The following is a 55,115-nucleotide window of genomic DNA, read 5'->3' as shown; positions in this document are numbered from 1 at the left end:
ATTCGCGTTAGTTGGGAAGGTAAACAACACGGGACTTGTGGAAGTGCCGATGGGCACGACTCTGAGAGAGTTGATCTTTGATATAGGCGGAGGGATACCGGGCGGAAAGCGGTTCAAGGCAGTCCAGACCGGAGGGCCATCTGGAGGGTGCATACCGGAGGAATATTTAGACACGCCGATAGATTACGACTCATTGACGAGTTTAGGAACGATAATGGGTTCTGGCGGAATGATAGTGATGGACGAAGACACATGCATGGTAGATGTGGCGAGATTCTTTTTGCAGTTCACGGCGGACGAATCTTGTGGCAAATGCACGCCATGCAGAGAAGGCACAAGAAAGATGCTCGGCATCCTCGATAAAATAGTTGAAGGCAATGGCACGATGGAAGACATAGAAAGACTTGAAACTCTCGCGGTCACAATAAAAGACACCGCCCTCTGCGGACTTGGACAGACTGCGCCGAACCCTGTTTTATCCACCTTAAGGTATTTCAGAGACGAATACGAAGCGCACGTAAAAGAGAAGAGATGTCCTGCAAAATCGTGCAAGGCTTTAATTGCGTACAGGATAGATCCTGCCAAATGCACGGGATGCACGGCGTGTGCGAGGGCGTGCCCTACCGGAGCGATAACGGGCGAGATAAAGAAAGTACACACGATAGATCAGGAGAAATGCATAAAGTGCGGAAGTTGCTATGAAGTGTGCAGATTCGATGCAGTTGAAAAATTAGATGCCGTTGAAGTAACAGCGAATACATGATTTAATTATACTAAGAGTTTCAATGAATCATCGCTCCGGCAGGTGCCCCACTCGATGTCTGTCCTCGCTCCGCTGCGAAGGCCATCTCGAGGGCATCCTGCCTTCCGCTTAAATTAAATGAACATTCGACTTTTAAAGTTATTTAAGTATAGCAAGAATTGACAATTTTCAATTGATAACTGTCAATTAAAATAGGTTCACTTCTCACGCTTCACCGATCATTGATCAAACATTCGTTGAGTTAAGTATAATGCCCCTTGGCAATTTAAGGGGCTTATTCTATATTTTCTGCTTTAGTTTCTCTGCCAAGGAATGCGGTCAGAAAGGCCATTAAAAAGGCTAAAATCGAAAACCATATCAGAGCGTGTAAAACGTTGGTCCCGAAAAAGGCGGCCACAAAATAAGGCGCTATTATGCCGGCAATTCTTGCCATCATTCCGGCAGATCCATTTGCGCTGCCCCTGAAAGATGTCGGGAAAAGTTCCGGTGTGTAAGCGTAGATAAGGCCCCATACACCCATGCAAAAGAAACTTGTTACCAATCCGGCAATGATAAGCGTATAAATGTTTGTGACAAATGAAAAGATGAGAGACGAAACGGCCGTTCCCGCAAAAAAGAGAATCAAAGAAGGTTTTCTTCCTATCTTCTCTATGAAATAGGCAGCGCTAAGATATCCCGGAAGTTGTGCAAGAAAGATGAAAAACGTAAACCACAATGCATTTGCCTGTATTCCGGATGCGGAAAGAATCTTTGGAAGCCATGTGAACAAGCCATAATATATCAAACTTATGGTAAACCACGATGACCATACAAGAATAGTGCTTTTAAAATATTTTTTCCCAAAGAGGGCTTTAACCGGAACTACAGGCTTTTCTATCGTTTCTATATCTTCCTCTATACGTCTACCGAAAAGTTCTTCAAGACCCTTTTTGCCCTTTTTCAAAAAAACGTAGCGTGGGCTCTCTTTTATCCTCAAAAATGGTATGAAGATCAAAGATGCAACTAAAATTGAGTAATACACACTTCTCCATGCCGATCCGAATGTAACTGCATACAAACCAATTAAAATACTGCCTACCGCCCAACTTGACTCTAACAAAACGAGATACCTTCCTCTTATTTTTATAGACGTGCTCTCGCTAAGATAGGCATTGACCGAAGGCATAAGACCTCCGTATCCTATGCCTGACAAAAGTCTAAAAATTCCGAAGAAAAGGGGAGAAGGCGAAAATCCATCTATGAACGTAAAAAAGATCGTAAAAGCAAGAAAAAGATTCATCGCAAATTTTCTTCCCGCCAAATCAAGAACAAAACCAGAACTTATCGCTCCCAAAAGCATGCCGGCAAAGGTCAAACTCGCAATCGTACTTGACTGAAATATCGAAAGGTGCCATTCTGAGGAAATGCCTCCTAAGGTGAATGTCATCATCATGACTCCGGCAGCATCGGCCATCCATGCAAGAGAGAAAAGCAGAAGCAGAGACCTTTGAACTTTGGAAGACACATAAAGATCAACGACACGGTCTATTTTCATCTTTATCCTCCTATTTCAAGATGAATTTCTTTTTGTCAAGAATTGATATTATGCGCTTTATGGTCTCTTCATCCTTTGCCTCTATGGTGTGAAGATGTACCCCATTTGAAAGGGATAAAAGAGGCATAGCCGAGGATGTTTCGATCATTCCAATGAACTTCTCAACCTCATCTTCATTTGAGACGTTGATGTTTCCCTTTAGTTCGCCGTAGACGGGATGTTCAACGATGACGTCTAAAACTCTTCCGCCATTTTGAACAACGCACATCAATTCTTCTTTTATTTTTTCTTTTGAATGCTTGACCACGATTATTCTTTTTATGCCGTCATTCTTTTTTATTAACTTATATCCCCTTGCCAGCGAGATTATGTTGTAATTCATCGATCTTAAAACGCCTATATCCTGAACGATTATTTGCCTTGTAACTCCTAAAACTTTAGCAAGTTGATCTCCGCTGATCTCTAAATCTGATTTTGAGAGTAAATCGAGTATTTTTCTTCTTCTTTCTTCTTTTCTCATTGGCATCACCTTTAAAATTTTATCACATGTATATACATATGTCAAGAAAATTAACCATGTGGTTTCATTTTTTCAGAGAGAAAAAGATATATCGAGAAATTCTAAGATAAAATGAGGTATTAGGACTTTCAATCATTTAACTTGTTAAAATCACCATATTTCAATTTATTTTGTCATTTTTATAACTTGACATCAGTGAAAATAAATGAAACGATCAAAGCAAAGAGACTCTATGGGGGTAGAAAAAAATCGAAGGGGGGTTAAATATGAAAAAGATGCTTTTGCTTTGCATGGTGGGTATTTTTCTTTCTCTTGTTTTGTCAGGATGTTTTCTGCTTTCTCCGTCAAAACCCACAAATGTATCTTTAACTTCCGGTTATAAAAGTATATCGATAACGTGGGTGGATAATGCCTCAAATGAATCTTCTTACGAAATCGAGTACAGCGTTGATGGAACCAACTTTTACAGTCTTGTCTCTCTTCCTCAAAATTCAACCTCTTATAACCACACGAATTTGAATTACAATTACACTTACAGTTACAAAGTGGGAGCAAAAAACCAATTTGGAATTACCTGGAGCGATGTGGTGAGTAAAAAACCTCTTGGGCCTGCAACCGTATCGGGAAAGGTAAGCACCTACGTGGGTCAGACCGCCTTTACGCAGTCTGCGGAATTTCCAATCGTTGAAACTAAAAATTTATCAGAAGAACGGTATAAAACGGATGAGATCATAGTTAAATTCAAAAACAATCTTTACGCACAGAATGAAATCGAAAAAATATCCGCCCCATTCAAATTCTCGATCAAAGAAGAATTTCATTCTAAAGACGGTATTTTCGGTTTCACGATTGTAAAGGTTGATTGTCCGGTTGAAGAAGCGGTGAATTTTTTCTCCCAACTTTCAAATGTTGAATACGCCGAACCCGATTACATAGCATCGGAGGCGACTGTTCCCGACGACACTTACTATTCTTACCAGTGGAATATGTCAAATCTTTCCATGCCGCAGGCATGGAGCGTTGAAAGCGGAATGAACACGATATACGTTGCAGTTCTTGACAGCGGGGTTGATTTCTATCATCCAGATTTGGCTGTCAGTAATAACTGCGGTTACGATTTTGTCGATAACGATCCATATGCCTTCGATGAGCGTGGTCACGGAACACATGTTGCAGGCATAATAGCCGCAAAAACTAACAATTCCCTGGGAGTTGCCGGCATGAACTGGGGAGGGCTTTATTCCACAAAAATTTTGGCAATTCGCGTACTTGACAAAAATGGAGACGGTTACTACAGTAACATCGCAAAGGGAATAATTTACGCAGTCGAACACAGCGCAAAGGTCATAAACATGAGTTTGGGAGGCAAAAGTTCATCGACAACACTTTACAATGCCGTCAAATATGCCTACCTTAACGACATTCTTATAGTCGCATCCGCCGGAAACGACGGAACTTCCGGGCTTTTGTATCCTGCGGCTTACAACGACTACGTAATTTCAGTGGGATCGGTAGATAAAAACAACGTCTGGAACTCTTACTCGAATTATGGTTCTAACCTTGAACTCGTTGCGCCGGGAGGAAATGCCTCTTATCCGATACTTAGCACATACTATTCAACATCGTCAGATACCCGTACGTATGCTTACATGTACGGCACTTCTATGGCGGCTCCACATGTATCGGGTCTTATAGCCCTGATGATGTCAAAGGGAATAACGGGAAATTCTTTGATAAGAACGATTTTACATTCAACCGCGATAGATCTTGGATCGAGCGGAAAAGACAATTACTATGGCTATGGCCTGATCAATCCCTATGAAGCCCTGACATACACGAGTTCGTGGGAACCATTGATAGTCTTTGCAGTAGATACATCTACAAATAACACGGCAACCGAGACTTACGTCCAAGAGAATGGAGACTATACGATAGAATGTCCTCCCGGAACTTATAAACTTTACGCATGGCAGGATTTCGATCACACAAATTCGATAACTCCAGGTGATTTTTACGGATACTACAATTACCCATCTTCCACATCTCCGATAGTGGTATCTGTATCGGCAAACGGAAATTACACAAGGTATATTTTCATCAGTGCTTACGTGGATACCACATATAAACCCACGATCACACAGGAAATCATTGATTTTAAAACGGGTTTGATAGAAAAACATTACAGGTAAGTGATTTTTCACCCAGAAAGTCCTTTCTCGTTTTGAGAAAGGACTTTTTTTACAACCCTTTGAAGAGGTTTTAACGTAATATTTGTGATAAAAATCACAGTTCTTTTTAGCAACAGGTGTTAAAATATATGTGAAATCGAGGAGGTGTTATGAATGTTTTGTTATCAGTGTGAGGAAACACTTAATGGAAAGGGCTGTACAAAGGTCGGTGTGTGCGGCAAAAAAGACGACGTTGCAACCTTACAGGATCTACTTATATACACTCTGAAAGGCATATCTTTCTGGGCTTCGAGATCGAGAAAATTAGGTCTCACGGATGAAAAAGCCGATCTTGCCGTCATAAGGGGTCTTTTTGCAACGGTGACAAATGTCAATTTCGATCCTTCAAGATTCATCGAATACATAAAAGAGGATCTCGAAATAAGAGACAATCTAAAGGGAAGATTTCTTAATGCTTACAAAGAGAGATATTCAAAGGATTTCAAAGCGGATATTCCCGATTGCGCCAACTGGGAGGTGACCAATTTTTCAAAAGAAACTCTTCTTTCAAAGGGCGCGGATGTTGGGATTCTTTCAGACAAAATAGACGAGGATGTCAGATCGCTAAGAGAATTCATGATAATAAGTCTTAAAGGCATGGCTGCCTACATGGATCATGCTTACATTCTTGGTTTCAAAGACGATGAACTTTTTGCATTCGTCGAAGAGGCTTTAGATGCAAGCGTAAGTGTAAAAGATGTCGGAACGATGTTCGATTACGTTGTAAAGACTGGAAAAGTCGGACTTAAAGCAATGGAATTGCTTGATAGGGCAAATACCTCCCATTACGGTAATCCGGAACCTACAATGGTGAACATAGGAGTAAAGCCAGGACCTGCGATACTTATAAGCGGTCACGATCTAAAAGATCTCGAAGATCTGCTCGATCAAACGAAGGGGACGGGTGTTAACGTCTACACGCACGGAGAAATGCTGCCGGCAAATGCTTATCCATATTTCAAAAAATACGATAACCTTGTTGGAAATTACGGAAATTCATGGTGGATGCAAAACAAAGAATTTGAAAGTTTCAACGGTCCGATAATAATGACGACCAACTGTTTGACCCCGCCTTCTGAAAGTTATAAATGGCGTGTTTTCACGACAGGTCTTGTTGGATGGCCAGATGTCAGACATATACCTGACAGAACAGGAGATCATAAGGACTTCTCTGCCGTGATAAAGATGGCACTCGAGATTGGCAAAGGCCCTGTTCAGATCGAAAGTGGGAAGATTCCGATAGGATACGCAAGAAATACCGTCCTTGAAGCGGCAGACATGATAGCAAAGATGGTAAAAGATGGAAAGATAAAGAGATTTTTCGTCCTTTCGGGATGCGACGGAAGGTTTAAATCACGCGAATATTACACAACGCTTGCGACAAAACTCCCAAAAGATACCGTAATTCTTACATCCGGATGCGCAAAATACAGGTACAACAAACTCGATCTCGGACAGATAGAAGGACTTCCGAGGATTTTGGATGCAGGCCAATGCAACGATTCATATACATGGATAGCAACGGCTTCCAAACTTGCTGAAATCTTTGGAGCCGAAAGCGTCAACGATCTTCCGATCTCTTTTGATCTTGCATGGTACGAACAAAAAGCCGCATTCATTTTGAATGTGCTGCTTTCTCTCGGCGTTAAAAATATACGTTTAGGTCCAACATTGCCAGCCTTTGTTTCACCGAATATCCTGAATGTGCTCGTCGAAAAGTTCCAGATAAAGCCGAATGGAAATGTCGATTCGGACCTTGAAATGATGATGCAGGGAAAATGAGAAGGGCTTTTGCCCTTCTCATGTTTTCATGGCCATCTCTTTCAATTTGTCGATATCGATTATCGTTACATGATCTTTACTCAGCGAAATAAGATTTTGGTCTTTGAGATATTTCAAAGTTCTTTCCACATTTTCTCTCGAAAGGTTAAGCATATTGCCTATCGTTTCTCTGTTCATGTTGAGGATTATTTTGATATTTTTTCCCTCTTTTGTTCCATCCGAATAGGCAAGATCTAAAAGGAAAAAGGCCACCTTTATAAAAGAATTTCCTATTATTAGATTTTCAAAACGCTGCGATAGGTAAGAAAGCCGGGAAGTTACGTTTTTTATAATTTCTACGGCTATGGCATTGTTTTTCATGAGAAGTTCTTCAAATTGATCTACGTCGATCGCGAGAACCTTTGAGCGCTCCATGGCCTGAGCACTTGCCGGATAAAATTTTTCTTTAAAGAGTAAAGACTCAGCGAACAATTCTCCGGGGTTCAATATCTTTATGATGAACTCTTTTCCAGCAGTGCTCAATTTGAAAATCTTTATCCTGCCGCTTAAGACCATGTATATGTTTTTGCCCGAATCATCCTGAGAAAAAAGTATTTCACCCTTTTTAATTTCTACGATACGAGAAATGCCAACTATTTTTCCCATCATTTCGGCATTCAAACCGGAAAAATATTCGGATTTTTGAATTATCCCAGATATATCCTTCATAATTCACCTATTTAGATCTTATCACAACGGTGACAAAGATATGGCAGAGAAAACAAACCTGCACCTAAAATTGGAGAGAGACACTTCCACTCGACGGCACAATTAAGGTATCTCCGCTTTCATTCGCGATGTTTCTTTTCTCAAAAAGATCAAGAAAATCAGAACGAAAGGTATTATAATGGCAAATGTCAATCTTATCCCCAAAAGTTCTATCACAGCCCCGAAAAGAATCGGTATAAATGTTCCTATTGCCGTTAACACCGAAAAAAAGTAACTGTTTGCTTTATTTCTCTGTTCTGGAGGGAAGGCCCTTGTAATTGCGACCAGTGATAAAGGATAAGTTAGTCCGTGTGGAATGCCGAGAATAAGAAAAGAAACGGCATAAATGACGATGTTGTTAGATAAAACAAGTATTGAAAGCCCCAAAGCGGTTAAAATCGCTGACATGATCATTTGAAAAGGCAGGTTATTTGGAGGCTTTATTGTGAAAATGAGTCTGCTTAAAAATGATGTGGAGAAAAACAGGGAGAAAAGAATGGTAACGATTGAATAACTGACATGGAATGATTCTTTTGCGTAAATACCCCCGAAGACCGTTATCATTGCAAATGGGACGTTGTATATGAGATTGTTTATCACCGATGCGCGAAATCCAGCGTTTTTGAAGATTGGCGTTCTTCTGTCTGAAGAGACTTTTTCAGATTCTTTTTCAGGAAATTTTATGAAAAATGAAGTTATTGCCGCCAAAACTCCGAAAATGGCAAAAAAGATAAAAGATTGTCTTAGCGTGAATTTTGTCAAGATTATCGATTCAATTGCTGGCCCTATTATAAGTGAAAGGCTTAAAGTTAAAGTGTATATGGAAATAATCCTTTCCCTTACCTTTTTGTCTTCGTAAAGGCTCGAAGAAGTTATGATGTTTGGCATCAAAGCGCCCAGCACAAAACCTGTGGCTATTGAAAGTATCCATACACTCACGTAATTTACCATTGAAAAGAAAGGGAAAAGTACAGCGTAAACTATTGATGAAAATATAAAAAGCACTCTTCTTTCCTTCGATTTCAAATTTGCATTTACAAAGCCGCTCATGAAAAAGGTGGATAGCGAAAATACCGCGGATATCAAACCTATAAGTATTTCATTGAAACCGAGATTGTACTTCACAAGTAAAGGAATGGTTGTTGCGAGCATGTTGTTACTCGCACGTACAGAAAAAGTCATTGAAATTATCATAAGAACAGAATACAGAATATTCGTCATCTTTTAACGTCCTTTTAAGCAAGAATTCTCTCACTTCTATAAGTGGTGGGAGCATGTCACAACTAAAAAATCCCTTCTCGATCCGAGAAGGGACTTTGGTTCATTGATCGGTTACTTATTTCTTCTCTTTCTTATCTGGCTTTTTTTCCTGTTTCTTTTCTTTCTTTTCCTGCATGGTATCGCCTCCTTTTAGGCTTGAAACAATTATAAACCAAATTTCATTTTAACATATACCTAATTTATGGCGATTATAAGCAATAAAGAGTTGTTAAAGACAAAAAATCACTTTTAATGGTACTTTCCTACTGATACATCGTGTTATCTCATGTTATCTTGGAACAAAAACGTCCAACTCATCTTGTTGTATGAACAATCATCGATTTTATGGAATGGAGTCTATTTTCGGCTTCCTCAAAAATTGCGCTTTGAGCGCCATGTCCAACATCTTCTGTAACTTCTTCTCCGTAATGGGCAGGTAAACAATGCATGAAAATCGCCGTCGGTTTCGCAAGACTCATTATTTTTGCGTTAACCTGATATGGTGCAAATATCTTTTTTCTTGCTTCGGCTTCGCTTTCCTGTCCCATCGAAGCCCAAACATCTGTGTATATTATATCAGCATCTTTAGCGGCATAAGATGGATCATTTGTGATTTCCACTTTGGCCTGCGTCAACTTCGCTATTTCAAGAGATCTTTCAACAACTTTCTTTTGAAGTTCATATCCCTTTGGTGATGCAACGACGACGTGCATTCCCAATTTTGCACCGGCAAACGCTATCGAATTTGCGACGTTGTTGCCATCTCCGATGAAGGAAAATTTTAATCCTTTGAAATATCCAAATTTTTCTTTGACAGTTACCATATCACCGACAATTTGGGTGGGATGTTCGAAATCTGAAAGTCCGTTTATAACAGGCACACGCGAATATTTAGCAAGATCCTCAACCGTTTTGTGTGCAAAAACTCTTGCCATGATGACATCCACCATGCTTGACAGAACCTTTGCTATGTCTTCCGTCGTTTCACGTTTGCCAAGTTTTATATCGTCAGGTCCTAAATATATCGCATGACCGCCAAGTTGAGTCATAGCGGTTTCAAAGGCGACTCTTGTTCTTAAAGATGGTTTTTCAAAGATCATGCCGAGTGTTTTACCTGAAAGCACATCTCTTCTTTCGCCGCTGTAAAGTTCATCCTTAAGCCGGATCGATGTGTCGATCAATTGATTTAATTCTTCGATCGTCAAATCGTCAATGCTTACTATGCTCTTTCCCTTCATCAGAATCATGAGACTTCCTCCTCATTTTTTTATGTTTTGCGTGATTTTTTGTGTATCACGCGCTATTACAAGTTCTTCATTTGTAGGTACGACAAGTACCTTTACCTTAGAATCGTCTGTTGATATTATTGCCTCTTTTCCGCGAATGTTGTTCTTGTTCGGATCTACTTTTAATCCAAGAAATTCAAGATAAGAGCACACGTCAGCCCTTGTGTACGCAGAATTTTCTCCCACACCGGCCGTAAATGTTATGGCGTCAACACCGTTCATCGCCGCAGCGTATGCTCCGACATATTTTGCTATTCTATAATCGTATATATCGAGAGCCATTTTCGCAGCGTCGTTGTGATCTTCAAGCGCGGCATTTTCAATATCTCTCATATCACTGCTGAGTCCGTTTGAAAGGCCAAAAGCACCGCTTTCTTTGTTAAGGATGCTGTTTATTTCCTTGTAAGATAAATTTTCTTTCTCCTGTAAAAATGTAACGATTGCCGGATCAAGGTCTCCTGATCTTGTCCCCATGACAAGCCCTTCAAGTGGCGTGAATCCCATAGATGTATCGACACTTTTTCCATATTTGACGGCCGCAACGGAACTGCCATTTCCTATATGGCACGTGATTATTTTCATCTCTTCGACGGGTTTGTTCAAAATTTCGGCCGTTCTGTGCGAAACGTAAAAATGAGATGTACCGTGAAAACCATACCTTCTTATTTTATATTTCGTGTAATATCTCAAAGGTATCGCGTAAAGATAGGCTTTTTTTGATAATGTTTGGTGAAAAGCGGTATCGAAGGTGCCAACGTGAGGAACGTCTGGAAGTAACTCTTTTGCCGCTCTTATTCCCATTATATTTGGTGGATTGTGAAGAGGAGCGAGTTCGATGTTGTCTTCGAGTGCCTTCATGACCTTTTCATCTATAAGTACCGATCCTGAAAAAGTTTCTCCGCCATGAACGACTCTATGACCGACGGCATTTATTTCGTCCATGGATTTTATAACTCCTTTTTCTTTGTCTATTAAGATATCAAGTACAAGTTTCAAAGCGATTTTGTGATCTTTGACGGCACTCTCGATCGTGTATTTTTTACCCTGTGCTTTGTGTACCAATCTTGAACCATTTAATCCTATCCTCTCAACTATCCCACTGCATAAGACACTTTCATCTTTCATGTCAAACAGTTGGTATTTCAATGATGAACTTCCAGCGTTGATCACGAGAATCTTCAATTCAAACACCTCCGATTAAACTTTATTGGATGACCCAAGTATATCCATTCTCTGGGCAACTACATTTTTAACAGCCTCTATCGCAGGCTTGAAGAAATCTCTGGGATCTATATCCGATGGTTTTTCATGAAGAGATTTTCTAAGTTCTGCTATAAACGCTATTCTCAGATCTGTATCCGTGTTTATCTTGTTTATACCGTATTTGATGGCTTCTTTGAGGATATCAAACGGAACTCCTTTTGCACCTTCTATTTTTGCTCCGTAAGAGTTGGCTTTTTCGACATCCGCTTCAAGGACACTCGATGCGCCATGAAGTACAAGAGGAATCTTGGTCAATTGTTTAACTTTTCTCAACCTTTCAAAGTCCAATTTCGCTTCTCCTTTGAACTTAAAGGCACCATGGCTTGTTCCGATCGCCGGCGCAAGAAAATCCACGCCCGTCTTTTCGACAAAAATTTTTGCTTCATCCGGATCGACCAAAGTCGCATCTCTTTCGGCAACGGAAACGTTATCTTCGACGCCCACAAGTTTCCCGAGTTCTGCCTCAACTGAAATTTCGGCAGCATGTGCAATTCTCACAACTTCGGATGTGATCTCGACATTTTCTTTAAAAGGTTTTGCAGATGCATCTATCATGACCGATGTAAATCCTGCCCTTATGGCAGCAAGCACATGATCGAGATCATGGCCGTGATCAAGGTGAAGTGCCACTGGAACTGAGATGTTATCTGCATATCTTCTGACCATATCCGCAAGCACTTTCGCGCCTTTCCTAAAATCACCGTTTCCGGCGTAAGACATGGCCCCTTCACTTGCCTGAATTATGACAGGAGATCTTTTTATAACCGCCGCACTTATAATTCCAGCCAAAAACTCTAAACTGTTGATGTTAAATGCTCCGACTCCGTAATATTCGGCATTAGCCTTGTCAAGGATATCTTTTGTACTCTTTACGTACATTGTTTATGCCTCCTTTTCAATTCAAAAATTAAGATCTACTTTTGGTGCGACTTTAACTTCTTCTTCAACTTTGAACAAAGTCATTTCCTCGAATTTAAAAAGATTAGCAACGATATTTGATGGGAAAACGGCCGTTTTTGTGTTGTATCTTGTTACTATGTCGTTGTAAAATTGTCGCGAATATGCTATTTTGTTTTCCGTATCTGTCAATTGCTCCATGAGCATCTGAACATTTTGATTTGCCTTTAGATCCGGATACCTTTCAAATACGGCAAGTAATCTTCCAAGTGCACCCGTGAGTTGATTTTCAGCGTCTATTTTGTCTTTGACATTTCCGGCACTTACAGCCTTCGATCTCGCATCTATGACTTTTTGAAGCGTCTCTTGTTCGTATTTCATGTATCCCTTTGCCGATTCAACAAGATTTGGAATCAAATCGTGACGTCTGTTGAGTTGAACGTCTATCTGCGCCCATGCATTTTGTCCTCTCTTTTTAAGAGTTACAAGAGAGTTGTAAGCCGCGATCAGCCATATCGCGATGATTACCAAAATGACAACCACGGCAATTCCAATTATCCATCCTAACATCAGTTACCCTCCCTTTTATTTGTCCTTTCGACAAGTTTAAGATATGTAACTCCATTTTCAAGAAAGAAAATGAACACAGGTTTTTCTGTTTTTGAAATTATCCTGTTTGCCATTTCAACACCGTGACGATATGAAGTTATAACGATGGCATCAAAATCAATTTCATTCAAATCGTTAACGGATTTTATTGTGAACCTTTGTATTTTATTTCCCACTCTTTTTGAATTTTCATCTATAAACCCTGCAATTTCGATGCCATGACTTTCCATTATCTCTAAAGCCATTTCTCCGATGTCTCCGGCACCGAAAAGCAGTATCTTTTTTAATCTTTCAGAAATCAGATGATTCCAGACGGGCTCAAAATTTTTTTCTGATGCTTTGTACATCGTTAGAATTTCTCTGCTGTAAGATATGTTCAAAATCATCAGTTTGTTTTTGCCTTCAGGCGTAAGATGATACGTCGTATTTCGAGTCGTTGTCCCTTTGATCTCAATTTCACCTTTAGATTCGAGAATTGCAAGGTATTTGTTGACCATTGGAGGAGTTATATCACATTTCATGGCGATTTCTTTTTGAGTTGTTTTTGAATTTTCATCTATTTCAGACAAAATGACAAGTTCTTTGTAATCAGGCATCGTTTTAAAAAACCTTGGTTTTTCCATTTTCACGCTCCAGAGGACACTCTGTTACAAAGTTAATGATAACATTTTTTTGGTTAAAATGTTCAACGATCGTGTGTTTCAACCTTTGAATTCAATTAAAGCCACGACATTTTCGTCAACTTTTTTGATTGAAAATTCAAATCCGTGGTACTCACAAAAGTTATTTACAAATCTCAAACCCGTTCCATAATCCAATTTTTCCGGAGATTTCCCTTTAAAGGTGTTCGAAATTTCTATTCCCGCTTTTCCGGTTTTGATTTTGATCATGCCACCTTGCGAAGTGTATTTTGCCGCGTTGGAAAGCAAGTTGAAGATCACCTGTTTAAACCTTCTTTTATCGGCATTTATCTGAACATTTTCAAATTGAGTTTTGAAAGTTATATTTCTCGATTCAAATACTGCCATAAAAGATTTGAATATTTTTTCCGTTTCTTCTCCGGCATCAAAATTTTCTCGGGAATAGGCAAGTTCATCACCTTCGATGTTTTTGAGATCTTTAAGCACCTCGGAGATATGATCGACACTTATCAGCATTTTATCAACAAGTGGTTTTTCGTACGGTATCACATCATCCTTTAATGCTTCAAGTTCCATTTTGACAACACCAAGTGGTGTCATCACTTCATGGTAAACACTTGATGTCATTGCCTTTCTTGCCATAGATCTTTCAGATAATTTTTCAGAAAGTATTTCTATTTTTTTTGCGAGATCTGATATCTCAGAAGAGAAAGCAACGTTTGAAAAATCTGGCTTCTCGTTTGACTGTATGATTTCGATTGCATTTGATAGTTCTTTAAGAGATTGAGAAATTTTGCTCTGAAAGATCTCTGCCAAAATGATCGAGATCGCCAAAGAAGTACCAAACGCAAAGACAAATGAGACAACTATCTCTACCATCGTCATACGTTTTACGTCATTTATGTTTTTTAGCCTTTGTTCGGAAAAATAAGGACTAACTCCGTAAAAATCTCTACCTATGAATTGGGCCCTTGCAAAATTTTCAAATCTGTTTTCAAAAATTCTTTGCTCGGCAAAGGCCATTAAAATGCCCATTATTGCGACAGGTATTATAACGTATAAGATGAATTTAGTTGATAATTTCTGATTCTTCGATCGTGTAGCCAAGACCCACCACCGTTTTTATCTTTATTCCACTGCCCTCAAGTTTTTTTCTTAAGTTCTTTATGGTTGCGTCCACTATCCTTTCAGATCTTTTACCTTCCCATGCGATGCTGAGCAATTCTTCTCTTTTGCAAATGCTCCCGCGATTTTTGAGCATGAAGTTGATCAATTTAGCCTCGATGGGAGTAAGGTATACCTTTTTTTTATCTGTTACGAGTTCTCTTTCGTTAAGGTGAAAATTCAATTTGGATGTTTTAGAGTCACGGCTGAAAAAATTCTCTACTTTTGCAACCAAAATTCTTGGCGAAAAAGGTTTGGTTATGTAATCTATCGCACCAAGTTTAAGGCCGTTAAGTATGTCTTCCTCGGAATTTTTTGCGGTTACGATTATAAATGGAATACCCTTTAAACTCGCCAACTGAGCAAGGGTCTCTCCGGTTAAACCCGGAAGCATGAGATCAAGCAGCAAAAGATCGAAATTGTCTTCTTTTACAATTTTAGCCGCCTCTATTCCATCGTCAACAAGCACAACTTCATGTTGTTTACCCAGATAAAGAGAAAGTATCTCTCCTATTGTCCTGTCATCTTCAACAAGCAAAATTTTTGCCATATTGGCACCCTTTTTTGTTGCTTTTATGTTTGCCACTCACCTGTTATATGTTTTTCTATACTCTATTGGCCATGTGTTGCGCTTTTGCGTCTGGGCTCCGACAGACACCCTAAAATGGTGATCGGTGAGTAGTGAAGAACGAGCAGTATGATTACAGATTACGCGTCACGAACCATCTCTAATGTCTAAACTCTAATCTCTAATCTCTTTTCTATGTGCTACGAGCCACACGCTACCTGCCATTAGGACATCCTGCCCTGCGCTATATGCCAATCGCTTTCTCAAACCAGAAACACTTGAGATAATTCGTTTCGGGCATTGAGAGTAAATGTGGATGATCGATGGGCAACCCTGTCCAGCAAATAGGTCTTACGATTACAGATTTTTTTGTCGAAGAGTTCATAACGATCTTTTCGATCATTTCAGCATTTACATTGTAAGCACATGAACAAATACATGCATATCCTTTATCTTTCAGATGATCGATGATTTGATCGGTCAATTCCGAGAAAAAATCAACTGCCTTGTTTTTTTCCGCTTTTCTTTTTATAAGCGAAGGCGGATCGGCAATTATGAGATCGTAAAGATCAAGATTTTTAATGTCAAAAGCATCCTGCTCTATGAAATTGACTTTTAGACCGTTCATTTCAGCGTTTTGATGACCGATTTCAAGATCCTGTGACGATATATCGACGGCATCCACATCCATTCCACTTTTAGCGAGATTAAGTGCAAAACCGCCTGTGTATGTGAAAAGGTCGAGTGCTTTCCCTTCAAATGCCAATTTTCTCGCGATTTCCCTTGATTCTCTTTGATCGTAAAAAAAACCTGTTTTTTGTCCTTTTACAACATCGACTAAAAATTTAAGATCGTCTTCTTCTACAATCTGAGTAACTGGCGCTTTCCCATAAAGCAATCCTTTGTTTCTTGATAATCCTTCTTCTGGAAGTGATTCAAAATCACTTCTTTCGTAGATGGAATTCGGAGAATAAACATTAACAAGTGCATCTATTATGGAATTTTTCATCTTCTCAAGCGCTAAAGATCTGATTTGGATTACCAGCGTTTGCCCAAATCTGTCAACCACAAGGCCGGGTATTAAATCACCTTCTGAATTGATTTCACGTCTGTATTGAGAAAGATTTTTTCTTCTCATCGTCGCCGTTTTAAATCTTTTTTCAAAGAATTCGGTATTTATTTCTGCATCTTTGAGCGTTAAAATCTTGATGGCATTCTTTGATTTACCGTTATAAAGTCCTTTGCCGACAAATTTATCATCGTAAAACAAATTCGCTATTCCAGACATTTCATCGGAAATAACCGCTTTTATTTCATCCAGAAAGATCCAAAGATGATGCCTTAGAATCTTTTCCATTCCTCTTTTATTTAATTTTACCACGATCATTTCGCACCATCCAGCATATCCTTTGCCACCGCATACCTATGACCTCTGACGGAAATGTAAAGACCGCTGGCATGTGAGTATTTCAAAATTTCAACGATCAAAAACAGTCCTGCAATTATTATTTTTTCTCTTCCCTTTTCCATGCCGTTTATTTTTGAAAGCTTTTCCAAACTCATTTTCTTCATTTTTTCAACAAGTTCCGTTAAGTCCTCGATCTTGAGAAATTTTCCATGGATAACCGTAGGATCAAATGACCTTCCTTCTATTATGCTTGCAACGGTTGTTCCTGTGCCTCCTACCGAGACAATCGGTCCTGATGGGATTGAAGAAAGGTAAACTTTCAACTGATCGTCAACATCATCGAGTTGATGTGCAACCGGATATGCTTTCACAAAGCGATCGGTTAGCACAACTGCGCCCATGGGTATGCTTTCGAATCTGAATTTTGATTCCGTGTATTTCGCTATCTCAAAACTTCCTCCGCCTATATCGATGACAAGCGGATTTTTTAAATTTGAAAAATTATCGTCTTCCACAACGGATCTGTAAGAAAGCCATGATTCTTCTTCTCCAGTCAAGATGCGAATTTCATCGAATCCTTCGGAGATCTTTTGAAAGTAGGTCTTGTCTATCTTTCTGAAAATTTCGGTACCTGTAATGGCGATCTTTTCAATTCCGTGAGATTGGCAAAGTGTTTTGTATTTTTGGATAACTTCAAAGGCTTTTTTTAAATTTTCTTCTCTTATTTTCCCATTAACGAGATGCCCCAGTCCAACGATGGTAGATGTGTCAAAGAAATAATTGATCCTTGAATTTTCTTTTTCTGCCATCAAAAGCAAGAATGAATTTGTTCCGGCATCTACAACTCCGACTTTCAATTCAATCTCTCCCTTCAAGATCTATCATAGCACAAAAAGACAAAGCGACCCTTTAGGGTCGCCTTTTGGTGAGCGCGGCAGGAATTGAACCTGCTACCTCTTCCGCGTCAAGGAAGCGCTCTACCATTTGAGCTACGCGCTCTTACTTTGGAATTATACCGTGACCTGCTCTCACCACTTATAGAAGTGAGGGCTTCTCGCTCAATAGCATTTGTGCGCTAAGTATCAACGAGCTATCTCCGTGTGCCCCACGGTTCTCGAAATCATGATCAAGTATGCGTAACGCTTAATGCTAATATAGCATCTTAGAAAGAAATTGTCAAGACGTTATACTGAATTCACTTTAAAAGCGGAATGCTTATTTACCGAAGCGGAGAGCAGGATGCCACGATCAGCGAACAGTGACGAGTAAACAGTAAAGGGTGAGATGAAAAGTTTTTCTGATTACGGATCACGCGTTACGCGTCACAAATTTCTCTAATGTCTGATCCCTAATCTCTGTTTTTTCTACCTGCCATTAGGGGCACCTGCCATCGCTGCGATTCGGAATTTAAAACTGGTTCAGTATATCACTTATAGAAGTAGGAGAATTCTTGCTTAAAAATGTCAAGTCATCGATTTCAAAGAAATTTTTGATATCTTTTGGAGAGCGACGTAGATGATGGCGGAAGTTGCTAAATTCAGGACACTTGCAATCGTAAGAGAAGGTAAAAGTCCGATGTACAATCCCCATCCGCCAACAGGTAAAACTATGAGAGGAGCGATTATTCCGTTAAGAATCGTTGCCATTGTTATGCCGAGGAACTTATTTATTCTGTAAAAATACCTGTAAGCGATAGATACAAAAAACATCTCCAACGCCACTCCAGCAGTTAGGATGCCTAAAGGAAAGCCGGCACTTGCGGTGATGATAAGATATCCAAGCATTGTGACAATTGATCCGGGGATATATCCGAGGTAAAGCACCGCTGTAAAACCTGCCGTCGAATCAAAGCCTATGTCTCCAAGAGGACTCGGAATTTTTATCAAAGAACCGACAAACGAAAGTGCAATGAAAATAGCCATTAAAGTTAATTTCCTTGTTTTTGACATAGCACACTCCTCATTCAAGAGATCCTATTTTTTTAATTGGAATGCCAATTTCAGGCTTTCCGTAAGACCAAAAGACAACACAGGTCGATGGCCCGGCACTCTTGTGAAGCCAGGATTCATCATTGATTTTAAGATCAAGTTCGCTATTTTGCGCAAGTAATTTTGCTTCTTCAAAAATTCCTGAAGATCCCACCGGTATAATTTCGCCCACGTCATCGTGATTTCTTAAATTCAAAAAATCATCAAAACTCAAAATTTTATCTTCATATTTTAAAACCTCATCGCCTACAAAAGGATAACCGGCGACAAAAACATCTGAACCCCTGGGGGCATTTCCAATTATGGGATTTCTTACGAAGCCCACGACAGAAATACCGAGACCTGTTTGAGATGTTTTGAAATTTTTTTCTGTCGAAATGACAAGAGGAAGAGAAAATCTTTCGATCATTTTTCTTATTTCATCGATCGCCCCTCGAACATATTCGGGATTGTTAGCAAATTCGGCACTTACGCTTAAAGGTTTTGAACCTATCGATATGACTTCCATCAAAGCAGTTCTTAAGGTGTATCTGGCAATTATCTCTACCGGAACTTTCAGAACATCATCTTTTAGTTCTCCTATTCCGCCGGCCGAATCACATGCATGCACCAAAAAGCCATCTTTGAATTTCATCAAATTCGCATCCCTCATAGATCACCTCAGTTGACATGTTGTGAGCACGACAATTTGAGCAATCTCTTCTATCGATCCAAGCACATCTCCCGTCATGCCTCCTATCATTCGATCTGAGATCAATTTCATGGCAAAGGCTGCAACAAGACCTATTCCGATGAACAAAAGCGTTCTTGGAAAAAACAAAAACGGAACAAGATAAACAGACGCATGGATCAGTGTTTTTAATCTCACAGGGAAGATCGATGCACCCAGTCCTGATTTTGCAGGCTTCGAGAAATAAGCGGTTAACACCATAGCGTAACGGCCTGAAACGGTGCTTGCTAAAATTCCGACAAATGATACCCGGCCAAGCACGTAAGTCATCAGAATCATGTAAAGTGCGCCGACGAGGATAGCCATAGGGCCGGAATTTCCCATTTTCATTATCTCAAGTTTTTTCTCTCTTTGCTTTTGGGACATAAATGCATCTGTCGTATCGAGCAAGCCATCGAAATGAAAAGCGTTGAAAAGGAAATAAACCAAGAAGATTGAAAGTACAATGACGGGCAAAGATCTTCCCAAAATCCAAAATAAAAGTATGTATATCCCGCCCGCCATGTAGCCGACTACGGGAAAATCACCAACGGCATTTGCAGGGTTAACATCTGTTTTTATAGGAATTCTTGTTAAAAACGCTATGGCGCCTGCTATGCCTTTCATTTTATTTTGAGAGGAATTCCCGCGATCATAAAAAACACCTCATTTGCAATCTTTGCAATTTCTTGGTTGAGCCTTCCGAGTGTTTCGACGTAAGTGCGCGTCATTTTATCAACCGAGATAATTCCCATGCCCACTTCGTTCGATACGATTATCTCGTTGCCGTTTAGATTTGCCAGAAATTTTTCTGTTTCTTCTTTCGAATCAACGCCATGATACATGAGATTTCCAATCCATGTGGTCATACAATCGATGACACACGTATCGTAATGCACGGTCATCTTCAAAGTTTTCCACAGATAAAGCGGTTCCTCAAAAGTATCGAAGGTTTCTTTTCTGTCCCTTTTATGCGTTTCTATTCTCGATCTCATCTCGTCGTCAAATGGTTCAGCCGTTGCTATGAAGGCCTTCTTTTCCTTATGCATGGCAAGTTCGATCGCAAAATTGCTCTTTCCGGATCTTTCTCCGCCCGTTATAAGTATCACTTGATCACCTTCCTTAGCGATTCAAAAAGTCTTTCATTTTCTTCCGGCTTTCTTATGGATACCCTTATCCTGTCGTAAAGGCCGAAACTTTCGCAATTTCTCACATGAATTCCCAATTTGTCGAGATTTTTTTGTGCCTCATGTGCATTTTTAACCTTTAGAACGCCAAAGTTGGCATCCGTGAAGATTCCGAAATTTTCGAATTTTTTTGATTCAGCCTTTATCGATTGCATGCTTTTGAGAAGAAAAGTTCCATCATCTTCGATCAAAAATTCAACGAAAGCGTATCCGCAACTTCCCAATGCCCACGGTGATCTGTATTTTTCAAAATGCTTTTTGAAGTTTTCGGTTTTAACGTATCCTGCTCTTACTCCCGGCATTCCATAAGATTTCGTAAAACTTCTCACGACGATGATGTTTGGGTGATCAACGTTCCATCTTGATTTCTCGTCAACGAAATCAACGAAGGCTTCATCCAGCACAATCGTCACCTTATTCGCAAGATCTTCGAGATCGTCACGCATTTTGAGATATTTTCCCGTCGGATTGCTGGGATTACCCAGTATGATCACACTTTTTCCGTTATTCGACAAATTTTTTGCAAGATCGAAAGCGCTATCGAGATCCAGATCAATTTCATTCTTAGGCGGTACTTTGAAGACGCGCTTTGCCGTGTAAGATGCAATTCTTTCATACTCTCCGTAAGACGGAAGCGGAATTACGACGTTTGCGTCATTCATGATTGTAAAACCAACGATCTGAAATGCTTCAGTCGCTCCTGCGAGAATAACGGTGTCTTTGCCAAATTTTTCTTTGAATCTTTCTTCAATCCATTCCACGTAAAGATATTTGTTTGAAATTTCTGCGCAACGCTTGAAAAGTCGATCTTTCCATGCTGGTATGTAAGGATTTACCGATATGGAAAAATCTATAACGCTTTCATCCATAGTACCGCCGTGAAATTCCATCTATCTTGCCACCGTTAAAAGAAAAAATACCGATATAATTATTAAAACCGAAAAAGCGTAAATTCTTAATCCCCTATCCAAATCTTCAATTTCAGGTTCTCTGCCTTCGAATTCATAAACTCCGTGCTTTTCAAATTTAACTCCAAGTATTCCGGAGAATGCACTCATCGGATATGTACCGTTTATCTTTATCGGGCCGTATTTGAAGATGGATCTAAACGCTTTTTTTGGAGAAAACAGGGCAAAAAATGTTGCCGTCAATCTTGACGGAATGAAGTTCAGCGCATCATCGGTACGTGCGGCGGCTTTTCCAAACCATTCAAACTTTTGGGTGTGATATCCGATCATCGCATCCATCGTGTTAACCACCCTGTAAACCAAAGCACCCGGCAATCCAAAGAGTGTGTAATAAAAAAGAGGTGCCGTTATGGAGTCAGATGTGTTTTCTGACAAACTCTCAAGTGCTGCCGATATAAGATGCCATCTGTCAAGTTTTGACGTATCCCTGCTTACTATCATAGAAACAGAATGTCTCATTTTTTCATCATCTTCTACCCTGCACCTTTTAACATGGGCATACAATCCGCGGATCGAAAAAGTTGATTTTAAAAGCAATGCCTGCGTTAAGATCCCTATGAGACCGGGAATAAACATGATCGAAATTCCGACGGAAGCCCATATTGCAACATTTAGGATCAAAAGCATTGTGCCGTAAATAAACCTTACAGCATTTGACTTTGCATCTTTATCGAAATATTTGACGAGCTTTCCCATCCAAACGACCGGATGAATGGCATTCGGATATTCGCCTATCAAAAGATCTATCATCAAGGCTAAAAGGAAAGTCAACGGATCCGGCATAAAAAATTTCATATCAATTTTTCTATGCTCTTCACGTCAATGTTTGATTCAAAAAGATCTGTGAATCTGTCTATTTCCTCTGTAAGGGATGATGTTATTATCTTTCTTTCTTCAAGACCTTTTTCTCTTCTTACCATGTTCAAAAATTCTTGGGTAAAATCGAAATTTCTGAAAAGGCCGTGAAAATACGTTCCAAAGATCTTACCTTTAACGTAGCCATCTTCATAATTCGAATTCTTCCCATTTACATTCTCAACCACGGCAAAAGGGGAAATCGAAGAGGTGTAACGCGAAATTCCGTGGTGAACTTCATATCCTTCTATTTCAATGTCATTTCCGGTAAACTTTTCGTGGCCCTTAAGGTTTGATATACGTTTTTCTTCCACAAATTCAGTTTTCACAGGTACAAGATTCATGCCTTCAACACGTCTTTGACCATCCGAAATTTCTTCTCCGATCATCTGATAGCCTCCGCATATGCCGACTACGTACGATCCTCTTTTGGCGGCCGATTTTATCTCAGAATCGAGTCCTCTTTCTTTTAACCATTCTAAATCTTCAATTGTCATCTTCGTGCCCGGTATCACAACGATATCTCCATCCAATTTTCCATTTTCAATGAAGTGAACACGGGTATTCCAAAGCAAAGGATCGAAATCGTCGAAGTTTGAAATATGTGGAAGATGAATTACATCAACCGAAAGATCGCCTTCTCCATCTTTTTCCCAATCTATCATGGAATCTTCTTCCGGTATTTTGTGCTTGATGTAGGGCATAGTTCCAAAAAATTCGATGTTATACTTTCTCGCGAGTCTTTCAGGATAATCTTCAAGCAGCGACTTGTCTCCCATGAATTTGTTGAAAATATATCCTTTGACAAATTTCTTTTCATCTTCTTCGAGTAATTCAATTGTTCCGGTTATTTGAGCGAAAGCGCCGCCCCTTTCTATGTCAGCGACAAGAATCACTGGGGCATTTACCGATTGGGCTATTTTCATGTTGACGATATCGCGATCTTTGATGTTTATCTCCGCAGGACTTCCGGCACCCTCTATTACGACCAGATCATGGGTATTCATCAAAGCACGCAAAGCATCAACGCTTAGCGAGAGCAATTCGGCTTTTTTCGATTTCATGTAATCTTTTGCACCTGAATACCCATAGGGCTTGCCAAGCACGATGATCTGCGATCCGTTCGTCTCGGGTTTCAAAAGGATTGGATTCATCTTTACCGAAGGTATCTCTTCACACGCTATCGATTGAACGTATTGAGATCTTGCCATTTCACCGCCTTCTATGCTTACGGCCGAATTCAAAGACATGTTTTGAGATTTAAAAGGTGCAACCGTCAATCCCATCCTTTTGAAATGTCTGCAAAGGGCTGCCACGATAAGAGATTTTCCAACACCGGAAGATGTCCCCTGAACCATCAAAACCGACACATCATACCTCTATGCCAGTTCTTTGCCCGACGCCTTTTGTGTAATAATGCTTTACTTCGTGCATTTCGGTCACAAGATCGGCCATATCCATTATCTTTTGAGTTGCGTATCTTCCAGTCAAAACTACCTCTGTGTTTTGAGATTTTGAATTCAGCAAATCGATGACATCTTTTTCGGAGATAAGGCCAAGGTAAACAGCCACATTTAACTCATCAAGTATGACAATATCGTATTTTCCGGAAGACACCTTTTCTCTTGCCAGATTCAACGTCTTTAAAGCGGCATCGATGTCTTTTTTTTCGGGCTTTCCTATTATGAATTCCGGTAGTCCTCCTTGAAAGAATTCTATTTTGAGTTCTTCAAAGGCTTTCATCTCGCTTGTGTACCTGCCTTTGACAAATTGGATAAATGAAATTTTGAGCCCCGCTCCGAAAGCCCTCATGCACAAACCTATTGCAGCCGTTGTTTTTCCTTTGCCATTTCCCGTGTAAACTTGAATGTATCCCTTTTCCAATTCAATCACCTTCCTAAAAAAAATAAAGACCGACAAAATGTCGGCCGATTCCCTTTTGATCATGCCAATACTTCCTCGAGTTATGGTCAACAGGCAGGTCTTCTGGCTTCCGAGTCATTCTCCCTTTGCGCCTTCCCAGTTTCCCAGTGGCATCTTGCAAAGATCGTCTTCGGTTACAGCGGCGGGACCGCGTCGGTTTTTCACCTAACTTTCCTTTTGAACAAAGTACCTGTTGAATGACATGCTCCAACCACTTATAGAAGTAGGGGCTTCTCGCTCAATAGCACTCCTGTGCTAAGTATCAACGAACTATCCCCGTGTGCCCCACGGTTCTCAAAATCATGACCAAGTATGTGTAATACTGATTATAGCGTAGCACCTTAGAAAGGAAATGTCAAGATGTTATATACCAAACAAAATTCAAATTTCGACAGGACGGTAAAACATGGACCTTTCACATTCGAAAGAGTGTAAATTTTGCAAATGGAGATCCGCTGAATGCCGATGCTGTTGTTTATTCGGTTGAACGTGTCTTACAGTTGAAAAAATCTCCGGTTTGGCTTTTCGAGTCGCTTGGTCTGAATTCAGACAACATGAATGAAATGGTAAAAAAGATTGACGATTATACCGTTCAGATGAACCGACTTCCTCGCTTGATGTCACAACAAAGACAAACTTGTAGGTATACCCGGGAGCGTTCCTGATCTCGTCAAACCTCCGGCCGGATGTAGATTTCATTCAAGATGTCCTTACGCAAAGGAAATATGCAAAGTGGAAGAGCCTCAATTTTTTGAAATATCAGAAGGTCATCTTGTCAAATGCCATTTTCCTTTGAACAAAAGATGATTTGATCCGTCTAATGTAGTGAAATACCCCCTATCCCCCTTAATTATAGAAAAGAGCCCTTTATTAGGGCTCTTATTTTTTTAAAAATTATATACTGAACCAGTTTTAAATTCCGAATAATCGCTCCGGCAGGTGTCCCTAATGGCAGGTAGAAAAAACAGAGATTAGGGATCAGACATTAGAGAAATTTGTGACGCGTAACGCGTGATCCGTAATCAGAAAAACTTTTCATCTCACCCTTTACTGTTTACTCGTCACTGTTCGCTGATCGTGGCATCCTGCTCTCCGCCAAACTCAAATTTGCATTTCACTTTTAAAGAAATTAAATCAGACCAAAGTTCATTAACAAAAGCCAAAGAAATGAAAGTCCCACTCCGGCCAAAGGACTTATAATCCATGTTTTATCGAATTTTCTGTATCTTATCAACCTGTAAATCAACATTCCGGCAAGCACTATCGCCAAATACCACCATTGAAGTGCCATTATGAATATGAAGATCAGAATTCTTTCAAAATTTCCATCTGCATCGTTGGATTTGATGTCTATCAAATTGGATCTTCTAAAAATATCGGCGAGTACAACAGAAGACAGAACAAGCCCAAAAAGATAATTTATGAATGGTGGTTCTATGTAATTGTGTTCGGCGATGAAAGCGCTGAAGAGAAATGTGAAAAGCAGCGCAACGCCAAGATTCAGGAATTCCATTCCAAGGTACCAAGACAATTTATCGCTTCTCGGTTTTAAGAATGTAAGCCCCGCCGTTATGATTATGTAGGTAAGTATCGCGATCATTCCTGTCTGAAAAACAAGTAAATTAAATGAAAGGGCGAGACCTATAAGAATAGTCCAGAGTACGGCCTTTTGAATTTCGGATTTGTTTTGACGGTATACCAAAGAGTTGTTAGAAAAACCGTAATCCGATGTCGTGTAGATAAGTAAAAAAAGATTTGGTACCATATATCTTCCTCCTTTTTTTTGAAAGTTCTGCGGTTTCATGGTATATATCTTGCAAACGTTTGGCCATCGTGTCCATTGACCAATTTTGGTTAACGTAATTCACACCTTCGTCTGAGAGCCTTAACCTCAAATTTCTATCTTTTAAAATGTTCTCCATTTTATCCACGAAAGGTTTTATAAGTGGTTCTTCCACGAGCAAACACCCTTTGCCCTCGACAAGTACATCCGCAATTCCTTCCTTTGCCACGGCGACTACCGGAAGTCCTGCTGAAAGTGCTTCCAAAACGACGAGACCTTGCGTTTCCGTAATTGAAGCAAAAGCGAATAGATCCGATTGTCTGTAATATTCTATTATATCTTCTCTTGTTATGTAACCTGCAAATACAACTTTATTTCTTATACCAAGGTGTGACACTTTGTGAATTATTTCTTGTTTTTCTGGACCATCTCCAACTATCAAAAGCGTTGTGTTGTCAATTCTTTTGTGAAGTTCGAAAAAAGTGTCTATCAAGAAAAGAATATTTTTTTCTTTTGCCACCCGTCCCACAAAAAGTATGATTTTATCATTTGGAGGTATGCCGTGTTTTTCTCTTATCGAATATCTTAAGCCTCTCTGAAAATTTTTTACATCTATACCAGTTGGAAGCGTGTAAATGGGTGCTTTCACACCGTAATCCATAAGTTCAGTCTTTATCTTTTCAGTTGGAGCGATAACCGCATCTGTCATGTTGCAAAACCACATGCTGAATTCCTTTACGGCTTTTTCCGTTGGCCTCAGTGGCATCGGAAGGTAATGCCTGTATTCGGTTAAAAGCGTATGATAGGTGTGTATGTGCGGAATTCCGATTTTTTCGCTTAACCTTATCGCTTGAAAACCCATGCTGAAAGGAGCGTGAGAATGAACCATCTCAAGATCCAATTTTAATGATAATTTCAGTATTTTTTGAGACAAAGGTATGGCAAATCTGTGCTGGGGCTCAAAAAAGAATTTTAACCCACTTACCTTGAAAGCGTGATTTTCGTTTGAAGGAACGACGGGAGCAAAAACGTAAACGTTATTTCCCATTTCTTCAAGATATTCCTTGAAAAGATGAACCGACGTGGCAACGCCGTTTATTTGCGGGATGTATGTATCACTCATCATACCGATGTTCACAAAAACCATCTCCTGAAGATAAACGCAATCACCAAAAAAAAGACAAAATCTCTCCCTATTCTCATCGTTAATGTGTAGAGAATGCCTCTTCCCATCGAAGATCTGACAAGATAAAATTCAAGCAGCACTGACCACACGATCGGAATGGCAAGGAATATGTAAGACAAATTCCAAAATAGGGCAACGGAAAGAATCCAGCCCGTTAAAATATGCGGGATTAAAACGTATGGAAATCCCCAGAAAACTTTTTCATTTCTCGCCACAAACATGTGAAGTGCTCCAGAAAAAATTTCATACAGAAATATAAGGGCTAAAATTACAAGAGAAAAATAAAAAAAGCCACCAAAAAGCGGTGTTTCTTTGAACACGGGAAAAATTACGATCATATTCACAAGCCACAAGATCAAAGTCGAAAGCAAAGAGTCAAAAGGTCCAAATGTTGAATTTTTGAAAAAGGCTTTAGGGGTAAAAAACAAGTCAAAGATCTTATTCAATTCCAATTTCCCCCCTTACAAATCTGACAAGACGATCGGCAATTTTATTTTCTTTTCTTTCATTCCATTCAAATTCTACTTTCATTCCTTTTAACAGATCATCTATTTTTTCCTTTATCGAAAGTAAGTTATTGGCTTTTACCTTATATTCGCCTTTCATCTGACTTACAACCAATTGACTATCGCTGAGGATTTTTACACGTTTTCCCGGAAAATGCGCCTTTAAATATTCCAAAGCCATCACAATAGCGATATATTCTGCTTCGTTATTTGTTGCCATTTCTATGTATTCACAATGGGCGCACTTTAATTTCCCTTTTTCTTCCACCGTAAAAGCGACACCTGATGGTCCCGGATTTGGATTTGATCCGCCATCTGTCCTTACTACGATATCAGCCAACACTTTTGACATCTTCCATCAACAACTTCTTCGCTGATTCAGGATCTATTTGAGATATAAGTCCGCAAGCGGCAAAGATGTAATTTGAATCAACGTAAAGTTTAGCCTCAGGCCTGGGCAATAAAGCCATGGGATGCTTTTTGGAGATGTTTTTGATCTCATTCAATATTTCAACATTTAACTTTGAGCGGCTTAATACCCCTCCCGTACCAAATATGTTTCTCACGGCCGTAAGATCCTTTCCTTCGGCAATTTCAACTCTTCCCGTTGGTCCGTAAAGATATCTTTTCTGTCCGGCATGTCTTATTATACTCTCAGAGGCGCAGGCCAAGGATAAAGTTTTAATGAACTTTTCCATTCTTTCATCTTGCGGATAAGGTGTTATCCTATCTAACAGCGCTTGATGATCCAAAAATTCATTTCTTATCCATTCAAAATTTTGAACAACGTTTTTTGCATTCACGAAAACGCCAAGATCTCCTTCAACAGTTCGTTTTGCAAAAGGTTCGGGCGAAATGAGAATTTTTTGAATTTCCGGAGAGCCATTGGTTATGGAATCAACATCGGTTGTTGCACCGCCAATGTCTATCGCGAGAGCATCTCCCATCTCCTTTTGCAGTATCTCGACGGCTGACATAACGGCCGCCGGCGTGGGAATTATCTTTCCCGTGACTTTGCCATCGAGTTTAGACATGCCGGGACCGTGAATTATATGTTTTGCGAATACATCCTGAATTATCTTTCTGACCGGCTCAACGTTTAAAAGATCAACCTTTGGATAAACGTTTTGAGTTACGATTATTTCCTTTCCGGATGCTTTGAAGATATTTTCAACTTTCGATGCAACGGCAACATTTCCTGCGTAAACAAAAGGAAGGTTCAGATCGCTTTTTGCAAAAATTTCTGCATTGTACAGGGCAGTTTCACTTTCTCCGTTGTCTACTCCTCCGGAAAGCAGAATGAGTTTTGGCGATATTTTCTTAACCTCATCGATCGTCTCGGCAGAAATCTTTCCGCTTGTCGCGAAAACGACTATCGCTCCCGCCCCAAGTGCAGCCTCTCTGGCCGCTCTTACGGTCATGCTGTAAACAAGGCCGTGTACGGTCATCTTAAGTCCACCCGCTGCGCTTGAAGAAACGATCATCTTCGACCAACTTACCTTTTCACCGATCTTTTTTTCAATCGATTCAAGCGCCTTCTCTATGCCGATCGTCACATCTCCTTCGTTGACAGTCGTGTAATGTTCGCCTTGCACAAAGAGTTTTGGACGATCGCCAATCCCCACAAATCCGCTTAAAACAGTCGTCGTGCTTCCTACCTCTACGGTTAAAATATCTAAATTCACTTTATCTCTCCTCAAAACAGTGATATAATAATTATATCAGAAAGGTGGCGATCTTGATGATAGAAATTGCCAAAGTTATAAAGGTTGAAAAAAGTTCCATAATAGTCAACGTTACTTCGACAAGTTCATGTTCGGAGTGTATTATGGCCGGTCATTGTGCTTTAAACTCGAGTTCTCAAACGCTTATTCCAAGGCCAAAAGATCTTGATGTAAAAGTGGGTGATTATGTCGAATTTGAAACTCCAAAAAATTTGAATGCGACGAAACTATCAATGTTACTTTACGGGATTCCTCTTATCATCTTCATAGGAGGAACCATAACGCTTATAAATGTGACAAAACTTGGAAATTTCTGGTCTCTTGGAATTTCTCTTGCAGGTGCAGGAATTTATTACTGGCTTTTGAGTTGGCATTCAAAAAAACACCAGGAAAAATATTCTCCATATCACGTGAAAAAGGTAGATCCGCCAACAAATGTTAATTTTGAAAGTGTAGGTGACTTGCGATGAAGTTCTGGTGGTTCGGACATTCTTCTTTTGCCATCGAAGATGATGGTGTTTTTCTTGTGACCGATCCTTTTGACAAAAGTGTTGGTTATCCGATTCCAAACGTAAAGCCTACCCATGTGACCGAAAGCCATCAACATTTCGATCATAACGCTCACAATTTGTTAAGAGGAAATTTTGAAGTCATCAAAGAACCCGGGACTTACAATTTCGGCACCCTTCAAATCGAAGGTATACCATCCTACCATGACGAAGAAAAGGGTGCAAAAAGAGGCCCAAACATCATCTTCAAGATGAAGTTCCCGTCATCTATGACCGTTGCGCATTTTGGTGATCTGGGTCACATGATCGACGAAAATACGTTTAAAAAACTTGAAAACATCGATGCAGTGATGATACCCGTCGGTGGAGTGTTCACCATAGACGCAAAACGGGCAACGGAAATTGTGAACCGTTTGAAGCCGCACCTTATTTTCCCGATGCATTACATGACCAAATACGTGAGTTTTGAACTCGGAAAACTTGAAAATTTCACCTCATCTTTTAAAGATGTCTTAAATGTAAAGGGTGCTTTTGAAGTAAAGTTGGAAGATATGAGAAAATTTGATCGTAAAGTTGTCATATTCGAAATGTAAACGGGGGTGCTTCGTGCAAACACTTTTCACAAGAGAAGAGATTCATACTCGTATTAAGGAACTCGGAGATGAAATAACAAGTATTTACAGTCCTTTTACAAACGAGATAATGGCAGTTTGTGTTTTGAAAGGAGCAGTCCATTTTTTCAGCGATCTTGTGCTTGAGATAAACATGAACGTGCTTTACAGTTTTGTCCAGGTCTCAAGTTATTCCGGCACTGGAAGCACCGAACGCGTAAGGGTGAAATCCTGGCTTGATGAGAGTATATACGGCAAGCACATACTCGTCGTCGAGGACATAGTCGATACCGGCATAACGCTTAATTACATTCTTGGATATTTTGCGAAATACAAACCGGCGACGCTTAAAGTTGCCACGCTTTTCGAAAAAAAGGCTCACAGAAAAGTCGATGTGCCGATAGATTTTGTCGGCTTTGAGATAGGGGATAAATTTATAGTTGGTTACGGCTTCGACTACGATCAAAAAAAGCGTAATTTGCCTTTTGTAGGGGTCGAAGATGCGTGAAGGTCAAATTACTTTACTTGTCATCGTTTTGTTGCTTATAACGGTTGAAATCGTTGTGAACATTTATTTTCAAATTCAAACAAATCAAATGGATATTCAAAGGATGAACATTCATAATCTCATTCAAATGCACTCACGATAAACGAGGTTATGGAGATGCTTTTTGAAGAGTTCGTCGATGCCGCTGAAGAAAAAATAAATGGGACGCTTGACGGAAGTTTTGAAACTTCCGAATTTGAAAAATTCATAAGAGATGCAATCAAAGAAACACTTGTCACGCCGGACGTCAAAGAAAGATTTGATGCTTTTTGTGGGTATTTCATGGGTATTTCGAAATTGACAAAAGATCGCGTTGAGGTAAGGCTAAAAAACGGGATTAGGATGATAGAAAAGTTAAGAATGGAAAATCTCGTTGAACCTCCACCAGTTAGCGATGAAACGCTTAACCTCGATGTCGATGTGAAATTCGGTAAAAAGGTCGGACCAATCCGGGAAGCAGCCCTGCAAAAACTTGGCATTTACACACTCAGAGATCTCATGTACCATTTTCCTCGCCTTTACGACGATTGGAGAAGACCTTTGAGGATACTTGACCTTAGGGTCGGTGAACAAGTCGCCGCGACTGCCGAAATTGTGAGCGTTGAGAAGGTAAGAGTTAAAAATTTCAAGATTGTGAATGTCGTTGTCACAGACGGTTTTTCCAACATGTACCTTGTATGGTTTAATCAGGACTACCTTTACGATACCCTTTCAAAAGCAAAGCGAATAGCCTTCAGTGGATTGGTAAAAAAAGAATACGGAAATTTCAAAGTTTACTCTCCTGACTTTCAAATTGTGGATGACGCACCTCCTAACATATTTCCGATATACGATTTAACCGCCGGCATCTCTCAGGGGGTGATGAGATCCATAATCGAGAGCAATGTAAAGTACATAGGTGCTTTTAAAGAGATCATTCCGGATGAATTCCTCAAAAGAAGAGAACTTATAGACATAAAGCGTGCGATTTACGGAATGCATTTTCCTAAAAGTGAATTTCATCTCAGGGCGTCAAAAAAAAGACTCGCATACGATGAATTTTTTCTGCTTGAAACATCTAAAATGATGATCAAAAACAGCGTTCAATCAAAGGGTGGAATATCGAAAACATTCCAAAATCGCATATCCAAGAAATTCATTGAATCTCTTCCATTTAAACTTACCAACGCGCAAAAACGCGCAATCGATGAGATTGAGAGAGATTTAAAGAGTGATAGAATGATGAACAGATTGCTTCATGGAGATGTTGGCAGTGGGAAAACCGTCGTTGCCGAAATTGCGGCTTTGGATGTCATCGAAAGCGGGTTTCAGGTCGCATTCATGGCTCCAACGTATGTGCTTGCAAAACAACATTACGATAGGATAAAAAAAGATTTGTCCGGATTGAACATCAAAGTTGGATTTATTTCTGGTTCAACCGCGAATGCAGAAAAGATGGATGTGAAAGAAAAATTAGCGTCTGGAGAACTTGACCTTATCATAGGGACGCATGCATTGATTCAAAAAGACGTGAATTTCAAAAATCTTGGACTTGTCGTGATAGATGAACAGCACAAATTTGGCGTCAAGCAACGTGAAACTCTCATGTCCAAAGGTAAAGCGGTTGATACGCTTGTGATGACGGCAACCCCGATCCCGAGGACTCTGTCCATGACCTTTTACGGCGATCTTGACGTTACGGTCATAGATGAGATGCCTCACGGCAAAAAAAATCCGAGAACTTTGATAGTAAATGATTCCAAAAAAGACGAAGTTTACGAATTTGCCATGCAAGAAATGGATCAAGGTGTCAGCGTTTTTTGGATTGTTCCTTTGATAGAAGAATCTGAGAAAATAGAACTCAGCGCCGCAAAAAAAGTTTACGAAGATTTTAAAAGCGGTCCTTTTAAAGATCGTCAAATAGGCCTGCTCCATGGCAGAATGTCTTCGGAAGAAAAAGAGAGTGTCATGGAGAAATTTTTGAAAAAGGAAATTCAACTGCTCGTTTCCACCACGGTGATAGAGGTTGGAATAGACATTCCACACGCCGGCGTCATGGTGATAGAACATCCAGAGAGGTTCGGTCTCGCACAACTTCATCAACTTAGAGGAAGGGTAGGAAGAAGCGGCAACGAATCTTTTTGCATCTTGCTTACGGGTGGCATTGAACTCGATAGATTAAGATATTTTGAGCATACTTTCAATGGCTTCAGTCTTGCCGAATACGATCTGAAAATGCGTGGCCCCGGAGAGTTCATGGGTACCCGGCAGCATGGCATGCCAGAATTCAAAGTTGCCAACCTTGTCGAAGACGAAGCGATATTGTTGATGGCAAGAGAAGACGCGGGTGAAATTGTAGAAGCAGATCCAAATCTCGATCATCATCCCGAACTTCTTGAAGAGATAAACAAAAGGTACGGTGAGAAGATCAAATTTGTGGAGGTCGGTTGATGAAAATAACAGGTGGCAGATATTCGAAAATGAATATTTCTGCCGTTTCAGATAAAAGAACCCGTTATACGCCTGCAATCGTCAGAGAAGCACTTTTTAACATGATAGACGTAACGGGCATGAAAATGTTGGAACTTTTCGCGGGAAGCGGCGTTATTTCAGCCGAAGCGCTTAGCAGATCCGTTGAGAACACCACCTTGGTTGAGATATCAAGGCCATCTTGCATTACGATCAGAAAAAATCTGGAAAAGTTTGGTGACAATTTCACGATTCTTAACCTTGATTTCAGAATAGCAATTCGCAGATTGATATCAAAGGGCAGTGATTTCGATTTCATATTCGCCGATCCTCCTTTCGGGACAGGTTTGCTTTTCGAAACGTTTAAAGAGATCGACGGTCATCCAGAGATACTAAGATCAGACGGCATAATCGTTATAGAATCTTTTGAAAAGGAAATATTACCCGATGAAGGCAAAAATATACATCTGAAGTCCAAAAAAAATTACGGAGATGTGATTTTGAACTTTTTTGTGAGATAATTAGACGTCCAAAGAAAATTGTGGGTAAGTATACTAAAACTTTTTTAAAGGTGAAACACAATTTTTGAGTTTGGCGGAGGGCAGGATGCCGAGAGGTGGCCGACGCTGCGCAGCGAGGACAGACACCGAAAGGCGAGGGCCGGAGCCAACGATGTTTCATATTTAAAGTTGATCAAGTATATTTGATAGCGTTGGGGGAGGTTTTAAAATGAAAAAACTTTTATTTCTTACGCTGGCCATTATGATTCCGGTTTTTGCAATCGGTGTATCTGTTTCTTTGACGGCAACGCCAACTTTTCTTTTGAATGGCACCGTAACTTTGACCATGTACTCATCTCCGACCATTTCATCTTCCGCTTCCGCCGTTATTTCGATTTACAATTCATCGACAGGTTCAACTCAAACTTTGAGTCCATCCTTTGTTGACGGTGAATACATCTGTAACTACAACGTCAGCGATCATGCGAATTACAAAGCGCAGGGTATTTTACAGACTGCCAGCGCGAACTTTTTTTCAAATGTCGCAACTTTTACAAGTGATATACCTGCAGCAAGCGTTCAATCGACAATCGTTTACGTTCCTTTCATATCCAACGGATTGCAATCTTACGTTGTGAATGTTCAAAATATAGGATCCAAAACACTTTCTTTCACAAATTTTTCTTCTCCGACCGGCCTTTCAATAAATCCCACGACTGGACAGATTCCGGCAGGTGAAACGGCAACTTTTTCCGTAAAACCGACCGGCGTTTTTCTTCCTTCTAAAAGTTATACGCTTGATGCCGTCATGAGTACAAATGATCCCCGATCTGGAATGTCCGATTATTTGCTTGCAAGGTTCTTGTTAGGGCCTGACGGGCTTGTGGTGATGCCTGTTTCAATTTCGGGCACAAGTTTTGGCGTCGGTAGCAACGTATCCGCAAATTTTTCAATTTATTATTCGAATAACGTCTCGCTTTCTTACGTTTACGTGGTGTGGCTGACACCGCAAAATTCGCAAATGTTGAATTTACAGCCCTCCGGAAATGATTTTTCATCGACTTTGAATATGACCTTAGCCGGTACTTACACTTTGTCAAAGATAATAGTCGGGTATGTGTACAGAAACCAAAGTCTTGAAATGAGCGTAAATCCAGGCGTAAGTGTACGGGCAGTTAACATCACCCCTTCCATGAACATAAACCTTGTTAACGGAAAAGATCAGGTAGTTGTGAATGTTTCTTCGGTATCTACGCCGACTGTAACGGTTAAAGACGTTTCTGTCAAATATGTTGTGCCGGTGAAAAGCATAAATCAAACATGGGTTGGCACTTACACGTACAGCAACAATCCGGGAAATGTTAGCATCACGGCAACTTTTCTGAATACTTCAAGTGTGATATCGAAAAGTTTTTCAAAATACATGGTAAGCGGTGGGATGAACATCACCCTTTCCGATGGCGGATGGGTGACAATTCCGCCCAATGCTTTCTCTGCTCCATCTTTGATAGCCGTCTACCTTGAGAGTTTCAATCCGCAGGATTTTTACACAGGTTATTCGAATTTCAACCAGGTATCGGATGCGATCTCCATCGTTTCTGACGTCACGCCTGTTGCTTCTTTTAGTTACAATCTTTACTTTTCCAATCAAACTGTAAATGGACTTTTTGGTGATATAAAGGTTTATTCGTATCAGAATGGAAAATGGCAACTCTCACCGGTACCGCTTAACGTTGAAGTGGGCATGCAAATGGTTAATTTTCAGGCTCCAACCGGTACTTACGCGCTTGGATTGAATGCACAGGTGCAACGCAACCAGTCTCCCTCGATCATCTCATTTTGGTCAGTTCCTTCTAATTTGATCGGACAGGGAAACGTTTATTTCTATCTGACCGTAAACAATGACTGTTATTACAAGTTGTATCTGTACGATATGCGGGGAAGAATCGTTGGATTTCAAAGCGGAATGGCAGTATCTTCGAATAGAAATCTCGTTTACACGCTTGAGCCATCTTCAATTTCAAACGGTTTGTACGTTGCGGTTATAGGAATCGGAAATCTTCCAAATAGTTTCACACAAACTCGATCAATACCGTTTGCGATCTCTAAATGAGGTGATAAGATGAAAAAGATAATTTATGTTTTCTTACTTCTAACGTTTTTTTCGATTGTCACTTTTGGCGATGTGCTGGACGAGTTAGACAATCCATCCGCCTACGGCATATCTATGGGTGGTGCTTTATACACCGTTTTTGCAGGACCGCAATCCATCGCTTACAATCCTGCCGGAATCGCGACTGAAGGCGGCTTTTTCTTTTCCCATGTGGAACATTACTTGGGAGTCATAAGAAACGATTTTCTTGCCGGATCTTTAAACGCCGGCAACTTTTACTTTGGCAGTTCAATGCAAACGACCAGATCGGTAGATGTCAGCGATTTAAATTATTCCCAATACATATTTTCCGGAGCAATTGCTTACAGAATGAAAAATATCTCAATAGGCACGGACATGAACGGCTTTTTTGGCACAGACGTGATAAATGGGTTTTCAATGGATTTGGGTGGCATATTTCAAACGGGTAACTACACTTTTGCGGCTGTTTTGAAAAATGCATTGGCTTCCATAACATGGCAATCCACGCCACCGACTGTCGAGAATTATCCGGCAGAGGTGATCCTTGGAGTCGGTTATTCATCTTCATCTTTTGATGTTAACACTTTCGTTAACTTCACATCAAAAGAATTTGGTGCCGGCGTTCAATTTCCTCTGACGAAATTCTTCAGCATTGTAGGCGGTTACAAGGGATCAATAGGTGCCCAGATCTCAAATGCGTTAAGTGCGGGTTTGGTGATTAAAAATTATCTTGGTTTCGATCTTTTCGTTTCTTACACTTTTCTTGATTCAGCGAATTTTGGCCAACTCCTCAGTCCTTTTACGGTCTCTATGAATTATAATTTTGGAGGTTGAAGTTTTGAAAGTCGATCGTAAAACCCTTCAAGAATTGGAATTCTACACTTTTATAGATACTTTAAAAGATCTATCTTTTTCTCCTTACGGGAGAAAATATTTTGATAATCTGAAATTTGACTCGGATCCGCGGCAGGAATATTTAAAGGTTATCGGAGTTACAGAGGTCTTTCAACAAATAACTTCTCTGTTGTCCAAGGTTGAATACATGGAAGAACCTTTGAAATCAATTTTAAACGGCAAAAGAATCGGCACAAAAGATCTTGTTGATTTTGGCGAACTATTCAGAATTTCGAAAAAAATTTCAGATTTACTTCTGTCTGTGCCTTCGATGGTCAGCATTGCGGTACAGATGATTCCTCCGAAAGGGTTTGTCGAATTTTGCGATAAAACCTTTAATCCGGATGGAAGTGTTAAAGACAGTGCCTCTCCAGAACTTGTCAGAATTAGAAAGGAAATACATGGAATAGAGCAAGAAATAGATGACAGGATAAAAAAAATGATCGTAGAAGGAGTGAAATCAGGTTACATTTCAGAAGCGCTTGTTGTCCAGCGGCACGAAAGATATGTACTTCCCGTCGATGCGCAAAGCCGATCCAAGGTAAAAGGCATAATACACGGTCAATCGGCAACGGGACTCACCTACTACGTTGAACCGGAAGAGATGATAGAACTTAACGATGCACTCGCCATAGCGAGATCTAAAGAATCTATCGAGATATCGAAAATAGTCAACAACGGGATTGATATGATAGCCAAGAACGCCGAGACGATCTTCAAACTCATGAATGCAATGGGTGAATTTGACTTTATTTACGCAAAAGTTTCTTACAGTCTAAAGAATTCATGCATCATACCGGTGGTAAGAACGGATGGATTCATCAAAGTGGTAGGAGGTAGCAATCCGCTCATTTCAAATGACAAAGTCGTTCCGGTGGATGTTGAAATAAAGGACACAGATCGTGTTATAGTCGTAAGCGGGCCAAATATGGGCGGTAAAACGGCCTTTTTAAAGACGATAGGCCTTTTTTCCCTGATGTCCGCGCTTGGCATTCCTATCCCGGCAAAAAACGGAACCGAACTTTCACTTTTTCAATCACTTTACTCTGACATAGGTGATGATCAGTCCGTTAAAAATGAATTGAGCACTTTTTCTGCGAGAGTTTTAAGGGAAAATGAAATATGCAAGATGTCAAACGCTGAAACGATCGTTTTGATAGACGAGATAGGAGAGGGGACGGAGCCATCTGAAGGTGCTGCCTTTGCAAAGTCTATCCTTGATATCTTGATTTCTAAAGGCACAAAGGTGCTTGTCACCACACACCTTTTGGAACTTAAAAACCTTGCCTATTCCGTTAAGAATGTCAGAAATGCTTCGGTGGGTTTTGATATCGAAAAGATGGAGCCGACTTACCGCGTGTACATGGATCTGCCGGGCAGAAGCAGAGCACTTGAAATCATCGAAAAAATGGGTGTTTCAAAAGAAATCATAGAAAATTTTAAGAAAAATCGATCGACCGCTTTTTCAAACGGCGATATGCTCATAGAAGAACTTCAAACCAAAATCCGCGATTACGAAAATAAACTTGAAAATATAACGCAAAGAGAAAAAGATCTTGACCAAAAAGAAAAAGATTACGAATCTAAATTTGAAAAGTTGAAATCGAAAGAAATAGCAGAATTATCTTCGGAAGTAAGGCTGCTTTCAGATCAGATTCTCGAGATAAAGAAAGAAACAGAAGAGGCCATACACAGGTTAAGATCATCAAAAAACGAAGATGAACTCGTGATGCAAAACAAAAAACTTGAAGAATTGAGAAAAATTCTTGAAAAATCTGAAACCGAAAAATCGTCGAATCTTTCTTTTGATTCAACATCTTACGTAAAAATAAAAGGTACCGATGTGGTTGGAAAGATAAAATCACTCAAAAAAGATTCGGTCATCCTTGATGTTGAAGGATCGAATGTCGAAATTTCTCCTGAAAAACTCGAAAAGATTGAAAAACCCCAAAAAATCAACGTAGACAGAGAAAACGTCGAATATGTCAAAAATGAAAAAATTTCAAATGAAATAGATGTAAGAGGACTAACGGTAGAAGATGCTATTCCGCTTGTTGAAGAATTTATTGAGCATATGATAAAATCTAATTCGGTTGGTTTTATAATTCACGGCAAAGGCACCGGAAAACTTTCAAACGGTATATGGTCTTTTCTGAGATCAAAGCACGTCAAATTCAGAATAGGACGTGAAGGTGAAGGTGGTACGGGAGTAACGGTGATAGGAGAATAAAAGTATGATTTTCGTATTTGATGAAAATAAGCGTGATTTGGAATATGAAAGTTAAGAAATTCCCTGCCACTTTGGATGGATTAAGCAGCGCGGTGGCGTGGAAATATCTTTATCCATCGTCTAAAATTTTACTCGCTGGCAAACCTGACGATGCTCTCAAGAAATTTACTCAGATTGGGAATTTTGAGATAAATCAAAAAGAAGAGGCATTGGAATCTTCGAGATGCGAAACATCCCGACTTTTGTTGAAAATTCAAAAAAAGCATTTAAATCCCTCCGTCGAAGATATGAAGTTGTTTGCCTTTGTGATATATTCAAAAACAAAATCTTTACTTGATCCGATAACCGATGAAGATGATGTGCTCGCCCTTGCTTTTTGCGTGAAATCCGGTTTCAATCTTGGTTCAATTATGGCGGAATTTTCAGAAAAAGTGAATCTTTTAGCCGAAAATATAATGACAAGTCCGGTCACAACCGTTAAAGTCGGAATCAGCGTTTCAGACGTGAAAAAGGTGATCGACAAAACAGGCCTTACAGGACTTCCGGTTGTAGATGAAGAAAATCACGCGCTTGGCATGGTGACAAAAAAAGATCTTGATCGTGCCATCAAATCCGATATCGATGATTTATCACTTGTGATGAGCATACCGGTTATAACCGTCAAAGGTGACGATCAAGTTCATAAAATAGGAGAATTGATGGCCACTCACGATGTTGGACGAATTGTCGTTGTCGATGGCGATCAAAGGGTAATTGGAATAATAACAAGGAGAGACCTTGTAAGGGCAATCGTAAGCACAACGATGGAATACCGCATTGTATGGAATATGATCGACAAGATGAAAAAAACCCTTTCTTCTAAACTTTTTTCTATGCTTAAAGAAATCGGTGAATTTGCCTTTTCAAGGGGAGAAAAGATATACGCAGTTGGAGGCTTTGTAAGAGATCTCATCATGGGCACGGAAAGTCTTGACATAGATACCGTCGTTGAAGGTGATGGAATCGAGATGGCAAAAACTTTTGCGAGTTTTAGAAATGTTCGGTGTCTTACATATCCGGAATTCGGGACGGCAACGATAAAGTTAAATGGAATATCGATAGACTTTGCAACGGCACGTACGGAGTATTATGAAGCGCCAGGGGCGTTGCCCAAGGTTGAAAGATCTAATTTAAGACGAGACCTTTACAGAAGGGATTTTACGATAAACGCTATGGCGATAGATCTAACTCCGGATAATTTCGGAATGATGATAGATTTTTTTGGTGGAATGGAAGACATTCGAAATAAAAAGATACGTGTATTGCACAGTTTGAGTTTTGTAGAAGATCCGACGAGAATTCTCAGGGCTTTAAGATATGCCGCAAGATTTGATTACGGATTATCGTCGAACACAGAATCACTGCTAATGAGTGCGATTAAAAACGGTTATCTTTTTTCTGTGACGCCTTCAAGGATCAGATCGGAATTTGAAAGATCCGTTGAAGATGAGAGGGCTTCTAAGATATTCGAATTTTATCAACAATATGGTATTTTAAAGGCGCTTTACTGTGAGTCGAACATCAACTTCTCGAAATTCTTTACAATGGCAAAAATGGATGAATTCGTGAAGTTAAACAAATTGTACGCCATTTTTTTGCTTATTCTCAAAAATTGTCAGTTCAAAAGATCGGTTGAAATAATAAAACTTTATGGAATGCCTTCAAAATTCGTTAACGCTCTTTCATCGATCCAAAACGATGAGTTCATCTCATCAGTTGCAAATCCAAAAAGTAATTTCGATCTCTACATTTTGATGAAATCACTTCCCATTGAGGCAACATTTGTGCTTGCTTACGATGAAAGAACGGAAAAAAGTGCTTTTAAATATTTGGATGATTTATCGAAAATAACGCTTAAAAAAGTTAACGGTGCTCTCTTAAAGGAGAAGTATAAGATGGACGGTATGGAGATAAAACACACCCTCGAAAAAATAACTGAAATGAAGATGAATTTTGGAATGGATGAGGAAGAAGCGCTTAAAAAGATAATTGGTGATGCAAATTGAAAAAATTCGCGATTTATGCCGTCATCATAGGTATAGTGTCTGCTGTGATGATATATTTGCTCAATTATTTCGGAGGCGGCATAAATATCAACGATCTTTATTTTTTCTTTTTGAAGAGTTGGTGGGGTCTCATCGGTATAGGACTCATGTTAGTTTCATGGGTAACGGATGCGCTCAACACTTACATACTCGTTAGACTTTCAAAATCGAAGATAAGTTTTTTCCGATCTTTGAAAGCAACCATCATATCCAACTTTTTTGGAATGATAACGCCTTCATCGACTGGCGGTCAACCTATGCAAGTGGTTTATTTAAATAAAGTCGGAGTTTCACCGGGAATATCAACTTCTATACTCGTTTTCAAATTTATAGCCTGGCAAGGTGCGATAGAGATGATAGCAATTTTTGAATTAAGACGCGCCATAGTGTTGTTAAACGGTGTTCCTTCCGCCCTTTCCCTTGCCATAATCGGCTTTATCATATCATCCTCGATAATAGTGCTTATGATACTTTTCAATTTTAACAGGAAAGTTTACAACATGTTTTTCAACGTTATAAGAAAATTCATAGCGCTGTTCAAATTTAGCAAAAGGATAAGGCCAAAAGCCGAATGGTTACTTCAAAGGTTTGATAATGAGATAGGAAAATATTCAGACAGTGCGAAGAATTTTACCCAGAAACCTTACATTTTGGTTCTTGTTTTTGTACTTTCGATTGTATCAAGCGGTGCTGGCCTTTTGCTTGTACTTCCAACGATAGCGTCTTTGGGCCTTTTCAACAACGGTATTCAAGAATTTCTGGATGTTTTGGCGATTCAATCGCTTGCCACTCTTATAATATATTATTCTCCGACGCCCGGATCAACCGGAACCGCGGAGGGTGAATTTTACCTCTTCTTTTCGGCGATAGTGCCGGGAAGATATCTTGCAACCATTACCATAGAATGGGGAATTTTGAGGTATTTCATACCTTTAATCATAGGATTTATCGTCGTGCTTTTTGAATCTTTGAGAAGAATAAAAGTTACTCCGGAAAAAGAAAAAGATGTTATAATAAAAGAGAAGTCTTCATAGGAGGTTTTAACGTGAAAAAAGGTATACATCCACAGTTGCACGAAGTTACGGCTACATGCGCGTGTGGTGCAGAGTACAAAGTGTTATCTACGAAAGATAAGATAACGTTAGAAGTGTGTTCCGCGTGCCATCCGTTCTTCACAGGTAAAAGGTCAAACATAGTTGACATTGAAGGACAGGTTGATAGGTTTAACAAAAGATATTCAAACACTAAAAAGTAAAAACAGCCCTAAGGGGCTGTTTTTCTATATTGACACAGTTCCTGGTACCTTTGCGAACAACCTTGCCTCAGAGACATGCTTTAAGTTACATACAAATCTTGTAAGTCTTTCTATACCGATTCCACATCCCGCCGAAGGTGGAATCCCTTTTTTTACCTCGTCAAGATACCATCTTAAGGCTTTCTGATCATTGCCTTTAAGACCCATTCTGTAAAGAATTTTTTCGTATTCGTGTTCTCTTTCTCCCCCGGAAATGGCTTCCCCGAAGCCATACGGGTATATAAGATCCATATCGACAAGCACTTTATCATCTCCGTCTAACCTATCGTAAAATTCTCTTTCCTCTATCGGGATGTCTATGAGCCAGAACGGTTCTGTGGCCTTTTTTGAAAGGATAGTTTCGAAATCAGGACCATATTCGTCGTAAGCCTCAAGGTATTTCACACGTTCAAAAGGAATTTTGGGAATTGAAAAATGAGGATTCATAGTTCTGATGATCTGACCAAATTTTTCATCGACACCCTTAAAAATTTCCACGAACATGTTTTCTATAAGAGTTAAAATATCATCCCTTTTTGCATCTTTGACTTCAAGATCAAGTTGCGTGAATTCTATAAGGTGTCTTCCAGTTGATTTTTTTTCTTCCGTTTCGAGACGTATGTTCGGAGAAAATGTGAAGATTTTCGGAAACACTCTAACTGCAAGTTGTTTGTGAAAGATCATTGATTTGGTTAAAGCATACTGGCCATCGTAGTAATCGATCGAAGCGTCAAAAACGCTGTGGTTGAGAGGATCGGTTATCGGAGAAATGATAACCGGTAGAATTTCTATAAATCCAGATTTCCTCAAAAATTGTCCGGATTCAGACATGATCTCGCTTGAAATCTCTAACACTTCTCTTTTTACTTTGAGACTTTCCTGAACATTTACCATTCTAACACCTCCTGAAAATTTTAAAAGGCCGATGAGTTTTCTCATCGGCCTTTTGGGATTTTTGTATCAAAAACTAACCCAACCGACCGATGTCGATTGAGTTATTATTGTTGTTGTTAATTTTAGAAGTCATACATGTTAAACATATAATCATTTCAACACTTCCTTGAAATTTTGAATATTATGCCACAAAAAAAATAAATTGTCAATAGCAAGATTTGCTTTTACCTTAAATCATGTAAAAATCATCTATTCATTTTAACTCCGACAGGTGCCCCTTCGGAATCTGTCCTCGCTTCGCTGCGAAGGCTTCCTCATGGGCATCCTGTCCTCCGCTAAAATGTTCTATTTTTAAACTTTGATTCAGCATAATTGCCACTCACAGTTGATGCCATGATCTGCCGTCTTTCTGAAGTAATTCATCTGCCTCCATCGGTCCCCAACTTCCGGATGGATAGATGTGCAATTCGTTTTTTACCAGTTCCTGTTCATTTTGCCAGTTTTGAATGATCGGCGTGAAGATAGACCATGATTCTTTCATGACGTCATCTCTCACAAAAAGCGTTTGATCTCCGAGCATACAATCTAAAAGCAATCTTTCGTACGCGTCCGGAGGTTTTTCTCCAAATACTTCTTCGTAATCAAAATTCATCGTAAGTGTGCTCATACACAACTTTGGTCCTGGATGTTTTGCCTGAAAAGACAAAACTATACCTTCCTCCGGCTGGATGTTTATTCTTAAAATATTCGGCGGTATGTTATCAGTGGAGAGTTGCGGGAAGATGGAATGAGGAACATGTTTAAACGTTACGACTATTTCGCTTACCCTTTTTTGAAGTCTTTTGCCAGATCTCATGTAAAATGGCACACCGCTCCATCTCCAGTTATCTATTAAAAATTTTCCCGTTGCAAATGTTTCTGTTTTGGATTCCGGATTCACTCCTTTTTCATGACGGTATTCGACCACTTCTTTGCCATCTATTTCTCCTGCCCCATATTGCCCGCGGATTATCCACCTGTTCAATTCATTTTCCGGAAATTTTCTTACAGATCTAAACAATTTTATCTTCTCATCATGAACTCCATCCGCATCAAATGATGCGGGTGGTTCCATCGCAACAAGGGATAAAAGTTGCATCATGTGGTTTTGAAACATATCTCTTATAACTCCCGCGTGATCGTAATATCCGGCTCTATGTTCAACGCCAAGATCTTCTGCTACGGTTATTTGAAAGTTGTCTATGTAACGGTTATTCCATACGGGTTCAAAAAGAGAATTTGCGAATCTGAAGATCAGTATGTTCTGCACCGTTTCTTTTCCAAGATAATGATCTATTCTGTAAATCTGATCTTCCCTTAAGACAAGGTGCAGTTTTTTATCAAGTTCCACAGCACTTTCAAGATCGAACCCAAATGGTTTTTCAACGATGACTCTCGAATAAGATGAATCGTCGTCGTAAGTTAAACCTAAATCCCCAAGGTTATCTATTATAGGGGTGTAAAGATCCGGAGGAACGGCCATGTAGAATATCCTGTTTCTATCGGTATAAAATTCTTTATCGAGGCTTTTAATGCTCCATTTAAGATCGGAATACAAAGAAAGTGATTCATAATCTCCTGAAAGATAAAAGCACCTTTTCGAGAATGCTTGAATTTTGTCGCCGTTAGAGGTATTATCCTCATTTGACAATTCAGAGATTATTTTTTCTCTAAACTCATCGTCCGTGAAATTGGTGCGCGCTATTCCGAGAATGTAAAAATTTTTCGGAAGCAAATCTTTCAAAAACAAACCGAAAAGCGACGGGATCAATTTTCTATGTGTCAGATCTCCGGATGCACCAAAAATTATTATGCCTGTGGGTTTTGGGAGCGATTCCGTGCAGAAAAAATCTTTACATGTTAAGATCTTTTTCTCCGGTTGGATCAATTTTATCATCTTCTTTGTAAATTTTATGGCCGCCAAATTCTTTTCTCAGCGCCGCTATAACTTTATCGGAGAAAAGATCATCTTGCCTTGATTCAAATCTTTTGAACAGAGAATAGGCTATTACATTCGCCGATACTCCGAGATCAACCGCTTCTTTGACAGTCCAGCGGCCTTCTCCTGAATCATCGACATATCCTTTTATGTTAGAAAGTGTACCATCCTCTTCAAATGCTGATTCTAAGAGTTCTAAAAGCCATGATCTGATGACACTGCCGTGATTCCAAATATGTGCGACCTTGTTGAGATCAAGATTTGCCCCGTAAGGTGAAGATTTCAAAATTTCAAAACCTTCTCCGTAGGATTCCATCAGTGCATATTCGATGCCGTTGTGAATCATCTTTGTGTAGTGACCTGAACCTGTGTCACCGCAATACATATAACCTTCTTCTGGAGCAAGTGCTTTCAAAATAGGCTCGATGTATTTGAAATCTTCCAATTTACCACCTATCATAGTGCAATAACCAACTTCCAAACCCCATATTCCACCCGAGACACCCGCGTCGACGTAGTTAATCCCTGACTTTTCAAGGTATGCCGCACGTCTTAAATCATCCTTGTAAAATCCATTGCTACCGTCTATTATCATATCTCCCTTTGATAAAATTTTGGAGAGCATTTCAACGTATTCATCGGTCGGATTACCGGCAGGAAGCATTATCCAGACAATCCTACGCTCGCTTAAATGATTTACAAGTTCATCGAGAGTTTGAGCGCCAATCGCGCCTTCCTTTTCAATCTCTTGAGTTTTTTCAAAAGTTCTGTTGTAGGCGACAACCTCATGACCGTTTTTTAAAAGCCTGCGAGCCATATTCATACCCATTCGACCAAGTCCTATAATTCCAATCTTCATTTAAATCACCTCTCTATCTATTTACTGTTTTTTGGCTCATCTTTGAACCTTAACAACAAACGTGTTTTACACACGTCTTCGGATGGAAGATCGCCATTTTCCGAAAAATATGAGAAACAAAAACACTCGCGCGTGTGAAATTTCTTCTCCATGAGATCCACGAATTCCATAAAAGCAGAGATATTTTTGATCGCTTTTTCATCAAGATCATGCTCTATCTTGTGAGCGTCTTTTTCTGCAATTTCTTGAGGTAAATTAAGAATGTCTTTTAAAAATTTGTAAAGCACTTTGTGCCTTTTTTCTATTTGTGCTGCGAGTTCCATCCCTTTTTCCGTCAATTCAACGTACCCGTAATTTTCGTGGACGATGAGTCCCGCCTTCTCCATTTTTTTCAACATCACATTTACCGCAGGCATTTTCACCTTTCTTTTTTCGGCTATATCTTTTAACCTTACGACTTTCTTTTCATCGCCCAATTTCAATATATCCAAAAGATAATCTTGAAAACTGCTGCTCAAATCATTTATATTTTCCATTTTTCCCTCACAGACTCTTTAAGGCTATAAATCCAAAGATCAAAACAAATGAAAGACTTCCCCAGTAAAATGCTTTCCATTTTTTGTTGGATACGTATTCTCCCATGATCTTTTTGTTTGAAGAAATAACGCCTACCATTATTCCCGGACCTATGAGCACGAAAACAAAGACAACCATCAAATTAAGCATGAAATTTATAAGATCCGAACTGAAGATCATCGGAACAAAAACTGCCGGCAAACTTTCAAGCACGTACACTATCCATGCTTTATCCTTTGGAATGTTTGCCGCTTCCACAAAGCCCCATGCACTTCCCAAAGATACAACCACAAGCGCAAGGAAGCCTGCGGCGGCAAGTCCTATACCGAATATGTAAGGAGAAAGAGGGCCGGCTATCGAAGAGAGTATCGTCGAGAGTTCTTTGGGTGACATGAGATTATCGGATGGATCGATACCGGTGGCGACCATTTCAACCACAACCATCAAAATCTCCGTGACTATTGCCCCTATCAAAGTTTCCTTTTTTGAAAGGGAAAGGGCCTTTCTTTTCAAATACGTCTCTCCCTCTTCACCTAAGTGTTCACGTGCGGACGAGACCTTTTCTCCCGCAGCCGAAGCCTGAAAAAAGAGCATAAAAGGCATTACCACGGCTCCAACGGTCACCGCAAGCATGAAGAAGAAAGAAGTTGACGGAAGAATGTAGACAGGCGAGTACGGTTTGATTCCCCTGAAAATCAAAGTGATCACGAATGTCGTTATCAAAACGCCCGAGATTGCAAGCAGGAGTTTCTCGAATTGGGCGTATTTTCTTTTCGTTATAAGCAGGATGTGTAAAACAAAAACGACGGGCAAAGATATGAAAGGAGATATTCCAAAAATCTTAAGTCCTATCGCTATGCCTGCATATTCGGCGATGTAGGTTATAACGTCCGTTATAACCATGGGAATCGTAAGCGCAAGGGCAGTACTTTTTGAGTAATGCTTTCTTATCACCGTTCCGAGCCCTTGCTGTGTCACGACGCCTATTCTGCCCGCCGCTTCTTGAATGAAAAAAAGCGGAATTATAAGCAATAACATAAACCATATCAGTCCATATTTAAACGTTGCACCCACTTCGGCCGCGCTTATCGTGCTTGCGGCATCCATATCGGCCATCATGGTAAGCCATGCGGGACCGAAAAGGTGCATGTGATGACGGTGACGAAATCTGTGCTTAGAGGTTGATCGATCTGTGTTTTTGAGAGATTCGTTCTGCAAGATCATCTATTCCTTTCAAATCTTCCTCCCTGCCGTCTCCTTTTATGAGTACAGGCGGTATCATCTCAACCTTCAAATTGCCCAGTAAACCTGAAAGTACATCGACCTCGCGTCCTCCCCAGTCGTAAGAACCTATCACGGATGCGAACTTTGCCTTCGGCCTTAACACATTTGCCAAATATGCGACGTAAGCGATCTTCGGATGGACCCCGCTAAGCATTGTCGGAGATGCAATAACTATCGTTGCCGCGTCTATTAAAGCCATTGCCATGTTGCCTATGTCTGCGGTTACGACGTCAAATGGCCTTGCGTCGATTCCTTTCTCTTGGAGTTTTCTTACAAAACGATCGACGAACTTTTGAATGCTTCCGTGCATTGAGAGATATGGAATGACGACAACATTTTTGACTTCTTCAGAAGACCAGTCACCGTAGGCATCCATTATCATCTTTGGATTTTGATAAATGCATCCATGGGACGGTGCTATTATCTCGAAGTCAAAATCTTTTATCTTTTGAAGATTTGATCTTATGGAGGTTCTGAACGGCACCATTATCTCCGAATAATACCTTTTGGCCGCCTCCATTACTTTACCTTCATTCGTTGCGAAAAGATCGTTTGTGGCTATGTGAGATCCAAAAAAATCGCATGTGAAAAGTATTTTATCCTCCTCAAGGTAAGTCGAAAAAGTCTCGGGCCAGTGAACCCACGGTGTGAAGATGAACTTTAAAGTTTTCCCGCCAATGTCCATTGTACCCATGTCTTCGATGACCAAAAATTTGTCTTCTGGTACCTTCACAAGTTCGGTCAAGAATTCCTTTCCTTTTTTGTTTGTGACAACTTCGGTCATGGGATACATCTTCAAAATTTCAGGAATGGATCCGGAATGATCCTGCTCGGAATGCTGGGATACGATGTAATCGATCCGGTGCAAATCCAAACTTTTCAAATCTTCGATGAGTTCTTTTGTTTTTCTGGGATCCACGGTGTCGATGAGTACGATCTTGTTCTTCCCCTTAACAACGTAAGCGTTGTAACTTGTGCCGTCGGGCAGAGGAATGAGTTCATCGAAAAGTGTTCTGTCCCAGTCGTTAGCCCTTAAAGAAAAAACGTCTTCTTTGATTTTTTGAACTGCCATAACCATTCGCCTCCATAAAGTTATATTCATCAAACTTTCTTATCTCTGTTTAAGTATAGCATTGAATAACGATTTAAAGGTTTCTTTTTTTTGAAATTAATATTTAAACACTTTTAAAATTTGGTAAAAGATGATAACATAAATACACCAAGTAAATTTTAAAAATTGAATATCTATGATTGATTCATTATCAATGAAGAATTTGTGGAGGCATTAACTTGAAAATACATTTTGTCGGTATAGGTGGTATGGGCTTAAGTGCGCTTGCCCTTTGGTCAAAACACGTCGGTTATGAAGTTACAGGATGCGATCTGTCCGACGGACCGATGATAAAAATCATCCGAGATCTTGGAATAGAAGTCACGACAGGCAAAAATGAGATCATCGATCATCCTGATATCGTCGTTGTTTCTTCTGCCGTTCCGAAAGCAACTGTTGACGATTTCAAAAAATCCGGTTTTGAAGTTGTCGAACGTATGGATTTTGTTACCTCAAAAATAAATCCGTTGATAGGCATTACCGGCACAGACGGGAAAAGTTCTACAACTTTCATGTCTCAATGGTTAGCGACTAAAAACGGTTTGGATCCGATGATGATATGTGGTGCGATACCTGTTAATTCAACATTTGGTACCTTTAAATCTGGTAAAGGCGGCATTATCTTTGAAGTCGATGAATCCGATCCAAAGATGGAAGATGTGAAATCTGAAATTGGACTTTTAACTAACTTGAGATACGATCATCTTGACAGATATCAAAATGATTCGAAGTTGCAATTCGAAAAAGTGGTGAATTTTTTAAAGAAAGCGAAGTACACTGCAGTACCTTTCGATTTTGATTTTGATGCCTCCATCAAGGTGGGAAAAGGTGGGGATATCGAATACTGGCCCATCGAATCGGAATTTAAAAAACAAGTTTTCAAGGTAAAATACGGCAATGCTGAAGTAACAGCCACACTCAACATTGCCGGAGTTCATCAAATCGCAAATGCCACAACGGCAATTGCGGGTGGCATTTTGGCTGGCCTTCCATTTCAAAAATGCGCAGAGGCACTGTCTGATTATCCGGGCTTAAAAAGAAGGCTTGAGGTTTTGCATGACGGAGAATCGACAGTTATCGATGATTACGCGCACACTCCGGATGAGGTGAAATCTGCCCTTATGTCTGTAAAGCCTTATTTTAAAAAGATAATCGCGATTTTTGAACCTCACAGGTATACAAGATTTTCAAAATTCGAAAAATATTTTGCGGATGTTCTATCCTTTGCCGACGAAATATATGTAACGGAAATTTTCGGTGCCTTTGAAGATGAAAACAATATCGGCTCTGAAGTGCTTGCCGGTGACATAAAATCTAAAGGTAAATCTGCTAAATTTGTTAAACTTGATGAAATTGTCGAGACTTTAAAAAAAACACGAGCAGATCTTTACATTTTCATGGGAGCAGGGAATATAACTTACAAAGCACATGAATTCGCAGGTGAAGTTGAATGATAGATACACATTCGCACCTTACGATGGATGATTTCGATCAAGACAGGGAGCAGATCGTTGAAAATTTCGAAAAAGATGGTTTGGAACTCGCCGTAGAAATTGGATTTGATCTTGACTCGAGTCAAAAAGCGGTCGAATTTGCCGAGACGCATGATAAAATCTACGCCTCTGTGGGTATACATCCCCACGATGTTGTAAATCTTGAAAATGGATGGCAAGAAAAAGTAGAAGCACTTTTAAATCGAAAAAAGGTCATGGCGGTTGGTGAAATAGGGCTTGATTATTACAGAGACCTTTCTCCAAGAGATTTGCAAAGAAAATATTTCGAATTGCAACTTGAAATTGCGAAAAAGAAAAATTTACCCGTCATTCTTCATGTAAGAGATGCGTATTTCGATGCTTACGAGATCGTGAGACATTTCGATCTTACGGCGGTTGTTCACAGTTTCAACGGAGAAAATGAGGATTTGAAAAGATTTCTTGATCTTGGCTTTTACATAGGTGTTGGCGGTATGGCAACTTACAAAAAGCACGAAAATCTCAGAAAAATCCTGTCTTTTTCACCAATAGAAAGGATATTGACGGAAACAGATTGCCCGTATTTATCTCCCCAACCTGTCAGAGGAAAAAGGAACGAACCTAAATACGTGAGATTTGCGGTTGAAACTTTGTCTTTGATCTTTGATGTACCTTTCGAAAAGGTGGAAAAAATAACTTCTGAAAACGCTTTACGCTTTTTCAAAATCACACGTAACGCATGAAAATATCGGTCCTCATCGCTGTTTAATCTTCACTCATAACCTCTTTGCCCGTTACTCTTTTAGTCCCGTTGTTATTATGCCCCTTACAAATAACTTTTGAACCGCAAAGAAAAGAATCAAAGTAGGTGCCAATACCATAAGCGTGCCTGCCATTATAACGCCCCAGTTGCTTGTAGATTCGACATTTGTGAGCATTTTTAAACCTATCTGTGCCGTTGCCATGTTGTTCGAATTTGTAACTACCAGTGGCCAAAGATAAAGATTCCATGCGTAAACGAAATTTATCATGGCAATTCCGCCTATTGTAGATTTGGAAAGTGGAACCAGTATTTCAAACAAAAATCTCATCGGTCCTGCCCCATCTATTTTGGCCGCGTCTTCAAGTTCTTTCGGAACGGTCATAAAATGTTGTCTCATCAAAAAAGTTGTTGTTGCACTTGCCAAAAACGGTATTGTCAAAGCCCAATAAGTGTTAACCCAATGGAAACTCTGCATTATCTGAAATAACGGAACTATCATTATCATCTCTGCCGGCATGAAAAGCGTTACAAACAAAGCGGCAAAAAGCAAAGATGAACCTTTGAATTTGAAGTTTGAAAAAGCATAACCTGAAAATATCCCAAAGACAGTCTTTCCCAACGTTATGATTATGCCCATTATCAAACTGTTCAGCATTAACCTTCCTAAATTTATGGAGTTAAAAGCACTTACGTAATTTTGAATGTAAAATGAATTTGGAAAGATTTTAGGTGGATATACGAAAACCTCGGCAGGTTTTTTAAGACTCATTGTTAGAGCCAGAAATATTGGAAGCAGGATGATGATTGAAACCACTATCAACCCTATTTCTATTAAAATGGTTCTAAGAATTTTCTTTTGACTTTTTTTCATTGGTAAAACACCGCCTTCTGGCCAAATTTGAAGTAAAGGTATGTGAACACAGCCATTATAAGTATTAAAATGACAGATTCGGCCGAAGCGAAACCTGTGTTGAAATTTACAAAACCATCCTGGTAAAGTTTGTATATCAAAGTAGATGTAGTGTTGGCCGGTCCTCCCTGGGTCATGACATCTATCGTCGCAAAAGCCGAAAAGGCTGTAAAAGTTACATTCATGACGATCAGGTAAAAGGTTATCGGAGAAAGCAATGGAATGGTTATCTTGATCAACCTGCTTGATGCGTTTGCCCCGTCTATTGTGGCCGCCTCGTAGTAACTTTGCGGAATTGATTGAAGACCCGCGAGAAAGAATATTATGTTGAATCCAAGGTTTTTCCATATCGTCGCTATCATTATCGCTATGAGGGCAAGAGGATAGGTGGTAAGCCATTGGGGCTGTGCTTTGAAAAGTACCAAAAACAAATAACTTATGTATCCTGCAACAGGACTCAACAGAAAAGCCCACAAAGTGCCTGCAACGGCCGGCGAAACAGCGTAAGGGGCAAAGATCAAAGTCCTGAATATGCCTATGCCTGGCACCTTTTGATTCAAAAGGAGTGCAAGGAAAAGAGAAATGGTAAGGCCTGCGACCACCGTGACCACAACAAAGATCAAAGTTGTGTATGCCGATTGAATGTATTGCCCCGAAGTAAACAGAGACCAAAAATTCCCAAATCCTGTAAAAAACAACCTGTTTCCAAACGGGGACATTTTGTAAAAACTAAGTTTGAATGTTTGAAAGGCGGGGTAATATATGAAGATAACGACTATTAAAAATGTCGGTATAAGCAAAAGGTAAGGGAAAATTTTTCTCGACAATTCAATCACCTCTTTTGAACAACTTTAAATTCCGATCACAATTTTAGGATATCCTGCCCTACGTTTAAAGTAAATGACTATTCGGCTTTTAAAATAAGTTAAGTATAAAAGAGGGCATCATTTGGTGCCCTCTTTCATCTTATCAATAAAGAGAATTGTAATTTGCTATTGCTTGATTGGCCTGATCTTGTGCCCATTGAAGTGCCTGTTGTGGTGTCATCGCTTTGGTGAACATTTTGCCAAAAGCGTTATCGACGGCTGTCCTTATCTGCGGAAACGCTCCTGTTGCCCCGCCACTTGTTGCCGGCGTAACGTTGGACATGAGAAGTTGTAAAACGGTAACAAGGTATGGTGGGTTTTTAGCGTAATATCCCTGATACATGAGTTTTATTATCGCATTTTTGTTGACGGGGAAATATCCCGTCCCAGTACTCCATTGAATCTGGGCATCAACACTTTCGAGAAATTTAAGGAATTTCCATGTTGCTTCTTCTCTTTGAGTGTTGTTGGTGTTGACCATCCATAAACTCGCACCGCCGACTATTACACCACCGTAAGGTATGCCCGACGGATGTGGAAGGAACATCACGCCAAGTGAAAAATTGCCTGACTGAGCGGCTTTAACCATCATGTTGACATCAGAAGTAGATGTTATGAGCATGGCTGCTCTTTGAGAGATGAAGATTTGTCTTGCGTTGTCCCAGCCCGGTCCTGCATTTATAGCAGACCCATTTTGAATCATGTCGTTGAAGAAATTGAAGATCCTCAATCCAGATTCATTTGCAAAGACAGCCTTTGTAGCCCTGCCGTCGCGGCCGTTGTTGTTGTTTAAAAGCAAAGCATTTTGAACTGCCATGAATTGTTCGAAAAACCATGCAAGAGGCTCTCCACTACCGAAGGTAAAACCGTACTGTATCGTGTTGCCGTTAGCGTCTTTAACCGTTAATTTTTGTGCATCGGCGATGAATTCTTCAAATGTAGTTGGTGGGTTGTTTGGATCGAGACCCGCTTTTTCAAAAAGTGTTTTGTTGTAAAAGATGACTGGATTTGAAGAGTTAAATGGCAAACTGTAAAGTTTACCGCCTACCGTGTAATAACCTCTTGAGGCTGAAACAAGTGTGTTGATGTCAAAGGACGAATCCTTGTCTATCATGTTTTGGATGGGTATTATCACACCGCTGTCTATCATCATTTGAGTCCCTATGTCGTATACCATGGCAAGATCCGGTGGATTTCCCGCCCTTACGGCCGCTATCATCTTTGTCATCGTGTCTGTGTAAGAACCTGTGTATTGAACGTCAACTTTGATATCCGGATTCTGCTGCATGAATTCATTTGCGAGATTTTGCAAAAGTTGAATTCTGTCAGTACCTCCCATTGCATGCCAGAATTGAATTGTGACAGGTGCGGCAAAAATCGCCGATGCCAAAACGGCCACTACCGAAAACAGTAATATCTTACGCCACATTTCAGAAACACCTCCCTTTGAATTTTTTGACTTATCAGGGAATATCCCTGTTATATCTTTTTATAAGTACTGCCGTCTGCCTTTCTTTCCAAAAACCCAAAATCGACAAGGTATCTTCTAATTTCGACATGATCTGGATATATCGATGAAAGGACGGAATTAACATTTTTTCAGTATAAACACGATTTTCCTTGAAAATTCCTCCACCCCTTCACCTTCTCAA

The 55,115-nt window shown here is 39.9% G+C and carries 54 protein-coding genes, 1 tRNA gene, 1 pseudogene and 1 riboswitch; of the genes and pseudogenes, 19 read left to right on the top strand and 37 right to left on the bottom strand.

The features are described from left to right. Positions 1 to 763: NADH-ubiquinone oxidoreductase-F iron-sulfur binding region domain-containing protein (locus ACP5NR_RS01905; protein WP_428005863.1), on the top strand; the 763-nt coding region annotated here is incomplete at its 5' end. Between the two features lie 274 nt (positions 764 to 1,037). On the opposite strand, the gene ACP5NR_RS01900 is transcribed toward ACP5NR_RS01905, so the two are convergent. Beyond that, the gene (locus ACP5NR_RS01900) at positions 1,038 to 2,297 is read right to left on the bottom strand and encodes an MFS transporter (RefSeq protein ID WP_428004527.1); all 1,260 of its coding nucleotides are present in this window, start codon (positions 2,295 to 2,297) and stop codon (positions 1,038 to 1,040) included. Positions 2,298 to 2,307: 10 nt separating this feature from the next. Continuing rightward, entirely contained in the window at positions 2,308 to 2,823 is a 516-nt protein-coding gene (locus ACP5NR_RS01895) for a transcription repressor NadR (protein ID WP_428004526.1), read from the bottom strand. A gap of 260 nt (positions 2,824 to 3,083) precedes the next feature. On the opposite strand from ACP5NR_RS01895, the gene ACP5NR_RS01890 reads away from it, so the two are divergent. Together ACP5NR_RS01890 and hcp are read left to right on the top strand one after the other, a co-directional pair. Next, positions 3,084 to 5,006 carry a S8 family serine peptidase gene (locus tag ACP5NR_RS01890; protein ID WP_428004525.1) on the top strand — a complete coding sequence of 641 codons (1,923 nt, stop codon included), beginning with the start codon at positions 3,084 to 3,086 and terminating at the stop codon, positions 5,004 to 5,006. 153 nt (positions 5,007 to 5,159) lie between these two features. Next, the gene (gene hcp / locus ACP5NR_RS01885; protein ID WP_428004524.1) at positions 5,160 to 6,827 is read left to right on the top strand and encodes a hydroxylamine reductase; all 1,668 of its coding nucleotides are present in this window, start codon (positions 5,160 to 5,162) and stop codon (positions 6,825 to 6,827) included. Between the two features lie 18 nt (positions 6,828 to 6,845). Here the strand turns inward: hcp and ACP5NR_RS01880 are convergent, their stop codons facing one another. The 20 genes from ACP5NR_RS01880 to cobO form a co-directional block, all read right to left on the bottom strand. After that, positions 6,846 to 7,535 carry a Crp/Fnr family transcriptional regulator gene (locus ACP5NR_RS01880; protein WP_428004523.1) on the bottom strand — a complete coding sequence of 230 codons (690 nt, stop codon included), beginning with the start codon at positions 7,533 to 7,535 and terminating at the stop codon, positions 6,846 to 6,848. Positions 7,536 to 7,637: 102 nt separating this feature from the next. Beyond that, on the bottom strand, positions 7,638 to 8,795 hold the full coding sequence (locus ACP5NR_RS01875) for an MFS transporter (protein WP_428005862.1): 1,158 nt from the start codon (positions 8,793 to 8,795) through the stop codon (positions 7,638 to 7,640). A 353-nt stretch (positions 8,796 to 9,148) separates the two neighbouring features. Further along, a complete protein-coding gene (argF, locus tag ACP5NR_RS01870) occupies positions 9,149 to 10,081 on the bottom strand; it encodes an ornithine carbamoyltransferase (RefSeq protein WP_428005861.1) in 933 nt (310 codons plus the stop codon). Between the two features lie 12 nt (positions 10,082 to 10,093). Further along, entirely contained in the window at positions 10,094 to 11,302 is a 1,209-nt protein-coding gene (gene ackA, locus ACP5NR_RS01865; RefSeq protein ID WP_428004519.1) for an acetate kinase, read from the bottom strand. 15 nt (positions 11,303 to 11,317) lie between these two features. Further along, the gene (fba, locus tag ACP5NR_RS01860; RefSeq protein ID WP_428004518.1) at positions 11,318 to 12,262 is read right to left on the bottom strand and encodes a class II fructose-1,6-bisphosphate aldolase; all 945 of its coding nucleotides are present in this window, start codon (positions 12,260 to 12,262) and stop codon (positions 11,318 to 11,320) included. Between the two features lie 21 nt (positions 12,263 to 12,283). Beyond that, positions 12,284 to 12,850 carry a LemA family protein gene (locus ACP5NR_RS01855; RefSeq protein WP_428004517.1) on the bottom strand — a complete coding sequence of 189 codons (567 nt, stop codon included), beginning with the start codon at positions 12,848 to 12,850 and terminating at the stop codon, positions 12,284 to 12,286. Further along, entirely contained in the window at positions 12,850 to 13,512 is a 663-nt protein-coding gene (locus ACP5NR_RS01850) for a winged helix-turn-helix transcriptional regulator (RefSeq protein ID WP_428004516.1), read from the bottom strand. Before ACP5NR_RS01850 ends, ACP5NR_RS01855 begins: the two co-directional genes overlap by 1 nt. A gap of 78 nt (positions 13,513 to 13,590) precedes the next feature. Further along, positions 13,591 to 14,637 (bottom strand): sensor histidine kinase, encoded by a 1,047-nt coding sequence (locus ACP5NR_RS01845; RefSeq protein ID WP_428004515.1) that lies wholly within the window; start codon positions 14,635 to 14,637, stop codon positions 13,591 to 13,593. After that, positions 14,600 to 15,280, bottom strand: coding sequence for a response regulator transcription factor (locus ACP5NR_RS01840; RefSeq protein WP_428004514.1), 681 nt, complete (start codon positions 15,278 to 15,280; stop codon positions 14,600 to 14,602). Before ACP5NR_RS01840 ends, ACP5NR_RS01845 begins: the two co-directional genes overlap by 38 nt. Before the next feature lie 226 nt (positions 15,281 to 15,506). Further along, positions 15,507 to 16,649 (bottom strand): class I SAM-dependent rRNA methyltransferase, encoded by a 1,143-nt coding sequence (locus tag ACP5NR_RS01835; protein ID WP_428004513.1) that lies wholly within the window; start codon positions 16,647 to 16,649, stop codon positions 15,507 to 15,509. Then, a complete protein-coding gene (locus ACP5NR_RS01830) occupies positions 16,646 to 17,527 on the bottom strand; it encodes a hypothetical protein (RefSeq protein WP_428004512.1) in 882 nt (293 codons plus the stop codon). The genes ACP5NR_RS01835 and ACP5NR_RS01830 overlap by 4 nt, the downstream gene beginning before the upstream one ends. Positions 17,528 to 17,593: 66 nt before the next feature. Then, positions 17,594 to 17,669: transfer RNA gene (locus tag ACP5NR_RS01825), tRNA-Val, on the bottom strand. A gap of 464 nt (positions 17,670 to 18,133) precedes the next feature. Continuing rightward, positions 18,134 to 18,619, bottom strand: coding sequence for an ECF transporter S component (locus tag ACP5NR_RS01820; RefSeq protein WP_428004511.1), 486 nt, complete (start codon positions 18,617 to 18,619; stop codon positions 18,134 to 18,136). 10 nt (positions 18,620 to 18,629) lie between these two features. Further along, positions 18,630 to 19,292 carry an alpha-ribazole kinase gene (locus ACP5NR_RS01815; protein ID WP_428004510.1) on the bottom strand — a complete coding sequence of 221 codons (663 nt, stop codon included), beginning with the start codon at positions 19,290 to 19,292 and terminating at the stop codon, positions 18,630 to 18,632. 21 nt (positions 19,293 to 19,313) lie between these two features. Beyond that, positions 19,314 to 19,994, bottom strand: a complete 681-nt coding sequence (locus ACP5NR_RS01810; RefSeq protein ID WP_428004509.1) for an adenosylcobinamide-GDP ribazoletransferase — start codon at positions 19,992 to 19,994, stop codon at positions 19,314 to 19,316. After that, positions 19,991 to 20,476, bottom strand: a complete 486-nt coding sequence (cobU, locus tag ACP5NR_RS01805; RefSeq protein WP_428004508.1) for a bifunctional adenosylcobinamide kinase/adenosylcobinamide-phosphate guanylyltransferase — start codon at positions 20,474 to 20,476, stop codon at positions 19,991 to 19,993. The genes ACP5NR_RS01810 and cobU overlap by 4 nt, the downstream gene beginning before the upstream one ends. Then, complete coding sequence (locus tag ACP5NR_RS01800) at positions 20,473 to 21,444, bottom strand: aminotransferase class I/II-fold pyridoxal phosphate-dependent enzyme (protein ID WP_428004507.1); 972 nt, start codon at positions 21,442 to 21,444, stop codon at positions 20,473 to 20,475. The genes cobU and ACP5NR_RS01800 overlap by 4 nt, the downstream gene beginning before the upstream one ends. After that, the gene (cbiB, locus tag ACP5NR_RS01795) at positions 21,445 to 22,317 is read right to left on the bottom strand and encodes an adenosylcobinamide-phosphate synthase CbiB (RefSeq protein ID WP_428005860.1); all 873 of its coding nucleotides are present in this window, start codon (positions 22,315 to 22,317) and stop codon (positions 21,445 to 21,447) included. It lies immediately after the preceding gene. After that, positions 22,314 to 23,735, bottom strand: a complete 1,422-nt coding sequence (locus ACP5NR_RS01790; RefSeq protein WP_428005867.1) for a cobyric acid synthase — start codon at positions 23,733 to 23,735, stop codon at positions 22,314 to 22,316. The genes cbiB and ACP5NR_RS01790 overlap by 4 nt, the downstream gene beginning before the upstream one ends. A 13-nt stretch (positions 23,736 to 23,748) precedes the next feature. Beyond that, entirely contained in the window at positions 23,749 to 24,261 is a 513-nt protein-coding gene (gene cobO, locus ACP5NR_RS01785) for a cob(I)yrinic acid a,c-diamide adenosyltransferase (protein WP_428005859.1), read from the bottom strand. 75 nt (positions 24,262 to 24,336) lie between these two features. Next, a riboswitch (cobalamin riboswitch) is annotated at positions 24,337 to 24,509 on the bottom strand. 156 nt (positions 24,510 to 24,665) lie between these two features. On the opposite strand from cobO, the gene ACP5NR_RS01780 reads away from it, so the two are divergent. Together ACP5NR_RS01780 and ACP5NR_RS01775 are read left to right on the top strand one after the other, a co-directional pair. Further along, the gene (locus tag ACP5NR_RS01780) at positions 24,666 to 24,965 is read left to right on the top strand and encodes an ABC transporter substrate-binding protein (RefSeq protein WP_428005866.1); all 300 of its coding nucleotides are present in this window, start codon (positions 24,666 to 24,668) and stop codon (positions 24,963 to 24,965) included. Then, positions 24,928 to 25,107, top strand: a pseudogene (locus ACP5NR_RS01775) (oligopeptide/dipeptide ABC transporter ATP-binding protein); the annotation flags it as partial. The gene ACP5NR_RS01780 and the pseudogene ACP5NR_RS01775, both read left to right, overlap by 38 nt. A 322-nt stretch (positions 25,108 to 25,429) precedes the next feature. On the opposite strand, the gene ACP5NR_RS01770 reads toward ACP5NR_RS01775, so the two are convergent. The 5 genes from ACP5NR_RS01770 to ACP5NR_RS01750 are packed head-to-tail and all read right to left on the bottom strand — an operon-like array spanning position 25,430 to position 29,460. Further along, a complete protein-coding gene (locus tag ACP5NR_RS01770; RefSeq protein WP_428004500.1) occupies positions 25,430 to 26,065 on the bottom strand; it encodes a hypothetical protein in 636 nt (211 codons plus the stop codon). Then, positions 26,010 to 27,221: a glycosyltransferase family 4 protein gene (locus ACP5NR_RS01765; protein WP_428004499.1), complete on the bottom strand. Its 1,212-nt coding sequence runs from the start codon at positions 27,219 to 27,221 to the stop codon at positions 26,010 to 26,012. Before ACP5NR_RS01765 ends, ACP5NR_RS01770 begins: the two co-directional genes overlap by 56 nt. After that, positions 27,218 to 27,715, bottom strand: coding sequence for a hypothetical protein (locus tag ACP5NR_RS01760; protein WP_428004498.1), 498 nt, complete (start codon positions 27,713 to 27,715; stop codon positions 27,218 to 27,220). The genes ACP5NR_RS01765 and ACP5NR_RS01760 overlap by 4 nt, the downstream gene beginning before the upstream one ends. Then, a complete protein-coding gene (locus ACP5NR_RS01755; protein ID WP_428004497.1) occupies positions 27,708 to 28,115 on the bottom strand; it encodes a ribonuclease HI family protein in 408 nt (135 codons plus the stop codon). The genes ACP5NR_RS01760 and ACP5NR_RS01755 overlap by 8 nt, the downstream gene beginning before the upstream one ends. Further along, positions 28,108 to 29,460 carry a GlmL-related ornithine degradation protein gene (locus ACP5NR_RS01750; RefSeq protein WP_428004496.1) on the bottom strand — a complete coding sequence of 451 codons (1,353 nt, stop codon included), beginning with the start codon at positions 29,458 to 29,460 and terminating at the stop codon, positions 28,108 to 28,110. Before ACP5NR_RS01750 ends, ACP5NR_RS01755 begins: the two co-directional genes overlap by 8 nt. A 56-nt stretch (positions 29,461 to 29,516) precedes the next feature. On the opposite strand from ACP5NR_RS01750, the gene ACP5NR_RS01745 reads away from it, so the two are divergent. From ACP5NR_RS01745 to rpmE, 12 genes are all read left to right on the top strand, one after another. Continuing rightward, the gene (locus tag ACP5NR_RS01745) at positions 29,517 to 29,969 is read left to right on the top strand and encodes a SoxR reducing system RseC family protein (RefSeq protein WP_428004495.1); all 453 of its coding nucleotides are present in this window, start codon (positions 29,517 to 29,519) and stop codon (positions 29,967 to 29,969) included. Continuing rightward, positions 29,966 to 30,601 carry an MBL fold metallo-hydrolase gene (locus ACP5NR_RS01740; protein WP_428004494.1) on the top strand — a complete coding sequence of 212 codons (636 nt, stop codon included), beginning with the start codon at positions 29,966 to 29,968 and terminating at the stop codon, positions 30,599 to 30,601. The genes ACP5NR_RS01745 and ACP5NR_RS01740 overlap by 4 nt, the downstream gene beginning before the upstream one ends. A gap of 13 nt (positions 30,602 to 30,614) precedes the next feature. Beyond that, entirely contained in the window at positions 30,615 to 31,127 is a 513-nt protein-coding gene (hpt, locus tag ACP5NR_RS01735) for a hypoxanthine phosphoribosyltransferase (protein ID WP_428004493.1), read from the top strand. Further along, positions 31,120 to 31,269: a hypothetical protein gene (locus ACP5NR_RS01730; RefSeq protein WP_428004492.1), complete on the top strand. Its 150-nt coding sequence runs from the start codon at positions 31,120 to 31,122 to the stop codon at positions 31,267 to 31,269. Before hpt ends, ACP5NR_RS01730 begins: the two co-directional genes overlap by 8 nt. A 14-nt stretch (positions 31,270 to 31,283) precedes the next feature. Next, positions 31,284 to 33,596: an ATP-dependent DNA helicase RecG gene (gene recG, locus ACP5NR_RS01725; protein WP_428005858.1), complete on the top strand. Its 2,313-nt coding sequence runs from the start codon at positions 31,284 to 31,286 to the stop codon at positions 33,594 to 33,596. Beyond that, positions 33,596 to 34,135 (top strand): 16S rRNA (guanine(966)-N(2))-methyltransferase RsmD, encoded by a 540-nt coding sequence (gene rsmD / locus ACP5NR_RS01720; RefSeq protein ID WP_428004490.1) that lies wholly within the window; start codon positions 33,596 to 33,598, stop codon positions 34,133 to 34,135. Before recG ends, rsmD begins: the two co-directional genes overlap by 1 nt. A 208-nt stretch (positions 34,136 to 34,343) precedes the next feature. After that, positions 34,344 to 36,227, top strand: coding sequence for a hypothetical protein (locus ACP5NR_RS01715; protein WP_428004489.1), 1,884 nt, complete (start codon positions 34,344 to 34,346; stop codon positions 36,225 to 36,227). Between the two features lie 9 nt (positions 36,228 to 36,236). After that, positions 36,237 to 37,082 (top strand): hypothetical protein, encoded by an 846-nt coding sequence (locus ACP5NR_RS01710; RefSeq protein ID WP_428004488.1) that lies wholly within the window; start codon positions 36,237 to 36,239, stop codon positions 37,080 to 37,082. A 4-nt stretch (positions 37,083 to 37,086) separates the two neighbouring features. After that, positions 37,087 to 39,372: an endonuclease MutS2 gene (locus ACP5NR_RS01705; RefSeq protein ID WP_428005857.1), complete on the top strand. Its 2,286-nt coding sequence runs from the start codon at positions 37,087 to 37,089 to the stop codon at positions 39,370 to 39,372. Positions 39,373 to 39,416: 44 nt separating this feature from the next. Beyond that, positions 39,417 to 41,417: a CBS domain-containing protein gene (locus ACP5NR_RS01700; protein WP_428005856.1), complete on the top strand. Its 2,001-nt coding sequence runs from the start codon at positions 39,417 to 39,419 to the stop codon at positions 41,415 to 41,417. Further along, complete coding sequence (locus ACP5NR_RS01695) at positions 41,414 to 42,490, top strand: lysylphosphatidylglycerol synthase transmembrane domain-containing protein (protein ID WP_428005855.1); 1,077 nt, start codon at positions 41,414 to 41,416, stop codon at positions 42,488 to 42,490. Before ACP5NR_RS01700 ends, ACP5NR_RS01695 begins: the two co-directional genes overlap by 4 nt. 11 nt (positions 42,491 to 42,501) lie before the next feature. After that, positions 42,502 to 42,711: a 50S ribosomal protein L31 gene (gene rpmE / locus ACP5NR_RS01690; RefSeq protein WP_428004484.1), complete on the top strand. Its 210-nt coding sequence runs from the start codon at positions 42,502 to 42,504 to the stop codon at positions 42,709 to 42,711. 24 nt (positions 42,712 to 42,735) lie between these two features. Here the strand turns inward: rpmE and ACP5NR_RS01685 are convergent, their stop codons facing one another. The 6 genes from ACP5NR_RS01685 to ACP5NR_RS01660 all read right to left on the bottom strand — a co-directional run bounded on the left by ACP5NR_RS01685 (position 42,736) and on the right by ACP5NR_RS01660 (position 49,413). Then, positions 42,736 to 43,644 (bottom strand): asparagine synthetase A, encoded by a 909-nt coding sequence (locus ACP5NR_RS01685; RefSeq protein ID WP_428005854.1) that lies wholly within the window; start codon positions 43,642 to 43,644, stop codon positions 42,736 to 42,738. A gap of 379 nt (positions 43,645 to 44,023) precedes the next feature. Next, positions 44,024 to 45,580: a glucose-6-phosphate dehydrogenase gene (zwf, locus tag ACP5NR_RS01680; RefSeq protein WP_428005853.1), complete on the bottom strand. Its 1,557-nt coding sequence runs from the start codon at positions 45,578 to 45,580 to the stop codon at positions 44,024 to 44,026. Continuing rightward, a complete protein-coding gene (gene gnd, locus ACP5NR_RS01675; RefSeq protein WP_428005852.1) occupies positions 45,537 to 46,481 on the bottom strand; it encodes a phosphogluconate dehydrogenase (NAD(+)-dependent, decarboxylating) in 945 nt (314 codons plus the stop codon). Before gnd ends, zwf begins: the two co-directional genes overlap by 44 nt. A 17-nt stretch (positions 46,482 to 46,498) precedes the next feature. Then, complete coding sequence (locus tag ACP5NR_RS01670) at positions 46,499 to 47,017, bottom strand: metal-dependent transcriptional regulator (protein WP_428005851.1); 519 nt, start codon at positions 47,015 to 47,017, stop codon at positions 46,499 to 46,501. A gap of 7 nt (positions 47,018 to 47,024) precedes the next feature. Next, a complete protein-coding gene (locus tag ACP5NR_RS01665) occupies positions 47,025 to 48,281 on the bottom strand; it encodes an NRAMP family divalent metal transporter (RefSeq protein ID WP_428005850.1) in 1,257 nt (418 codons plus the stop codon). Next, positions 48,232 to 49,413 carry an FprA family A-type flavoprotein gene (locus tag ACP5NR_RS01660; RefSeq protein ID WP_428004478.1) on the bottom strand — a complete coding sequence of 394 codons (1,182 nt, stop codon included), beginning with the start codon at positions 49,411 to 49,413 and terminating at the stop codon, positions 48,232 to 48,234. The genes ACP5NR_RS01665 and ACP5NR_RS01660 overlap by 50 nt, the downstream gene beginning before the upstream one ends. A gap of 218 nt (positions 49,414 to 49,631) precedes the next feature. Here ACP5NR_RS01660 and ACP5NR_RS01655 point away from each other — a divergent pair, with 218 nt between their 5' ends. Together ACP5NR_RS01655 and ACP5NR_RS01650 are read left to right on the top strand one after the other, a co-directional pair. Continuing rightward, a complete protein-coding gene (locus tag ACP5NR_RS01655) occupies positions 49,632 to 50,906 on the top strand; it encodes a glutamate ligase domain-containing protein (RefSeq protein WP_428004477.1) in 1,275 nt (424 codons plus the stop codon). Beyond that, positions 50,903 to 51,667, top strand: a complete 765-nt coding sequence (locus ACP5NR_RS01650; RefSeq protein ID WP_428005849.1) for a TatD family hydrolase — start codon at positions 50,903 to 50,905, stop codon at positions 51,665 to 51,667. The genes ACP5NR_RS01655 and ACP5NR_RS01650 overlap by 4 nt, the downstream gene beginning before the upstream one ends. 51 nt (positions 51,668 to 51,718) lie before the next feature. Here the strand turns inward: ACP5NR_RS01650 and ACP5NR_RS01645 are convergent, their stop codons facing one another. The 4 genes from ACP5NR_RS01645 to ACP5NR_RS01630 form a co-directional block, all read right to left on the bottom strand. Further along, on the bottom strand, positions 51,719 to 52,558 hold the full coding sequence (locus ACP5NR_RS01645; RefSeq protein ID WP_428004475.1) for a carbohydrate ABC transporter permease: 840 nt from the start codon (positions 52,556 to 52,558) through the stop codon (positions 51,719 to 51,721). After that, on the bottom strand, positions 52,555 to 53,433 hold the full coding sequence (locus tag ACP5NR_RS01640) for a carbohydrate ABC transporter permease (RefSeq protein ID WP_428004474.1): 879 nt from the start codon (positions 53,431 to 53,433) through the stop codon (positions 52,555 to 52,557). The genes ACP5NR_RS01645 and ACP5NR_RS01640 overlap by 4 nt, the downstream gene beginning before the upstream one ends. A gap of 133 nt (positions 53,434 to 53,566) precedes the next feature. Then, the gene (locus tag ACP5NR_RS01635) at positions 53,567 to 54,892 is read right to left on the bottom strand and encodes an ABC transporter substrate-binding protein (RefSeq protein ID WP_428005848.1); all 1,326 of its coding nucleotides are present in this window, start codon (positions 54,890 to 54,892) and stop codon (positions 53,567 to 53,569) included. A 50-nt stretch (positions 54,893 to 54,942) separates the two neighbouring features. Continuing rightward, positions 54,943 to 55,014, bottom strand: coding sequence for a DUF2087 domain-containing protein (locus tag ACP5NR_RS01630; RefSeq protein WP_428005865.1), 72 nt, complete (start codon positions 55,012 to 55,014; stop codon positions 54,943 to 54,945). Between the last annotated feature and the right edge of the window lie 101 nt (positions 55,015 to 55,115).

Origin of the sequence: Athalassotoga sp. (assembly GCF_049965695.1) — a bacterium.
Classification (GTDB): Bacteria; Thermotogota; Thermotogae; order Mesoaciditogales; family Mesoaciditogaceae; genus Athalassotoga.
The sequence above is the reverse complement of the archived record's forward strand: the minus strand, read 5'-3'. Positions and strand labels throughout refer to the sequence as shown.

Excerpts from the sequence above, each read along its gene's own strand:
- ACP5NR_RS01900 (WP_428004527.1), bottom strand. The coding sequence starts at position 2,297 with ATGAAAATAGACCGTGTCGTTGATCTTTATGTGTCTTCCAAAGTTCAA.
- recG (WP_428005858.1), top strand. The coding sequence starts at position 31,284 with ATGCTTTTTGAAGAGTTCGTCGATGCCGCTGAAGAAAAAATAAATGGG.
- ACP5NR_RS01850 (WP_428004516.1), bottom strand. The coding sequence starts at position 13,512 with ATGGAAAAACCAAGGTTTTTTAAAACGATGCCTGATTACAAAGAACTT.
- ACP5NR_RS01700 (WP_428005856.1), top strand. The coding sequence starts at position 39,417 with ATGAAAGTTAAGAAATTCCCTGCCACTTTGGATGGATTAAGCAGCGCG.
- argF (WP_428005861.1), bottom strand. The coding sequence starts at position 10,081 with ATGATTCTGATGAAGGGAAAGAGCATAGTAAGCATTGACGATTTGACG.
- ACP5NR_RS01685 (WP_428005854.1), bottom strand. The coding sequence starts at position 43,644 with ATGGTAAATGTTCAGGAAAGTCTCAAAGTAAAAAGAGAAGTGTTAGAG.
- ACP5NR_RS01770 (WP_428004500.1), bottom strand. The coding sequence starts at position 26,065 with ATGGTACCAAATCTTTTTTTACTTATCTACACGACATCGGATTACGGT.
- ACP5NR_RS01730 (WP_428004492.1), top strand. The coding sequence starts at position 31,120 with ATGCGTGAAGGTCAAATTACTTTACTTGTCATCGTTTTGTTGCTTATA.
- ACP5NR_RS01650 (WP_428005849.1), top strand. The coding sequence starts at position 50,903 with ATGATAGATACACATTCGCACCTTACGATGGATGATTTCGATCAAGAC.
- ACP5NR_RS01880 (WP_428004523.1), bottom strand. The coding sequence starts at position 7,535 with ATGAAGGATATATCTGGGATAATTCAAAAATCCGAATATTTTTCCGGT.
- ACP5NR_RS01855 (WP_428004517.1), bottom strand. The coding sequence starts at position 12,850 with ATGTTAGGATGGATAATTGGAATTGCCGTGGTTGTCATTTTGGTAATC.
- ACP5NR_RS01820 (WP_428004511.1), bottom strand. The coding sequence starts at position 18,619 with ATGTCAAAAACAAGGAAATTAACTTTAATGGCTATTTTCATTGCACTT.
- hcp (WP_428004524.1), top strand. The coding sequence starts at position 5,160 with ATGTTTTGTTATCAGTGTGAGGAAACACTTAATGGAAAGGGCTGTACA.
- ACP5NR_RS01660 (WP_428004478.1), bottom strand. The coding sequence starts at position 49,413 with ATGGCAGTTCAAAAAATCAAAGAAGACGTTTTTTCTTTAAGGGCTAAC.
- ACP5NR_RS01800 (WP_428004507.1), bottom strand. The coding sequence starts at position 21,444 with ATGGAATTTCACGGCGGTACTATGGATGAAAGCGTTATAGATTTTTCC.
- zwf (WP_428005853.1), bottom strand. The coding sequence starts at position 45,580 with ATGATAAAATTGATCCAACCGGAGAAAAAGATCTTAACATGTAAAGAT.
- ACP5NR_RS01875 (WP_428005862.1), bottom strand. The coding sequence starts at position 8,795 with ATGACGAATATTCTGTATTCTGTTCTTATGATAATTTCAATGACTTTT.
- ACP5NR_RS01815 (WP_428004510.1), bottom strand. The coding sequence starts at position 19,292 with ATGAAATTCAAAGATGGCTTTTTGGTGCATGCATGTGATTCGGCCGGC.
- ACP5NR_RS01890 (WP_428004525.1), top strand. The coding sequence starts at position 3,084 with ATGAAAAAGATGCTTTTGCTTTGCATGGTGGGTATTTTTCTTTCTCTT.
- ACP5NR_RS01710 (WP_428004488.1), top strand. The coding sequence starts at position 36,237 with ATGAAAAAGATAATTTATGTTTTCTTACTTCTAACGTTTTTTTCGATT.
- cbiB (WP_428005860.1), bottom strand. The coding sequence starts at position 22,317 with ATGAAATTTTTTATGCCGGATCCGTTGACTTTCCTTTTAGCCTTGATG.
- rsmD (WP_428004490.1), top strand. The coding sequence starts at position 33,596 with ATGAAAATAACAGGTGGCAGATATTCGAAAATGAATATTTCTGCCGTT.
- gnd (WP_428005852.1), bottom strand. The coding sequence starts at position 46,481 with ATGAAGATTGGAATTATAGGACTTGGTCGAATGGGTATGAATATGGCT.
- ACP5NR_RS01895 (WP_428004526.1), bottom strand. The coding sequence starts at position 2,823 with ATGCCAATGAGAAAAGAAGAAAGAAGAAGAAAAATACTCGATTTACTC.
- ACP5NR_RS01810 (WP_428004509.1), bottom strand. The coding sequence starts at position 19,994 with ATGAAAGGCATAGCAGGCGCCATAGCGTTTTTAACAAGAATTCCTATA.
- ACP5NR_RS01835 (WP_428004513.1), bottom strand. The coding sequence starts at position 16,649 with ATGATCGTGGTAAAATTAAATAAAAGAGGAATGGAAAAGATTCTAAGG.
- ACP5NR_RS01790 (WP_428005867.1), bottom strand. The coding sequence starts at position 23,735 with ATGGTTCAGGGGACATCTTCCGGTGTTGGAAAATCTCTTATCGTGGCA.
- ACP5NR_RS01635 (WP_428005848.1), bottom strand. The coding sequence starts at position 54,892 with ATGTGGCGTAAGATATTACTGTTTTCGGTAGTGGCCGTTTTGGCATCG.
- ACP5NR_RS01745 (WP_428004495.1), top strand. The coding sequence starts at position 29,517 with ATGATAGAAATTGCCAAAGTTATAAAGGTTGAAAAAAGTTCCATAATA.
- ACP5NR_RS01740 (WP_428004494.1), top strand. The coding sequence starts at position 29,966 with ATGAAGTTCTGGTGGTTCGGACATTCTTCTTTTGCCATCGAAGATGAT.
- ACP5NR_RS01645 (WP_428004475.1), bottom strand. The coding sequence starts at position 52,558 with ATGAAAAAAAGTCAAAAGAAAATTCTTAGAACCATTTTAATAGAAATA.
- ACP5NR_RS01665 (WP_428005850.1), bottom strand. The coding sequence starts at position 48,281 with ATGATCTTGCAGAACGAATCTCTCAAAAACACAGATCGATCAACCTCT.
- fba (WP_428004518.1), bottom strand. The coding sequence starts at position 12,262 with ATGTACGTAAAGAGTACAAAAGATATCCTTGACAAGGCTAATGCCGAA.
- ACP5NR_RS01670 (WP_428005851.1), bottom strand. The coding sequence starts at position 47,017 with ATGGAAAATATAAATGATTTGAGCAGCAGTTTTCAAGATTATCTTTTG.
- ACP5NR_RS01715 (WP_428004489.1), top strand. The coding sequence starts at position 34,344 with ATGAAAAAACTTTTATTTCTTACGCTGGCCATTATGATTCCGGTTTTT.